This window comes from Chryseobacterium lathyri (assembly GCF_030812195.1).
Classification (GTDB): Bacteria; Bacteroidota; Bacteroidia; order Flavobacteriales; family Weeksellaceae; genus Chryseobacterium; species Chryseobacterium lathyri_A.
In genome coordinates this window covers 1557129-1614799 of the sequence record NZ_JAUSSF010000001.1, presented here as the reverse complement: position 1 = coordinate 1614799, position 57671 = coordinate 1557129, and the positions used below count along the sequence as shown (strand labels likewise).

At 37.8% G+C, this 57671-nt stretch carries 45 protein-coding genes (2 of these 45 cut by a window edge); 24 read left to right on the top strand and 21 right to left on the bottom strand.

Annotation, left to right across the window (positions count from 1 at the left end; genetic code table 11):
* The 3 genes from J2T03_RS07190 to J2T03_RS07180 form a co-directional block, all read right to left on the bottom strand.
* A protein-coding gene (locus J2T03_RS07190) for a hypothetical protein (protein ID WP_307210306.1) crosses the window boundary here: on the bottom strand, positions 1-231 show its 5' end (the start). Its footprint begins 396 nt before the window's first position; the window shows 231 of its 627 coding nt (coding positions 1-231); its start codon is at positions 229-231; its stop codon lies off the left edge, out of view.
* Positions 232-389: 158 nt separating this feature from the next.
* Positions 390-1235: an ABC transporter permease gene (locus J2T03_RS07185; protein ID WP_307210304.1), complete on the bottom strand. Its 846-nt coding sequence runs from the start codon at positions 1233-1235 to the stop codon at positions 390-392.
* Positions 1228-2139, bottom strand: a complete 912-nt coding sequence (locus J2T03_RS07180) for an ABC transporter ATP-binding protein (protein ID WP_306844557.1) — start codon at positions 2137-2139, stop codon at positions 1228-1230. Before J2T03_RS07180 ends, J2T03_RS07185 begins: the two co-directional genes overlap by 8 nt.
* Positions 2140-2334: 195 nt before the next feature.
* Here J2T03_RS07180 and J2T03_RS07175 point away from each other — a divergent pair, with 195 nt between their 5' ends.
* The 5 genes from J2T03_RS07175 (at position 2335) to J2T03_RS07155 (ending at position 8176) form a co-directional block, all read left to right on the top strand.
* Positions 2335-3330 carry an alpha/beta hydrolase gene (locus J2T03_RS07175; RefSeq protein ID WP_307210302.1) on the top strand — a complete coding sequence of 332 codons (996 nt, stop codon included), beginning with the start codon at positions 2335-2337 and terminating at the stop codon, positions 3328-3330.
* A 123-nt stretch (positions 3331-3453) separates the two neighbouring features.
* Entirely contained in the window at positions 3454-4818 is a 1365-nt protein-coding gene (locus J2T03_RS07170) for an AAA family ATPase (protein ID WP_307210300.1), read from the top strand.
* Positions 4819-4989: 171 nt separating this feature from the next.
* The gene (locus J2T03_RS07165; protein ID WP_307210298.1) at positions 4990-6096 is read left to right on the top strand and encodes an NAD(P)/FAD-dependent oxidoreductase; all 1107 of its coding nucleotides are present in this window, start codon (positions 4990-4992) and stop codon (positions 6094-6096) included.
* 184 nt (positions 6097-6280) lie between these two features.
* Positions 6281-7393, top strand: coding sequence for a peptide chain release factor 2 (prfB, locus tag J2T03_RS07160; RefSeq protein WP_306844564.1), 1113 nt, complete (start codon positions 6281-6283; stop codon positions 7391-7393).
* Between the two features lie 87 nt (positions 7394-7480).
* Positions 7481-8176 (top strand): DedA family protein, encoded by a 696-nt coding sequence (locus J2T03_RS07155; RefSeq protein ID WP_306844566.1) that lies wholly within the window; start codon positions 7481-7483, stop codon positions 8174-8176.
* A 39-nt stretch (positions 8177-8215) separates the two neighbouring features.
* Here the strand turns inward: J2T03_RS07155 and J2T03_RS07150 are convergent, their stop codons facing one another.
* A complete protein-coding gene (locus J2T03_RS07150; RefSeq protein ID WP_307210296.1) occupies positions 8216-9085 on the bottom strand; it encodes an alpha/beta hydrolase in 870 nt (289 codons plus the stop codon).
* A 273-nt stretch (positions 9086-9358) separates the two neighbouring features.
* On the opposite strand from J2T03_RS07150, the gene J2T03_RS07145 reads away from it, so the two are divergent.
* Positions 9359-10258, top strand: a complete 900-nt coding sequence (locus J2T03_RS07145; RefSeq protein ID WP_306844570.1) for a DUF808 domain-containing protein — start codon at positions 9359-9361, stop codon at positions 10256-10258.
* Between the two features lie 93 nt (positions 10259-10351).
* Here J2T03_RS07145 and dnaJ read toward each other — a convergent pair whose 3' ends face one another.
* The 5 genes from dnaJ to proS form a co-directional block, all read right to left on the bottom strand.
* A complete protein-coding gene (gene dnaJ / locus J2T03_RS07140; protein ID WP_307210293.1) occupies positions 10352-11470 on the bottom strand; it encodes a molecular chaperone DnaJ in 1119 nt (372 codons plus the stop codon).
* Positions 11471-11574: 104 nt separating this feature from the next.
* Complete coding sequence (locus tag J2T03_RS07135) at positions 11575-12111, bottom strand: nucleotide exchange factor GrpE (RefSeq protein ID WP_373425321.1); 537 nt, start codon at positions 12109-12111, stop codon at positions 11575-11577.
* A 244-nt stretch (positions 12112-12355) separates the two neighbouring features.
* On the bottom strand, positions 12356-13687 hold the full coding sequence (locus tag J2T03_RS07130; RefSeq protein WP_306844573.1) for an Nramp family divalent metal transporter: 1332 nt from the start codon (positions 13685-13687) through the stop codon (positions 12356-12358).
* A 114-nt stretch (positions 13688-13801) separates the two neighbouring features.
* Positions 13802-15106 carry an OmpA family protein gene (locus J2T03_RS07125; protein ID WP_307210291.1) on the bottom strand — a complete coding sequence of 435 codons (1305 nt, stop codon included), beginning with the start codon at positions 15104-15106 and terminating at the stop codon, positions 13802-13804.
* A gap of 119 nt (positions 15107-15225) precedes the next feature.
* On the bottom strand, positions 15226-16701 hold the full coding sequence (gene proS / locus J2T03_RS07120; protein WP_307210289.1) for a proline--tRNA ligase: 1476 nt from the start codon (positions 16699-16701) through the stop codon (positions 15226-15228).
* Positions 16702-16845: 144 nt separating this feature from the next.
* On the opposite strand from proS, the gene J2T03_RS07115 reads away from it, so the two are divergent.
* Entirely contained in the window at positions 16846-17919 is a 1074-nt protein-coding gene (locus J2T03_RS07115) for a prolyl-tRNA synthetase (RefSeq protein ID WP_307210287.1), read from the top strand.
* 29 nt (positions 17920-17948) lie between these two features.
* Complete coding sequence (locus J2T03_RS07110; protein ID WP_307210285.1) at positions 17949-19352, top strand: OmpP1/FadL family transporter; 1404 nt, start codon at positions 17949-17951, stop codon at positions 19350-19352.
* A gap of 75 nt (positions 19353-19427) precedes the next feature.
* On the opposite strand, the gene J2T03_RS07105 is transcribed toward J2T03_RS07110, so the two are convergent.
* Complete coding sequence (locus J2T03_RS07105; protein ID WP_307211082.1) at positions 19428-20153, bottom strand: ZIP family metal transporter; 726 nt, start codon at positions 20151-20153, stop codon at positions 19428-19430.
* Positions 20153-20881 carry a class I SAM-dependent DNA methyltransferase gene (locus tag J2T03_RS07100; RefSeq protein WP_307210283.1) on the bottom strand — a complete coding sequence of 243 codons (729 nt, stop codon included), beginning with the start codon at positions 20879-20881 and terminating at the stop codon, positions 20153-20155. The genes J2T03_RS07105 and J2T03_RS07100 overlap by 1 nt, the downstream gene beginning before the upstream one ends.
* A gap of 135 nt (positions 20882-21016) precedes the next feature.
* On the opposite strand from J2T03_RS07100, the gene J2T03_RS07095 reads away from it, so the two are divergent.
* Both J2T03_RS07095 and J2T03_RS07090 read left to right on the top strand, forming a co-directional pair.
* Entirely contained in the window at positions 21017-22180 is a 1164-nt protein-coding gene (locus J2T03_RS07095) for a THUMP domain-containing class I SAM-dependent RNA methyltransferase (RefSeq protein WP_306844584.1), read from the top strand.
* A gap of 83 nt (positions 22181-22263) precedes the next feature.
* Entirely contained in the window at positions 22264-22668 is a 405-nt protein-coding gene (locus J2T03_RS07090; protein WP_307210281.1) for a branched-chain amino acid ABC transporter substrate-binding protein, read from the top strand.
* 48 nt (positions 22669-22716) lie between these two features.
* Here the strand turns inward: J2T03_RS07090 and J2T03_RS07085 are convergent, their stop codons facing one another.
* A complete protein-coding gene (locus tag J2T03_RS07085; RefSeq protein WP_307210279.1) occupies positions 22717-23523 on the bottom strand; it encodes a helix-turn-helix domain-containing protein in 807 nt (268 codons plus the stop codon).
* Between the two features lie 39 nt (positions 23524-23562).
* Positions 23563-24576, bottom strand: coding sequence for an SDR family NAD(P)-dependent oxidoreductase (locus J2T03_RS07080; RefSeq protein ID WP_307210277.1), 1014 nt, complete (start codon positions 24574-24576; stop codon positions 23563-23565).
* A gap of 195 nt (positions 24577-24771) precedes the next feature.
* Between J2T03_RS07080 and J2T03_RS07075 the strand changes: the two genes are divergently transcribed.
* A complete protein-coding gene (locus tag J2T03_RS07075) occupies positions 24772-25776 on the top strand; it encodes a glycosyltransferase (RefSeq protein WP_307210275.1) in 1005 nt (334 codons plus the stop codon).
* 46 nt (positions 25777-25822) lie between these two features.
* On the opposite strand, the gene J2T03_RS07070 is transcribed toward J2T03_RS07075, so the two are convergent.
* Entirely contained in the window at positions 25823-27049 is a 1227-nt protein-coding gene (locus tag J2T03_RS07070) for an aminotransferase class I/II-fold pyridoxal phosphate-dependent enzyme (protein ID WP_307210273.1), read from the bottom strand.
* Between the two features lie 158 nt (positions 27050-27207).
* Here J2T03_RS07070 and J2T03_RS07065 point away from each other — a divergent pair, with 158 nt between their 5' ends.
* Positions 27208-27666, top strand: coding sequence for an Lrp/AsnC family transcriptional regulator (locus J2T03_RS07065; RefSeq protein ID WP_306844595.1), 459 nt, complete (start codon positions 27208-27210; stop codon positions 27664-27666).
* Here the strand turns inward: J2T03_RS07065 and J2T03_RS07060 are convergent, their stop codons facing one another.
* The 3 genes from J2T03_RS07060 to J2T03_RS07050 all read right to left on the bottom strand — a co-directional run bounded on the left by J2T03_RS07060 (position 27667) and on the right by J2T03_RS07050 (position 33076).
* On the bottom strand, positions 27667-28692 hold the full coding sequence (locus tag J2T03_RS07060) for a bestrophin family protein (protein WP_306844597.1): 1026 nt from the start codon (positions 28690-28692) through the stop codon (positions 27667-27669).
* Positions 28693-28818: 126 nt separating this feature from the next.
* Positions 28819-30891, bottom strand: coding sequence for an alpha-ketoacid dehydrogenase subunit alpha/beta (locus J2T03_RS07055; RefSeq protein WP_307210271.1), 2073 nt, complete (start codon positions 30889-30891; stop codon positions 28819-28821).
* Between the two features lie 76 nt (positions 30892-30967).
* A complete protein-coding gene (locus J2T03_RS07050) occupies positions 30968-33076 on the bottom strand; it encodes a S8 family peptidase (protein ID WP_307210269.1) in 2109 nt (702 codons plus the stop codon).
* Between the two features lie 289 nt (positions 33077-33365).
* On the opposite strand from J2T03_RS07050, the gene dnaE reads away from it, so the two are divergent.
* The 3 genes from dnaE to J2T03_RS07035 all read left to right on the top strand — a co-directional run bounded on the left by dnaE (position 33366) and on the right by J2T03_RS07035 (position 43905).
* Positions 33366-38024 carry a DNA polymerase III subunit alpha gene (dnaE, locus tag J2T03_RS07045; protein ID WP_307210267.1) on the top strand — a complete coding sequence of 1553 codons (4659 nt, stop codon included), beginning with the start codon at positions 33366-33368 and terminating at the stop codon, positions 38022-38024.
* A 333-nt stretch (positions 38025-38357) separates the two neighbouring features.
* Positions 38358-42119, top strand: a complete 3762-nt coding sequence (locus J2T03_RS07040) for a fibronectin type III domain-containing protein (protein ID WP_307210266.1) — start codon at positions 38358-38360, stop codon at positions 42117-42119.
* Positions 42120-42312: 193 nt separating this feature from the next.
* Positions 42313-43905: a GEVED domain-containing protein gene (locus tag J2T03_RS07035; protein WP_307210264.1), complete on the top strand. Its 1593-nt coding sequence runs from the start codon at positions 42313-42315 to the stop codon at positions 43903-43905.
* A gap of 263 nt (positions 43906-44168) precedes the next feature.
* On the opposite strand, the gene J2T03_RS07030 is transcribed toward J2T03_RS07035, so the two are convergent.
* A complete protein-coding gene (locus J2T03_RS07030; protein ID WP_306844609.1) occupies positions 44169-44996 on the bottom strand; it encodes an ion transporter in 828 nt (275 codons plus the stop codon).
* A gap of 61 nt (positions 44997-45057) precedes the next feature.
* On the opposite strand from J2T03_RS07030, the gene J2T03_RS07025 reads away from it, so the two are divergent.
* A complete protein-coding gene (locus J2T03_RS07025; protein ID WP_307210262.1) occupies positions 45058-46155 on the top strand; it encodes a Nif3-like dinuclear metal center hexameric protein in 1098 nt (365 codons plus the stop codon).
* A 2-nt stretch (positions 46156-46157) separates the two neighbouring features.
* Positions 46158-46934, top strand: a complete 777-nt coding sequence (locus tag J2T03_RS07020; protein ID WP_306844613.1) for a zinc ribbon domain-containing protein — start codon at positions 46158-46160, stop codon at positions 46932-46934.
* A 341-nt stretch (positions 46935-47275) separates the two neighbouring features.
* Here J2T03_RS07020 and J2T03_RS07015 read toward each other — a convergent pair whose 3' ends face one another.
* Positions 47276-47437 carry a hypothetical protein gene (locus J2T03_RS07015; protein ID WP_307210260.1) on the bottom strand — a complete coding sequence of 54 codons (162 nt, stop codon included), beginning with the start codon at positions 47435-47437 and terminating at the stop codon, positions 47276-47278.
* 655 nt (positions 47438-48092) lie between these two features.
* Here J2T03_RS07015 and J2T03_RS07010 point away from each other — a divergent pair.
* Positions 48093-48749 (top strand): hypothetical protein, encoded by a 657-nt coding sequence (locus J2T03_RS07010; RefSeq protein WP_307210259.1) that lies wholly within the window; start codon positions 48093-48095, stop codon positions 48747-48749.
* Positions 48750-49140: 391 nt separating this feature from the next.
* Here the strand turns inward: J2T03_RS07010 and J2T03_RS07005 are convergent, their stop codons facing one another.
* On the bottom strand, positions 49141-50919 hold the full coding sequence (locus J2T03_RS07005; RefSeq protein ID WP_306844619.1) for an AMP-dependent synthetase/ligase: 1779 nt from the start codon (positions 50917-50919) through the stop codon (positions 49141-49143).
* A 220-nt stretch (positions 50920-51139) separates the two neighbouring features.
* On the opposite strand from J2T03_RS07005, the gene J2T03_RS07000 reads away from it, so the two are divergent.
* Entirely contained in the window at positions 51140-52279 is a 1140-nt protein-coding gene (locus tag J2T03_RS07000; RefSeq protein WP_306844621.1) for an acyl-CoA dehydrogenase, read from the top strand.
* A 24-nt stretch (positions 52280-52303) separates the two neighbouring features.
* Positions 52304-52669, top strand: coding sequence for a hypothetical protein (locus tag J2T03_RS06995; RefSeq protein ID WP_034704893.1), 366 nt, complete (start codon positions 52304-52306; stop codon positions 52667-52669).
* A 198-nt stretch (positions 52670-52867) separates the two neighbouring features.
* On the opposite strand, the gene J2T03_RS06990 is transcribed toward J2T03_RS06995, so the two are convergent.
* Positions 52868-53794 carry a DUF4349 domain-containing protein gene (locus J2T03_RS06990; RefSeq protein ID WP_307210257.1) on the bottom strand — a complete coding sequence of 309 codons (927 nt, stop codon included), beginning with the start codon at positions 53792-53794 and terminating at the stop codon, positions 52868-52870.
* A 365-nt stretch (positions 53795-54159) separates the two neighbouring features.
* Here J2T03_RS06990 and J2T03_RS06985 point away from each other — a divergent pair, with 365 nt between their 5' ends.
* The 4 genes from J2T03_RS06985 to J2T03_RS06970 form a co-directional block, all read left to right on the top strand.
* Entirely contained in the window at positions 54160-54558 is a 399-nt protein-coding gene (locus J2T03_RS06985) for a hypothetical protein (RefSeq protein ID WP_307210256.1), read from the top strand.
* Between the two features lie 7 nt (positions 54559-54565).
* The gene (locus tag J2T03_RS06980) at positions 54566-56827 is read left to right on the top strand and encodes a zinc-dependent metalloprotease (RefSeq protein WP_307210254.1); all 2262 of its coding nucleotides are present in this window, start codon (positions 54566-54568) and stop codon (positions 56825-56827) included.
* A gap of 84 nt (positions 56828-56911) precedes the next feature.
* A complete protein-coding gene (locus J2T03_RS06975) occupies positions 56912-57406 on the top strand; it encodes a hypothetical protein (RefSeq protein ID WP_306844631.1) in 495 nt (164 codons plus the stop codon).
* 15 nt (positions 57407-57421) lie between these two features.
* Positions 57422-57671, top strand: the start of a protein-coding gene (locus tag J2T03_RS06970; protein WP_307210252.1) for a reprolysin-like metallopeptidase. The gene runs 2069 nt beyond the window's last position; only the first 250 of its 2319 coding nucleotides appear in the window; the start codon lies at positions 57422-57424; the stop codon falls past the right edge of the window.

Here is a 57671-nt window from a genome sequence, read left to right as displayed (position 1 = left end):
AATATAATATTCCTGATTTTGAGTGAACGTATTAGGCTTTACAATAATTTTTTTATAATTCCAGTTTCTATATGGTTCAAAGGTATTACCCGGATTGTAGGTTTCTTTTGAAGGAAGTGCAAAATCCACGACAGTATATTGCGGCTGTACCCTCTGGCTTCCATAATACCATAGCAACACTGGAATCAATACAGCACTGATCAATCCCGGCAGATAATACATTTTTTTCATTTCCGTCCTTTTGATAAAATTAATGAAAAATTGAATACCAAAATGATCATCCTCTTATTTTTAACATGCTACCCAAACAAAAAAGTGATCCCAAAGGACCACTTAATTTTTAATCAATTAAAATTTTTTAAATTATTCAATCTTTCAATTTCATACACCTACCAATCCCTTTTTCTCAGGATCCAGTAAGACCCGAAAATAAAGATCACGGACCAGATCATACATGCAATCATGCTTTCCGTAGGATAATGAGCCTCGTATTTTACCCCCATAACTTTCAACATATTCAGTCGCATCAAAGGATTAGGAATCAGATTTGACATGCTTTCCAGTGGTAACAGGCTGGTGATGAAAAAATCATTCTCAAGGACTGCTTTTCTTTGTTCCTCTGGTATCCCTGTTAATTTCTGATAGGCTTCAATACCTGCCAAAATCTTTTCAGCAACCCAGTATGCGAAGAAACCAAGGAATACAAACATGGATTTTCTCAGTAATACTGAAAGAAACATCAGAAAAGAGAAGAATGTAAACAGCTTTACAAAATAATTTCCAATATAATAAACCTCTGCATAAATTTTTGAAGCATCGGTGACCTTAGAATACTGGTGTCCTAAAAACATAGTAATGATAAACACAATGAATGTAGAAACTGTTGTAAAGATGGTAATTGTTAAAAGCTTTGATCCGATGAATTCCTTTCTGCTCAATCCATCAATCGTGTTTTGTTTAAACATTCTGTTGGTGAATTCCTGAGAGATAGAAAAAACAATGATTAACCCAAGGAAAATCTTTAGCAAAGCGACAATCCATGTGGTGAAATTCCAGATCTCCGGAAAATTGTAAATGCCCTGTTCTTTTAAATTAACAGTTCCTCCGAAAACATTCAGATCTACCAGCCCAATGAAAAGAAGAGCGATCAGAATGGAAAAATATAAGATCGTGAAAACCTTGAACGGTTTGTAGTTCAGGTTTTTATAATATTCTAGTTTTAATAGTTTAAGCATGGGTATTCGTGTTTTTTACAAGTTCAAGGAATTGAGACTCCAGAGACAATTTTTTCTTCGTTAAATGAGAAAGGTAGACTCCTTTTTCAGCAAGCTTCTGATTCAAAGTTGAAGCAGATATAGAGGCATCATCACGAATCTGAGCTTTGATGATCTCACCGTCAGCTTTCACAGCACTGAACCACTGTAAGTCTTCTAAAGCATTTAAAAGCAGTGTGTTGTTATCTGCCTTTAATTCAAAATAGCCGTTATTAGCCGTTATTTCATCCACCCGCCCGCAATAGATGGAATTTCCTTCTTTCAAAACAATGACGTGGCTGCAGATCTTTTCAATCTCGTCCAGAAGATGGCTGGCTATGATAATGGTAATGCCTTGCTTAGCGATGTTACTGATAATATCCCGAATCTGGATAATTCCTTCAGGATCCAGTCCGTTAGTAGGCTCGTCAAGGATCATCACTTCTGGATTGTTCAACATTGCAGATGCTATGGACAGACGTTGTTTCATCCCTAAAGAATACGTTTTGAAGGCATCTTTTTTCCTTTCCAAAAGGCCAACGGTTTTAAGGACCTCATCAATTCTTGTGTGTGGAGTTCCTTTGATCTCAGCGACAATCTTTAGATTAGTTTCAGCATCCAGATAAGGATAAAAATTAGGCTGCTCTATAATAGCTCCTATCTTTTTCAGTGTATCAGGATCAGTTCCTTTTTGTCCAAACCAATACCAGTCTCCGCTGGTCGGGTTGATCGTTGACAGCAGCATTCCGAATGTAGTAGATTTACCACTTCCGTTAGGCCCCAATAAACCATAGACATTTCCTCTCTCTACATCAAAGGAAATATTATTAACCACTGTTCTCTTGAATTTTTTGGTTAAATTCTTTACTGACAAAATTTTTTCCATGTAATTTGTTTTACATAGTAGTAGTCTATGTAATTAAGAGATTGTTACAATATTATAATATTTTTAAGAGAATGTCGTGGCAACAATATTGAAATTCAATGTAACAAGATTCACGGTATCATTGTTTTATGGATGTAACTATTTTTATGAAATATAGACCTATTGAGGAAATTATCAAATCAAAAAAACAGAACTATGAAAACCATTAAATGGATAAAAAGAGTGTTAATGGCCCTTCTTTTAATCGTCATCCTCTTATTAATTGCCGGATTTATTTTTGAGAAAATATCCCGTTTAAATGCTGAAAAAATCCAGCCGGATGGCCAGTTTGCAGAAGTTGAAAACCATAAAATGCATTATTTACAGGAAGGGAAAGGTGGCCCTACAGTAGTTTTTGAAACAGCTTTCGATCCGGCGGGTCATTTGCAATGGTATCATATCCAGCAGAGTCTTCCAAAAAACTATACTACATTTTCCTATGACAGATCCGGGATTCTGTGGAGTGAGAGAGGAACTCATCCTAAAACAGGAGAGAAAATGGCAGAAGAGCTTCATATACTGCTTGAAAAATCAAAAGCACCGAAGCCTTATATTCTTATCGGACACTCTTTTGGGGGAATGCTGACCCGTTTTTTTGTACAAAAATACCCACAGGATGTAGCGGGTGTAATATTGGTGGACAGCCAATATCCTGCTGACGAAAAATTCCTTTCTCCCGAAATGCATAAAATGGTTAATCAGGGACTCCCAGGCGGCATATTAAAATTTGCCAATACATTCGGAGCAGCAAGGCTTATGTTTAAAAACATGTTTCCCGCCGATCCTCAATACAAATATCAGAATTCCATCATGCCTGTGCTGCTTTATAAAAGTGCTGATGCTACCCTGGAAGAACAGGACCATATGAAATCTATTAAAACAGAAGCTGCCGCTGTCAGTTCTTTTGGATCCATTCCATTGTATGTGATTACCGCGGGAGATAAGACGAGATATGATAGCTTTATTAAAAATCAGAAATTGAAAAATGAAATGCTTGAAGCATGGGATAAAATGCAGAAAGATTTGCTGAATTTATCTACCGACAGTAAACAGATCATTGTCCCAAAAAGCGGACACTATATTAATCAGGACCAGCCGAAGATCATAGAAGAGGCTGTAAACGATATGGTTAAAAAAGTTACGGTTAAGTAAAAAGGTTTCTTCTTTCCTGTTTTCTTCTTCACAATACCATGGTAGGTTTAGGCTAAACTTTAATATATTTTCAATTGATTTTAAGATTAAAATATTAAATTTGATAGAATTAATCGGTAATTTATGAAGTTAATTGAGTTAGCTAAGGAGCTTAATGTTTCTGCAGAAGCCATCAAACAGTTTATCCAGGATTTTGATCTTGAGTTGGGCGCCTGCATCAGTACAAACTTTGAAGTGAAGAAAGATTTCGAAAAGTTTGCCCGCGAAAACCTGGATTTTTTAAAGCTGTATGAAAAAGATCTGGACAAAAACAAAACCCTTGAACAGATCGCTGAAGTGATCAATCAGCCCAAAGAAAAAGTGGAAAAAGCGATAAAAGAAACCAATCCCAATATTTTTGATAATGGCTTTTTCCGTTCATCAATATCAAGTTACGGTATTGATAATAAACTCGGTGGAAATTACCAGTTCGTCTACGATTATTTCGGGCAAAAGACCAGCCTGAAATACAGGGATTTTATTGGGTACAGAGACTTATTCTTTTATATATCAGCTGTTTTAGAGCCATTCTTAAATCCTCAGCAGATCAAAGACTGGGGTATTCACAAACCTGCGGGAATTATTCTGTATGGGCCTCCGGGAAGTGGGAAAATATTCTGGGCAACCAAAATCGCTGAGATTATCGGATATCAATTTAAAGAAGTCAAAAAACATTATCTGGGAACCTCTTTCATAGATGGGAATAAAACCAACTTTAATGATTTTCTGCTCACTATGATGAAAGAAGAAAAAGTTTTGCTTTTCCTCGACGATTTTGATGAGATCATGATGGAGAGAAAAGCGGAAACGGACATTGCTTCCTGTAATCTGGAAACCCAGGAACTGATCCTGCATTATATCGGGAAATTTGAAAAAGAAGAACTGCTGATGGTAGGTTCCGCCAATTCCGTTTCGGAAATTAATGAAGAAATTCTTGCTCCTGGAAGATTTGATGTGATGGTTCCTGTATTCCCTCCCAACGCTGCAGAGCGTTCAGAGATTATTCTGTATGCGATGACCAGAGAGCTTGAAGAAGATTCCCTTCTTTATAAAATTCTCAAAAAGAATAAAGCTGATAAAGTCCCTTTTTGGCATGAGATCTCGTCTAAAATGAAGGCATTCAGCAACACCATGCTCATTGATTTTACACAGAGTCTGAAGAAACGTATTAAAAACCAATATCAACAGACCAAAAATGAAAACCTTAAAATAGATCAGAAACTTTTGGAAGCGGCACTGAGAGATGCTGCCGGAAAGTTGACTGGAGAATATCTGGACCAGGTCGCAAGATTTCTGGCTGACACTATTATCAATAATTTCGACGAATTCAGATTCAGGATTCAGGCTCTGAAAAAGGAATTGGATACCTATAAAGCCGTTGAAGAGCCAAGAAGGGCGATCGGATTCCAGCATACTGGAGAAGAGGGACATGGTGCCACGCAGGGGTGAAGCCGGGTTTAAGAGATTCGGTTTTGAGAGTTTGAATGTAAGAGAACATAAGGATCTTAATCTCAGTCTAAGCCCTCCTTAGTCTTATATCTGAAATCTAGTATTTTTCTAGTATCTAAAGCACCTGCCATTAAATCATTACCACAAAAAATTACTCATCAAGTATTACTTATGAACAGCATCTGGGAACTGGAAACCTTTTACAGAAAAAGAGATATCATCATCATCGGATCAGGATTTTCCGGGCTTTGGACTGCTATCTCCATTAAGGAAAAATATCCTGAAAAATCTGTTTTGATTATTGAAAGAAATAATGTTCCGCTGGGAGCTTCAACCCGGAATGCAGGATTTGCATGCTTTGGAAGCCTGACGGAAGTCATTTCCGATTCCCGGAAAATGGGCTGGACAAAAACATTGGAACTGGTGAAGATGAGGTTTGAAGGGCTTCAAAAAATCAATAGATATTTTAAAAATAACGAAATAGATTTTGAACTGAATGGAGGCTATGAAATCTTAAATAATAATGAGCCTTTACAGCAATTAGATACAGTCAACGAAAAACTGAAGGTAATAACCGGTTTCGCGAGAACCTATTTCCTTAGCCAAGAGAAGATCAAAAAATTCGGTCTTGGGAAATCTGAATTTCTGATTGAAAATCCTTGTGAAGGAAGCCTCCATTCCGGAAAATTATTGCAGAAGCTTTTAGAAAAATGTAATGAACTGAAAGTTGAATTCCTTTTTGGAACAGAAGTGAGATCCATTGACGAAAATATCGGTGAGATTGAGATCCGCCTTTTGGGGGATCTTTCTGTAAAGGCAGATCAAATAATTTACTGTACGAATGCTTTCAGCTCAAAGTTTCTTGCAAAAGAAGAAATTATTCCGGCACGGGGACAGATTCTTTTAACCGAACCAATTGATGGGTTAAAGCTAAAAGGATCATTCCATTATGATGAAGGATTTTATTACTTCAGAAACCTTGGAAACAGAGTTCTCTTAGGTGGCGGGCGGAATCAGGATCTTAAAACTGAAGAAACAACAGCTTTTGAAACCACGGAATTTCTGCAGAAGCACCTGGAAACCTTTTTAAAAGAAGTGATTTTACCTGAGCAAGACTTTAAGATTGCGCTTCGCTGGTCAGGAATCATGGCCATGGGTTCAGAAAAAACTCCGATCGTAAAACAGCTTTCAGAAAGACAGTTCTGTGCGGTAAGACTTTCAGGAATGGGAGTCGCACTGGCTCCGAAGATAGGAGAAATGATGGCTGAAATGATTTAATATAATAACATATGATGAAAAAACACTACTTATTTTGGGCTTGGTATGCTCAGTCTTTACCTGGGTCTGAAATAGTATTCGAATTTTAAACTAAAGGTTACATCCCTTCATATATTCTTTAACTCTCGAACCTGAATTCAAACTCACAAAAGAATTCCGTATTTTTGCATAAAATAAAAAATTCGTGATCAACAACGACCAGATAAAAGAAGTTCAGTCTAGAATTAGCGACTTATATAAATACCTTCAGATCGAAAAAAAGAAGATAGAAATAGCGAATGATGATGAAAAAACTGCTGCTCCGGAATTTTGGGACAGTCCGAAAGAAGCAGAGGTATTTCTGAAGCAGCTCCGTTCCAAAAAAAGATGGGTAGAGGATTATGAAGAGATCAGTACCCAGTTTGAAGATCTACAGGTACTGGCAGAATTTGCCAAAGAAGATCCGGACTCGGAAAAAGAGCTGGATGAAACATTCCCACAGCTTGTAGAAAAAATAGAAGACCTTGAATTTAAAAACATGCTTTCCAATGAAGGAGATGAACTTTCTGCTGTTCTTCAGATCACAGCGGGAGCCGGCGGTACGGAAAGTTGTGACTGGGCCTCAATGCTGATGAGAATGTACACCATGTGGGCCGAAAAACAGGGCTACAAAATCCGTGAGCTTAATTACCAGGAAGGGGAAGTTGCAGGAGTGAAAACCGTCACACTGGAAATCGACGGTGAATATGCCTTCGGATATCTGAAAGGCGAGAACGGGGTACACAGACTAGTAAGAATTTCACCTTTCGACAGCAATGCAAAACGCCATACCAGTTTCGTTTCAGTTTATGTTTACCCTTTAGTGGACGATACTATCGAGATCAACATTAATCCTGCTGATATTTCGTTTGAAACCATGAGATCTTCCGGAGCCGGAGGACAGAACGTAAACAAGGTAGAAACTGCCGTACGTCTTCGTCACGCACCAACCGGAATTATCATTGAGAATTCCGAATCCCGTTCCCAGCTTCAAAACAAGGAAAAAGCCATGCAGCTCCTTCGTTCAAGGCTTTATGAAATGGAGCTTGAGGCGCGTATGAAGGCAAGAAACGAGATAGAAGCCAATAAAATGAAAATAGAGTGGGGTAGCCAGATCAGAAACTATGTGATGCATCCGTATAAACTGGTGAAAGACGTTCGTTCCGGGCATGAAACTTCAGATGTAGATTCCGTAATGAACGGAAATCTCACGCCATTCCTGAAAGCCTTCCTGATGGCCGATGGTACCGCTGTTTCAGACGATGATATGGACTTGTAAAATATCATGTCCCTATTTTAGTTAAAATCTTATAATTAATTTTTGTTTAAGACTTTTTACGCTTACTTTTGTTGTTAATCATTATATATGGAAGATTTCAATAGCTGGAGAGATTTAATGAACCCCGAGTTTTATATCAAAATGGGTGGGTTTTGGCTTATTTTATTTATTGTTTTTGCTGAAACAGGTCTTTTTGTAGGATTTTTCCTGCCTGGAGATTCATTACTGTTCGTATCAGGAATTTATGCCGTTGAAATCATCAAAGAGACTTTCGGCTCCACAGGGAGCGATTTTCTGGATACAACCATTCTGGCTTCCTGCGTGGCACTTGCTGCAATTATAGGAAACGAAGTGGGATACTATTTTGGAGTGAAAACAGGCCCTGCTTTATACAAAAAGCAGGACACCATGCTGTTTAAAAAGAAATACCTTTATCAGGCCCATGACTTTTTTGAAAAGCACGGAGCATTGGCGATCATCATGGCCAGATTTTTACCGGTGGTAAGAACCTTTACTCCAATTGTTGCGGGTATTGTGAAAATGGACAAAAAAGAATTTTTGAGAGATAATATTATCGGGGCAGTTCTTTGGTCATTTATCCTCATCTTTGCCGGACATTATCTGGACAAGCTTTTCCAGGAGCAGTTCGGAATCAATCTAAAAGAGAAACTGGAACTGATTATCATCATCATCGTTTTGGTAACAACGCTTCCGGTAATCATCAAGTTTGTTTTTGGTAAGAAAGAAGACTTTTCTAAATACGAAGACAAAGATTTTGAATAAGAATACAAAAAAATATTGATAACCTGCTTTTCCGGCAGGTTATTTTTTTATCCATTCCAGAATATTCGGATAGATAATGCTGTCTCTTTTTACTTTGCTGAAAAACCGCGGGGTATGACCCGTCTTTTCCATGAAAATGAGTTTGTGTGGCACATTCTGTTGGGTAAGTGCTGAGTCCATGGCCAGCCCCTGATGCTGATTCACCAGAAAGTCATTATTTCCCTGGAACAATAATGTGGGAACGTTGGATATATTGGCGATCGGGCTCGCTTCTTTAAAAGCTTCGGATACATTTTTACGGTTAAATTTTATTCCTACCACTTTCTGAAAAGTAGGAGAAGTATATTTTGAATAAAATGAGTTCAGGTATTCCGGGCTGTAAAAATCTGTCGGACCGCTCAGTGAAATGATCTTTTTGATCTGGTTAGTATGTTGGTAGCCGTATAGCATGGCGAGATGACCGCCGGCACTTTCTCCCAGCAGAATATAATTGTTCGGCTGAAGCTCTGCTTTTTCTGCAAGAGAATTAAACTTTTCTATTGCAGAGCCAATATCTTCCAGCTGCTGTTTATACGTGATATTCTTTTGTTTTGATACCAGTCTGTAATTCATATTGATGCTCGGGATCTTATGCTCAAAAAGCATTTTCTGGATCTTGATCATATGTTCCTTTTTTCCGAGAGTCCAGCCGCCACCATGTACGATAAGAACTACCGGAGCATCTTGTGCATAATCCAATGGAAGAAAAACATCCATTTTTTGTCTTTTATGCTCGCCGTATTTTAAATTATATATTTTTTGCTGTCCGCCGGTGCCCACCCAAACTCTAAATTTTGTATTGCATGACTGCAGCACGAAACTAAGGCATCCTACAACAAAAAAATGGTATCTGAGAATGAGCTTTTTCATTAATTAAAATTACAGAAAAATTATAGTAAAGAAGACTTTTAGCTAATGATTTTTGATAGTTGAGGATCGGTATCCATAATACAAAGATGAGATATACTTAGCTTCTATCATCAGAATCATGGCGAAAATAACTTGTTGCCCCCTTCAGAGTTTTGTTCAATAAATGGTTGTTATCAGAAAATATTTAAAATTAATATCCAGAAACAAATAAAAATAGATTTTAATAATTATTTTTGCTCGACTTAAGATTTATTAAAAAAATATTAAAATTATATGGCATCTGGTTTTTTTGCAATTTTAGATGATATTGCGGCACTGATGGATGATGTGGCGGTTACAAGTAAAATAGCTACACAGAGAACAGCAGGTATCCTTGGAGATGATCTGGCTGTGAATGCAGAAAAGGCCACAGGTTTCCTTTCTTCGCGGGAAATTCCGGTTTTGTGGGCAATTACAAAAGGTTCATTTATAAACAAATTGATCATTCTGCCTGTTGTGTTTTTTCTCAACTGGCTGTATGCCCCAGCAATTAATTACGTATTGATTCTGGGAGGATTATATTTAGCTTTTGAAGGTGTTGAAAAAATTATAGAATTTCTTTTTCACCGTGAAAAAGAGGGTCATGAAGTTGTGGAAGAAATTATAGAAGATGAAAAAAGTGACGAAGACATAGAAAAAGCAAAGATAAAATCGGCAATTACTACAGATTTTATTTTATCAATTGAGATTGTAATTATTGCTTTGGGAACAGTTTTGGAAGAAAGTCACCCTTTCATTACACAGATTTTAGTCACGAGTTTGGTGGCATTTATTGCGACTGTAGGAGTTTACGGAATTGTTGCTTTGATCGTAAGAATGGATGATGCAGGATTTAAGCTAATCAAAAAAAGTAATGATAAAGGATTCTTTGGGAAGCTTGGGCATCTATTGGTGAAAGCCCTGCCTATCGTTATCAAAGCTTTGGGAATTATTGGTACAATTGCTTTAATTATGGTAGCTGGCGGTATTTTTGCACATAGAGTAGAATTTCTTCACCATATTTTACCTTCGTGGTCTTCTAATGAGCTTCTGACTATTTTAAAAGAAATTATTCTTGGTCTTGTAGGCGGACTGGCAACCGTAGCAGTTTTTACGGTAGGAAAGAAGATTTATTCACTTGCATTAAAAAAATAACTGATTGCAGATATAGCAAAAAAGCTCAGCAGTCATGACTGCTGAGCTTTTTAGTATTTGAATAAAAAAGGCCTTTTGTAAGACCTATTTATATTAATTGAATAAATCTTTTACTTTATCAAAAAAAGTTTTTTCCTTTCCGGAAGGTTCTGCAACCATTTCTCCACTTGACATCTGTTTTTCAAAGAAATCTTTCTGCTCTTTAGTCAGTTTCTGAGGAGTCCAAACATTAATGTGAATGAACATGTCGCCTTTACCATAGCTGTCGATGCTTGGGAGGCCCTTTCCTGCCAATCTGAGGATCTTTCCGGACTGTGTGCCCGGATCAACGGTAATTTTCACTTTACCGCCTACCGTAGGAACTTCTTTCTTGGTTCCTAAAGCTGCCTCTGCAAATGAAATATATAGTTCCTGATGAAGATTATCTCCCTCTCTCTTGATTGTTTTATCTGCTTCCTCTTCAATGATCACTAAAAGATCTCCCGGGATCCCACCGAAAGGAGCGTCATTTCCTTTTCCTCTTACATTAAGTTGGATACCATCTCTAGCCCCAGCAGGAATATTGATAGAAATTTCTTCCTCATCTTTGATCAGCCCTTGCGCGTTAGCTCCAGCCGGAATTTTATCTGCTACTTTTCCGATTCCCTGACAGGTGCTGCAGGTAGTCTGTGTCTGCATCTGCCCGAACATTGTGTTCATCACTTTGAGCTGTACACCGGAACCATTACAGGTAGGACATATTTTTGAAGTGGCACCTTCCGCCATCTTCATTTTTTTTACTTTGATGGTTTTCTGTGTTCCGTTCACCATTTCTTCAAGGCTCAGCTTGATTCTAATTCTTAAATTAGAGCCTTTCACCTGCTGACGTCCTCCGCCATTTCCTCCAAAGCCGCCGAAGCCACCGCCGAAAATATCTCCAAACTGGCTGAAAATATCTTCCATGTTCATACCTCCGCCGAAGCCTCCGCCTCCGAAACCACCATTACCACCCATTCCGGCATGGCCGAACTGATCATATCTGGCACGTTTCTGGTCATCGCTCAGTACTTCATAGGCCTCTGCAGCTTCCTTAAATTTTTCCTCAGCCTCTTTATCTCCTGGATTTTTATCCGGGTGATACTTGATGGCCATTTTTCGGTATGCTTTCTTTATCTCGTCAGCTGATGCAGATTTACTGATCTCAAGAACTTCGTAATAATCTCTTTTTGACATGTTGATTATAATTGATTACTGATAAATGATAACTGATGCCTATTGCGTATGGCTTAAAGCCTGCTGTCAATCAATTATCTATCACCATTTATCATTATTTAATATTAGTTTCCTGTTACTACTTTTGCAAAACGGATCACTTTATCACCTAAAGTATATCCTGTTTCAATTACATCTACGATTTTGCCTTTCAGATCTTCAGATGGAGCAGGAATTTGAGTAATTGCTTCATGGAAATCTACATTGAACGTATCGCCTGCATTGACTTCCATGGCTTTTAAGCCTTTTTCTGTAAGTCTGCTTTTAAACTTCTGATAGATCAGCTCTACGCCCTGAAGGTCAGTTGGATTTCCGTTTTTAGCAATTTCTTTTAAAGCTCTTTCGAAATCATCCAAAACTCCCAGCATAGATACCATCATATCCTGGTTGGCATATTGGAAGAATTCCATCTTCTCTTTAGCTGTTCTTTTTTTATAATTTTCGAATTCAGCGTACAATCTGATATAACGGTCTTTTTCTTCTGCCAAAAGTTCCTCTGCAGAAGGTTTTGCTGTCACATTGTCCTCAGATACCGCTTCGTCCTGAATGTTGTTTACTTCCTGATTATTGATGCTTTCTTCGTTAATATCCTGGTTTTCCATAATTCAATATTTATTTAAATAATTGTTTGACAAAGAACCTGCCAAATACAAAAAATGGACATTAAGGCAGAAAATGAAAGGTGCTGATTGGTTGTGAAAGGCCAATTTATCAGCTGTTGTAAACTTCATCATTCACTGCAATTCATTATAACTTTAATTATGAATAGTAGGATTTTGTTATGTATGCCAATAGTGATTTATCGTCTATTGAATAATCACAATTACCAATGTACAGTTCATCATTTTATCCGGAAAACGTTTGATACAGCAAATACAAATTTAGAATAATGATGATAATGGAAATGAGCCAGACACATATTTTTAAGAAAGGCTTATTAACGAATTCTCCCATTTTAGCTTTGTCATTGGTAAACATAACCAGAGGAACTACTGCGAAGCTCAGCTGCATAGATAAAATTACCTGGCTTAAAACCAATAAATCAGTTGTTCCCTGTTCACCATAAATGATTGCAACTATTAAAGCGGGAATAACAGCAATAAGTCTTGTGATCAGTCTTCTCAACCATGGTTTTAACCGGATATTTAAGAAGCCTTCCATCACGATTTGTCCTGCAAGAGTTCCGGTTAAGGTTGAGTTCTGCCCTGAAGCCAGTAAAGCTATGGCAAAAGCAATACTTGCCATAGAAGCACCCAAAATAGGAGTCAGCATTTTGTAGGCATCGTGAATATCTGCCACATGCTTATTTCCTGTAGTATGGAAGGTTGCAGCAGCAAGAATAAGAATAGCTGCATTGATAAAGAAGGCCAGCATCAATGAAACAGTGCTGTCCAGAGTTGCAAATTTTATCGCTTCCTTTTTTCCTTGCCGATCACGCGGGTAATCTCTTGTCTGAACGATACTGCTGTGCAGATATAAATTATGGGGCATTACTGTAGCGCCTAAAATCCCGATAGCGATATAAAGCATTGCAGGATTTTGGATGATTTCCTTTTGAGGAACCAATCCGCCAAGGATTTCATTGAAAGCAGGTTGTGAAATTATAATCTCATAAATGAAACAGGCAAGAATAATAAAAATGAGCCCGCCAACAATACTCTCTATCCACCTGAAACCTTTAGCCTGAAGTAAAAGAATGATCAGAACATCCACTGTTGTGATGACAATTCCCCAGGTGAGAGGAATATGAAACAGGAGGTTTAGTGCAATGGCAGAACCGATAACTTCGGCCAGATCACAAGCAGCAATAGCAATTTCGCAAAACAGCCACAGAATAAAATTGGTCGTAGGATTAAAATGATCACGGCAGGCCTGGGCAAGGTCTCTTTCAGCAACAACACCTAATTTTACAGATAAATGCTGTAAAACCATTGCGAAAATATTTGAAATCAGAATGACAGAAAGTAGGGTATACCCAAACTGAGCACCTCCGGCAATATCAGTTGCCCAGTTTCCCGGGTCCATATATCCAACAGCAATCATCAGCCCGGGACCGGCAAATGCCAGATATTTCCTCCAAAATGGAGCATTTCGGGGTACTTTTATAGAGGAGTATACCTCAGAGAGGGAATGGGATGTTTTATCTTTACGCCAGGGGCTATTTAATTTGAAATTCATAAATGTTAGAAATGACTAACAAATTTACTTAAATAAATATAAATACGAAAGTCGGGTGATAAAAAAAATCCTGGAAATTAATTTCCAGGATCTATTTTTAAAGATTCTAAAGATCTATTTTGCAAATCTTACAGACATTTTTCTGTCAGCAGCTCTTTCTGCATCAGAAGCTTTAGCGTCTACTGTAGCAAATTTGCTTCCGTAACCTTCAGCTCCTAAAACCTGAGCACCAACTCCTGCTTTTGCTAAAGCATTTTTGATGAAATCAGCTCTGGATTGAGATAATTTTACATTGGCAGCTTCATTTCCTACTTTGTCAGTATATCCTCCAATTTTGATTTTTGCATCCGGAAATGCTTTTAAAATAGCTACCAGATTATCAAGCTGTCCTTGTGAGCCTGCTTCCAATTCAGTAGAGCTTCCCATCTTGAAATTTACATGGTCAAAATCATACCACTTATCTTTTAATGCTGCATCATCAGCTGCATTTTTATAGCTGTCAGACTTCAGGAAAGTGATCATCTGATCTTCCATTCCTCCTTTGTAACCTTTCAGCATTACTCCATTAAGATCAATATTTTCATCTGTTCTGGTTGTTGTTGCCGTTGTTGCAGAAGTGTCTGTAGGTGTGATTACAGCAGCTGTATCAGTGGCTGATCCTGTAGAATCTGCTACCGTGGTAGTTGTGGTTGTTTCTTTCTTCTCACACTGCTTCCATATAAAATAAGCTGCAGCGATTAAAAGTAAAAGCGGAAGCAACCATTTCCAGATTGAACCTCCGCCTTCATTATTGTTTCTGTCAGGATTGGTTCCTTCAGATGTAGTACTTCTTGTAACTTCTATTTTAGGCTCTTCACTGGCTGCTGTTCTGATAGCATCATTATCATTATCAAATTTATATCCTTTTGCCCAGTCGCCGATATTCAGGGATGCCAGGGAAAGTCCTGCTGGTAAAAGTGAAGAAATGATTCCTTTTTGTTCACCTAACAGGTTTGAAATACCTGATTTGTCTAAATTATTATCAGCAGCATATTTTCCGATAGAACCTACCGTAGCTCCTGTTACTAAATTCAGCAGTGAACTGGAAGAATTATTGCTGATTCCTGCATAAGTAGCAATAGCATTTACTATTCCGCCGATTTTGTCTCCAAAAATAGAGGTCAACAGATTGGAAATTACAGGGCTGCTGGATGCACCACCTATTAAATTTCCTAAAATTCCGCTTGACGAGGCATTGGTAATTGCATCCAAAACTCCCGGGTTATCAGAATTATTGGCTAATCCTCCTACAACTGCAGGCAATAAACCTCCAATTGCTTTTGAAATACCGGATTCACTTTCTCCAAACTGGGAAGCAGCTTGCGAAATTAAAGCGGGACCTAACTGTCCTTTAATTAAATCAATGACATTTAAAGACATAATAAATTATTTTTTTAGATTAATGTTGTATAAATTTAAACAAAAATCTGTCCAAAAGTCACTTTTTTTTGAATATTTATTTAATTTTCGGGAAAGTTTTTGAAAATCAGCAAAAATTATTAGTAAGCTTTTGCGAATAATACACGTCTCTTAGACGGTTTTCCGCTTACCATAGAAACCCCTTCTTCAGTATCATCATCTAAAGGAATACATCTGATAGTAGCCTTCGTTTCATCCTTGATCTGTTCTTCTTCTTCAGCAGTTCCATCCCAATGTGCATAAATGAAACCTCCTTTTTCTTCAAGAACTTTCTTGAACTCTTCATAACTGTCAACTCTTGTAATGTTGTCTTTTCTGAAGTTTAATGCTTTTTCATAAAGGTCTTTCTGAATGGTCTGTAATAGCTCCTGGATATAAATGTCAACTCCTTCAATAGAACGGACTTCTTTAGTAAGATTGTCTCTTCTTGCAATTTCCACAGATTTGTTTTCCAAATCTTTAGGTCCCAGAGCAATTCTAACCGGTACACCTTTCAGTTCATATTCAGCAAACTTCCATCCCGGTTTATTATGCGTATCGTCATCAAATTTAACAGAGATGCCTTTTGCTTTTAATTTAGCCACGATTTCAAGGGCTACTTCGCTGATCTGCGCCAATTGCTCTTCTCCTTTGAAGATAGGAACAATAACCACCTGAATTGGAGCCAGGGTAGGAGGAAGTACCAGTCCGAAATCATCAGAATGGGTCATAATCAAAGCTCCCATCAAACGGGTGGAAGTTCCCCAAGAAGTGGCCCATGCATGCTCAATCTTACCTTCTTTATTGGTGAATTTTACATCGAAAGCTTTCGCGAAATTCTGACCCAAGAAGTGAGAGGTTCCTGCCTGAAGTGCTTTTCCATCCTGCATCAATGCTTCAATACAGTACGTTTCATCAGCTCCTGCAAATCTTTCAGACGGTGTTTTTAATCCCTTAATAACAGGCATCGCCATGAATTTTTCTGCAAAATCAGCATATACATCATTCATTTTTTCAGCTTCTTCCACTGCTTCATCTTTGGTAGCATGTGCTGTATGTCCTTCCTGCCAAAGGAATTCTGCTGTTCTAAGGAACAGGCGGGTTCTCATTTCCCAACGGACAACGTTGGCCCATTGGTTGATCAGGATCGGAAGGTCTCTGTAAGACTGGATCCAGTTTTTGTATGTATTCCAGATAATTGCTTCAGAAGTAGGGCGCACGATAAGCTCTTCTTCTAATTTAGCATCCGGATCTACAATAAGCTTATGTGGATTGTCCGGATCTGTTTTTAATCTATAATGGGTAACTACTGCACATTCTTTAGCAAAACCTTCTGCATTTTTTTCTTCTGCCTCAAACAGACTCTTGGGCACAAAAAGCGGGAAATAAGCATTAACGTGACCTGTTTCTTTGAATCTTTTATCCATTTCATCACGCATTTTTTCCCAGATTGCATAGCCGTATGGTTTGATCACCATGCATCCTCGCACTCCAGAGTTTTCAGCTAAGTCAGCTTTTACCACCAACTCATTATACCATTTGCTGTAATCTTCGCTTCTTGAGGTTAATTTTGCCATTATTTATTTTAATTTTTTTAACTTTTGTACATTATTGTAATCTAAAAATAAAAATCTATTTTTGATAGATTTTTTTACCAGTGTTTTGGTACATTTTTGGTACAGATTGCAAATATAATTTAAATTAAAAATCTTTACGTTATCATGAAAAGAAATATACATAAAAATTTGCTCGGTCTGTTAAAATCCAAAGGGATTTTGGCAATATCAGGCGGATTACTGCTTGTGTCCTGTGGTGCTCAGATGGGAGGATACACGGAGACCGATGGGGTGTACTACGACCCCAATAAAGATACGCTGCCAGAAGGGGTGATTATCAATGATGGCGGTAACAGAGTTGGGGAAAACTATGATTACTACCAAGACTCCAATGTAATCCAGAATGCGCAGACCAATTCCAGAGAACAAGAGAACAGATATAATACATGGAGTGATAATAACTGGAATACGAATGCTACCGATTCAGATTGGGGTGCATTTGCCGGGTCTCAGACCAACTATTACGATAATTCCTGGGGATCTCCGTGGGGATGGTATGGTGGTTACAGCCCTTATTGGGGCATGAACCGCGGCTGGGGCTGGGGTATGAATATGTCCTGGGGCTGGGGTGGATCGTTTGGATGGGGAGGATCATTCGGCTGGGGCTGGGGAAGCCCTTACTGGGGTTATGGATATTCTCCTTACTGGGGTGGATATTATGATCCGTTCTGGGGTGGCGGCTACGGTTACCCATATTGGGGCTGGAATGGCGGTTACTGGGGTAATAGCTACAGACCGGTTTACAGAAGAAGCGGTGGCGGAGGATTCAGCAATCCAGGCTTAACGAATGCGGTGTACAAAACCAATACCTCAAGAGGCGGTTTCAGAAACAGTGGAAGTGGCTTCCGAAACACATCAACCAATAATGGTTTCCGAAACGGAAGTGCAAACGGCGGTTTCAGAAATAGTGGTTCTTATAACAACGGAGGATTCAGACAAGGTAATGGCGGTTACAGAACACAGCCGCAATCTGGCGGGTTCCGTAATTCAAATTCCCCAAGACCTAATTATAATTCTCAGCCAAACTATAATAACAATAATGGAGGTTTCAGATCCAACGACAGCGGAGGTTTCAGATCAAGCGGAGGTTCTTCAGGTGGTGGCTTTAGAGGAGGTTCTTCAGGCGGAGGAGGTATGAGATCCGGCGGAGGAGGCGGAGGCTTCAGAGGCGGTAGATAATTTCGAACTTAATAACTATTAAAAAAATAATGTTAAAAAAATCTTTAGTATTAATGAGTGTTTCTGCTGCATTTTTTGCACAGGCACAGGATGTTTCTATATTGAGAAATACTGTAGATGTTTATTCCAGCACTCCTATGGTGGGTTCGTCAAAGTTTAATGCAATGGCAGGAGCTAACGGAGCATTAGGAGGTGATGCCAATTCCCTGCTGACCAACCCTGCCGGTTTAGGGGTAGCTATTTCCGGGGAAGTTTCCGGAACAGTATCCATTGCAGGAAATAAAAATAAAAGTAGCTGGGGAGGGACTTCTATTGATTACAGCAAAACCAATACGGATCTTGGAAATATCGGAGGCGTAACTGCTTTTCCTTTGATGAGTGAATCCGGATGGAAATTTATCAATATAGGGATCAATTTTTCCAATCAGTCACTTGATAATTATGTAGAGTCTCCCGGAAGCAATGATGTTATCAAGGATTTTACTGATAAAAGTGCCTCGTTTGCAGGTCATGCTTACAACAGATATGGAAGCCTTTCAAAAACAAGTTTTGGAGTAGGTGCCAATTATAATCATAATCTATATATCGGAGCAGGATTCAATTTTTTCAATGCTTCTATCGATCAGTATGATACGGCAGCTTTCAAGTCATTGGATAATGGTTCTATAGAATATTTCGACAGACAAAACACGCCGATGTTTGAAAGATCCTCAGGATTTTCTGCTTCTTTAGGGGTAATTGGCAAGCTTAGTCCTAATTTCAGAATTGGAGGTGCTATAGAAACCCCGACATTCTGGCGCATAGACAGAAATTATAATTTTTATAATGACCCGGATTACGGTGATGGCAGCGGAGCGGAATCAAGAGATCTTACGACACCGCTCAAAGCAACAGTAAGTGCTGCATTTGTTGCAAGTAAAAACTTTTCATTGAACGTAGATTATACGCTGGGACTGACCAGACCTAAATATAAAGTGGTAACAGGAGCTGAAAGCGAGCTGAACAGTTTCTTTAAAGACAACTATAAAAACCTTTCAGAAGTAAGAATAGGAGCTGAGTACAGAGTAAAGCAATTCAGATTAAGAGGTGGTTATTCTTACACATCCAATCCTTTTGATGCTTTAACGGTAAGCCAGATAAATCCGGATGCTTCTACAACTGATAAGTCATACAGTGATATGATGCTTAATAACAGAAACCTAGCCTCGTTTGGTTTGGGGTATGATTTCAAGTCATTTTACATAGATGCATCTTATCAGTATGTAACCTCTACATACAGCAATCCTTTCTTGAGGGGTATTGAAACAGGGAATCCTTCTACTGATACAGCATATTATTCCGATACAAGAATTATGTCATCAGACTATTTTGCTGTTTCAGAAGTAAAAAATAACAGGAATAACTTCTTTATTACATTTGGCTGGAAGTTCTAATTCCAGATTGTGTAATGAGTGATTAAATTGAAGGCTCCGGATTTAATTCGGGGCTTTTTTGTTTTTAATAAAGGATTAATGAGAATGTCCGGCAGCCGGATGATGGTGAAAAAGATGCATGATCAGTGCTAATGAAACTCCAACAATCACCAGACCTATCTTCATCCAGTCAATATTGTGATTTTTGTTGCTTTCAAAAATAATCACTGACGAAATATGAAGAAAAATTCCTCCTACGATTGCCAGAAAATAAGGTTGCAGGTTAGGATTGAAATAGTTCCCAAGCAGCATTCCCATCGGAGAGGCAAGGGCAAACAAGGCAACAATCAGAATTGAAGGATAAGGTGACGTTTTGGACTCATTTTTTCTGTTGAATAAAAAGGCTCCAAGAATAAAGGAAATAGGAAGATTGTGAAACAGGATCCCCAGAAGATAAGGTGAGAGCTGGTGCTCTTCATTAGCCAAAGGAATTCCCTCTATAAAAGCATGTATAAATAATCCTACCATCAGTGCCACAGGAAGAATATTGTGTTCACTATGGTGGTGGAAATGCCCATGTTCGAAACCTTTGGTCAAAGCCTCCAGAATCATCTGAAGCAAGACGCCTGCGATCACGAAAATTCCGAGACTGCTTCCGGCTTCAGAAGTATATACCTGCGGGAAAACCTCATTCAGACAGATGGTGATCAAAAATCCGGCACTGAGTACCAATAGATTTTTAGCCAGCTTTTCTTTTTTTCCGAAATGCTTGCCCAGGAATACACCTGTAATAACGCTTAATATCAGTAAAACAACCGTTATCATGCTTTTTTCTTAAATAAATTGATGCAGCGTGGTGAAACTTCACGGTCAAATTCATTCAGCTGATAATCGCCCCAGATCTTTACTCTTTCAAAGCCGCAGTCTGTAGCATAGGAATTGATAGCCTCCAAAGTATGAAGCTTTACTTTTTCAAAGAAATGAAAAGGTTTCCCGTCCGCTTCGAAACTGATGTCTTTAACGATGTGTCTTCCCTCGATCTTTTTCAGGATCTTAAAATCAATATTTCCACGGATTATGGTAGCCTCAGGAACCATGTTTTTTCTTACATATTCTTCATTCAGATAGTCGAGAACAAAATATCCTCCCGGTTTTAAAACATTATAAACCGATTGGAAAACTTTTTTGTCATCACTCTCATTATCGAAATATCCGAAGCTGGTAAATAAATTGAATACGGCGTCCATAGGATCTGCATCAATCGGGTTCCGCATGTCGTGAACATTGAAAAGTAGAGATTGGGTTTCAAACTGTTTATCAAATTCAATGCTTTGTCTGGAAAGGTCAAGTCCCAATACATCATATCCGAGCTTATTCAAAAAAACAGAGTGTCTTCCTTTTCCGCAAGCCAGATCAATAATCTTGGATGAAGGGGGTAGCTGAAGATCTTCAGTAAGCTTTGTAATGAAATTTTCGGCTTCCGTATAGTCCCTGTTGCTATAAAGAAGATGATAATAAGGTGTATCAAACCAAGATTCAAACCATTCCATAATGCAAAAATAACTAAATTTGTGCGGTTAAAAGCAAAGTATTTAAATAATGGGAGATCAAAAAATTCAATTAACAGCAAAATTGAACCCGTAATCTTTTCATTGTTAAATCATTAAATCTTTTAATAAATATTTATGGACACAGAAAATCTAAAGATTCAGATAAAGACATTCTTCGGACTGGAGCAGATCCTTGCGGAGGAAATTAAAAAATTAGGCGGAAAAAACGTTGAAATTAAAAACCGTGCGGTCAATTGTGAAGGTGATCTCGGCTTTCTTTATAAAATCAATTACTCTGCGAGAACAGCATTGAAAATCTTAATTCCTGTTTTTGAATTTAAAGCATTTAACCAGCATCAGTTTTACAATAAGCTTTCTGCCATTGCATGGGAAGAATATATGAATGTAGATCAGTCTTTCGCGATTGATTCTACTGTAAACTCCGAAACATTCAAGCATTCACAGTTTGTGACTCTGAAAATGAAGGATGCTATTGTAGATTATTTTCAGGAAAAATTCAAAAGACGTCCGGATGTAGAGACAAAAAGTCCGGATATCAAATTTCATCTTCATATTGACAGGGAATTGGTAACTATTTCTTTAGATTCTTCAGGAGATCCTTTATTTAAGAGAGGTTACAGGAAAGAGCAGGGTGAAGCACCTATCAATGAGGTGCTGGCAAGCGGAATGCTGCAGCTGGCAGGCTGGGATGGAAAAGGAAACTTTTTGGACCCGATGTGCGGTTCAGGAACCCTTCTTGTTGAAGCGGCAATGATTGCAATGGATCTTCCCGCTCAGATCTTCAGAAGAAGATTTGCGTTCCAGAACTGGGATAATTATGACGCAGACCTTTTTGCAAAAATTAAAGAAGTAAGGGTAAACAGAGTCAGAGAATTTACAGGAAAGATTGTTGGTTATGATATTGATAACAGAATGCTGAATGCGGCCAGAACGAATATCGAAGCAGCAGAAATGGAAGATGTGATTGAAGTAAAAAAACAGGATTTCTTTGAGTCCAAAAAAGAGCTTTTCCCTTTGCTGATGGTTTTCAATCCGCCTTATGATGAGAGAATTTCTATTAATGATGAGGATTTCTATAAAAAGATCGGAGATACGTTCAAAACAAGCTATCCGAATACCTTAGCCTGGCTGATCTCTTCTGATCTGGAAGCGGTGAAGAAAATCGGTCTCCGTCCTTCAAGGAAGATCAAGCTTTTCAACGGTAAGCTGGAAACCAGATTCCTTCAGTATGAAATGTACGAGGGCACGAAAAAGCTCCATAAAATTGAGAAGAACTAATCCATTCAAATATAAACCTTCCTGTTATGGAAGGTTTTTTATTTGGATAATTATTATATTTTTGTTTCAACTTAAATAAAAAAATGGCCTGGGATCTTCTTGAAGCTTTAGGAAATATTTTAAATGTTCTGGATCTGTTTGCAGGTAGTTCGTCTTCTGCAAGAATTGATTATAGTGATAAACCGACAAAAAAGAAAAAAACAAAATATCTGACTGAAAAAGTAAGTGCAGGTTTTATAGTTGCTGCTGTAGTTTTACTTTTTTTTGTTTTTAAGGATTCACTTCCGGAGAAAAATTATTTGCAAACTTTAATTGTAATTTCTTTGATAGGTGCTGCTATTTCAGGTGTGTTATTTTTTCTTCTGCATGTCCTGAAACTGTATTATTTTAAAAGTTTTTTTAAGCTCCTGCTTTTTAGTAGTTCTGTGATCCTGTTTTTTATTTCACTGGTGCTTTATATTTATTTTAGATCAGGTTTGTTTTTATAGTTAATTTATGTCCACAGATTGCCTAAATCCATAGATCATTTTAATTGATCAGATAAGGGCGGAAGGCACATGTCCATACTGTTTTTTAAAGGCATAAGAAAAATGGGAAAGATCCTCAAAACCGACTTCCAGAAATACATCCGAAGGTCTTTTACGCTTTTCTTTTAAATGATAATAAGCCAGCTCAAGGCGTTTTTGGGTAAGCCACCGCTGAGGGGTAGTCTGAAAAACCTTCCTGAAATCCCTGTTGAACGTGGAAAGACTTCTTCCCGTCAGATATCCAAACCTTTCAAGAGACATATTGAACATATAGTTCTTTTCCATGAATCCAGCCAGATCAATTTTTCCCGGTTCTTCAAAGTCGGTCAGGATAGGGTCTATATTTTTATCGATTTCTCTTAAAATACTGATGGCTTCAGTGATTTTTAAGGAAGCGATGTTTTCGGGAAAAGGGCCTTCCATCTCAAAATAAGGAATAAGGGAAGCCAGACAGCTTTTCAGGAGAGGATGACTTTGAAAGCTATGGATTTCAGAGCTCCGGCAGTGCATTTTATGTCCCAGTTCAATGGAAGCATAGAACTGTTTCAACCGTTCAGTGGTAAGATGCATTACTACAGCTTTATGCGGAAGCCCGTCTTTGGGATAATTGATGATCGTTGCGAGATGATTTCTCGGGATCAGGAAAATATCTCCCGCTTTGAACAGATATGTTTTATCAGCCTGGATAATCTTGGTTTCTCCCGATATAAACCAGACCAGCATATGGAATTCAAAAACAGTCTCTGTTTTGAAGAGCTTATCATCATACGTGGAAAGCTTGATATCCGGGGTAATATATTGTATCTGGAAATCCATGATCTGTAGTTTATGAGTACAAATGTATTTAAAAATGGATTATTCCGTATCGAATTTGAAGCCCAGCATTTCTTCACTTAATTTCCATAACCTTTCTGCATTCTCCCTGTCAATAGAATAAGGCTGCACACCACGGATTGTTGCCGGCTCATCGTATCTATGCTCTATCTGCCCAAGATCTATTTCAGCAATATCGCAGTTTTCACAATAAACTCCTCCGATATTTTGTAGCATTGGACTTGTTGCACACCAAACGGTTGTAGCAGCACCCTGTGGAATAGTTTTCAATCTGGCCTCAACTTCAGGTTTTATTTTTCCATTTTCATCATGAGTTCCCATCTGAATATAAAGATCAATAGGTTCTTCTCTTCCAAGGTCTGTTCCATAAACGGAACCCGGATGTAAAGAATAAGCTCTGATATTGAATTTTTTTCCTCTTTCATCCAATTCTGTGGCAAATAAATTACACGCCGTTTTCGATTGTCCGTATCCTGAAAGTGTCTGGTATTCTCTTTCCTCAAAATTTGGATCTTCAAAATCAAACGGAGCCATCTGGTGGCCGTAAGAAGAGACACTCAGAACCCGGGCACCATTCGCTTTCTTCAAAGCCGGCCAAAGTCTTGCTGTTAAATGAAATTGTCCAAGATAATTGGTTGCCAGTTGAGATTCAATGCCTCTGCGGTCCCTTTGGAGAGGAACCCACATAATTCCGGCATTATTAATGAGCAAATCAAGCTTTCTTCCTGTTGCTAAAAATTTTTGACTGAAGTTATCGATAGACACGGGGTCCATCAGATCCATCTTTTCCAGTTCAATATTTTTAAGGCCTGTAAGGTTCTTTGCTGCTTTTTCAATATCCCTTGCAGGAACGATTACCTTTGCTCCGGCGGAAACAAGCACTTTCGTGGTTTCAAGACCGATTCCTGCATAGCCGCCGGTGATCACTGCTGTTTTTCCGGTAAGATCTATTCCTTTAATGACTTCCTGTGCTGTAGATTCTGCATTAAAACCTGATTGGACAGGGTGCTGTAGTGGATTGGTTTTCTGTAACATTTTTTTTAGTTTTAAGTTCTATAACAAAGGTATGGGCCTCCGTTCATATAGATTTTGTTTAAAATGTCAAATTATTGTGTTGAGAGTTTCAAGGCCATTCTTTTACATGCCTATTTAAAAGTTAATTTCTTTGAATAAGCTGTTAAACTGTTTGTAGATTCCTCAGCGAATAAGTAATTTTGAAAAATTTTCAATTTGAGACCTACCATTTCCATTGTTGTTGCTATTTTTAACCGAAGGGACGAACTTTTTGAGCTGCTGAATTCTTTAACTTTTCAGACAGATAAAGAGTTTGAAGTAATTATTGTGGATGATGGTTCTCTTATTGATCTTAAACCTACCATTCAGAATTTTGATGGTATATTAGATATCAAATACTTCAGAAAGGATAATTCCGGTCCCGGGCTTACCAGAAATTATGGGGCAAAAAGAGCGCAGAACGACTGGCTTCTTTTTGTAGACAGTGATGTGATCGTAGAAAAAGATTATATCGAAAATATTAAAAAAGACATTGAAACCATTCCCTGTGATGCTTTTGGAGGAGCTGATAAGGCCCACAAAGGTTTTAACCTGATGCAGAAAGCCATTTCCTATTCTATGACCTCGGTTTTTACAACAGGAGGAATCAGGGGAAGTAAGAAAGCGGTATCCAGATTTCAGCCCAGAAGTTTTAATATGGGCGTAAAGAGAGCGGTTTTTGAAAAAGTGGGCGGTTTTTCCGAAATGAGAATCGGTGAAGATCCGGATCTGTCCATGACGCTTTGGGAAAACGGTTTCACGACTGCATTTTTTGATGATATTGCGGTGTATCATAAGCGAAGAGTAGATTTGGGCAAATTCTCCAAGCAGGTCTACCAGTTTGGGTGTGCAAGACCTATTCTCAATCAGAGACATCCTAATTATGTGAAGATTTCATTTGCATTTCCTACGCTGTTTATGTTAGGATATATATTAGGCTTTATAGAATATTTTATTCTGGGAAGAGGGATTATCCTTGCGTTTTACGGACTGTATACATTCCTTGTATTATTCCATGCCATGATATTGACGAAAAATATAAGCATTGCCGGAATGGCAGTAATTTCTACGTATATTCAAATGTTTTCCTACGGATACGGTTTCCTGAAATCCTGGGTGCTTCTTAATGTTTTCAGAATGAAGCCGGAAGATGCTTTCCCCAAACATTTTCATATAAAATAATTAAAAATAAAAGCTGCCGGAAATTCCAACAGCTTTTAACAATAAATTAGGATATGAATATGGTTTCATGGTTGAGAATGCCTGTTTTTAGCATGCATTCCCGCATTTTTTCATAAGTTCTGGCGATATCGTGATCCAGTCCGATAGAAAATCTGATCAGTCCGTCCGATATACCCATTGCTTCACGCTCTTCTTCCGGAATCTCAGATGAAGTTGAGCTTCCCGAACATGAAAATAAAGTTTTATAGAATCCCAAGCTTACTGCCAGGTAGCCTAAGTTTTCCTGCTGCATCATTTCCATCAACTCATTGGCCTTGTCGGTTGTACCGGCATCTAACGTCAGCAGTCCTCCGAATCCGTATTCCTCATGCATCATACTCTTCATCAGCTCATGATCCTTGTGGGATGCTAAACCCGGATAAGATACTTTAAGCCCGTCTTTTTCAAACCTTTCAGCAAGGTACATAGCGTTATGGCTGTGCTGTTTCATTCTGATGTGAAGTGTTCTCAGGTTTTTCAGGATACTGGCAGAACGGAAGCTGTCCATAGTAGGTCCCAGCAGCATGCAGGCTCCGTTATTTACATTTTTGGTGTCATTAATAAATTCTTGTGTTCCGCAGTATACACCCCCAACCGTATCGCTGCTTCCGTTAATGAACTTTGTTAAACTGTGAATTACGATATCAGCACCTAATAAAGTAGGTGAAATAGAAAGAGGGGAGAAGGTATTGTCTACGATCAGTTTCAGATTGTATTTTTTACAGATCTCTGAAAGCTTTCTAAGGTCTGCCACTTCAAGAAGCGGATTGCTCACACTTTCACAATAAATAACTTTCGTATTCGGTGTTATAGCATTTTCTATAGACTCAAAATTGCTGATGTCTACAAAAGTGGTATCAATATGAAAAGGAGGGAGGAAATTTTTAAGAAAAGCATAAGTTCCGCCGTAAATCGTCCTGCTGGAAATGATATGGTCACTGCTTTTACATACCTGCATTAATACAGAAGTAATAGCTCCCATTCCGGATGCTGTAACGTTGGCAGCTTCTGTATTCTCCATTTTAGCCAGCGCCTGGGCTAGATACAGGTTCATCGGGGATGAATGTCTGGAATATAAATAGCAGCCTTCCGCATTTCCTTCAAAGGTATCGAACATGGTTTTTGCCGAAAGGAATGTATAGGTAGAGCTGTCAGAAATGGATGGATTTACTCCACCGAATTCACCAAAATATTGCAGATCCTGGATCTCATTGGCTGCATTAAAATTTTCCATAAGCTTTAGATTTTATTTGTCGGCTTAAATATGCTCTGTTTTCAGAATTATTACAAGACATCTTTAAATATGTAGAATATAAATCTATAATTTATGCTTTAAATAGAAAATATGTTTATTATATTTGAATTTATTAAACTTTCTCCAAAAAAATATCTATGAATTTTGATGAAACGGATAAAAAACTGCTCCTTTTACTTCAGGAAGACTGCAAACAGACGACCAAAGAGCTGTCTTACAAGCTCAATTTATCTGTAACGGCTGTTTATGAACGCATAAAGAAGCTGGAAAATCTGGGTGTGATCTCAAAATATGTGGCCTTGCTCGACCGGCATAAAATAAATAGGGATTTTATTGTGTTATGCCACATAAAATTAACACAGCACAAAAAAGAATTTGTGCTGCAGTTTGAAAGGGAAGTTATGAATCTTCTGGAAGTTACAGAATGCTTCCATGTAAGTGGTGATTACGACTATATCCTTAAAATAGGTGTGAAAGATATGGAGGATTACCGCAATTTTATGCTTAGCAAATTAACGGCACTTCAGCATATAGCAAGTACTCACAGCTCTTTTATGATCTCTGAAGTGAAAAATACAACGGCAATTGTTCTGTAGTTATACGAGCACTCCGTTCTTTGAAGCGATCGGTTCAGGAAGATCATCATGCTCTCCGATCATTTGAAGAATATCAATCTCAATGGTCCGGCATATAGAAAGCATCGGAATATCAAACATCATACCTTCAAACGGGTTTTCTGAGTAGTCGCCAACGAGTTCCATGACAATGTATATCCAGCCGATAATAACGCAAAAAGGGACGCTTATCAATATTCCCCAGTTTCCTAATTTGGCAAATTCATTCACAAGGCCTAAGGGAAGAAGCATAATGAAGATCACATTAAAAATAAAAGCTGTACTCGCAAACTGTCTGGGGGAAGGGAATTTTTTTATTCTTTCCGCCTGCCCCTGGTAGTCATAAAAAAGATTAAGAGCGTCCTGAAGCTGCATTTGGTTGAAATCTGAAATGTCCCCGAAATTTTTCAGATCATTAACTTCTTTAGCTTGCTTTGAAATCAGATAAGTAGCGAAATTTTTATATTCCGGCTGTAAATCCAGTTCCTTTTCCGAAAGGTATTTATGAAGGAAAATAGGGGTTCTGCCATAATCGGGAAAGCCGGCTTTGATCAGTCGATGCCTTCTGACATTAATATCTCCAAAATGTCTTTTCTGGGACATATGCTCCCATTCTGTAGGAACCAGTAATTGCTCACGGAATGTATACAGCCAGGCGATATGGCGGTAGGCAATTTTCTTTTTGATGGTTTCTGTTTCACTATTGCTTTCCGCTGTCGTATTAAAGGCATACAGCATAGAAACGAAAGAACGGCTGGAATTGACGATTCCTCCCCATATTTTCCGGGCTTCCCACAATCTGTCGTAGGCCTGGTTATTTTTAAAACCTACATAAAAAGCTTCTGCAGTACCGATCAGGGCTACAGGTACCCACGGAATGATCATCCATTTCCATTTAAAAAAATAAAAAAGAGCTGCCACTAGGGTACACCATGCTGTAAGCCAGATGAGATGGCCGCCGGCGAGGTTTAAAACTTGTCTGTAATTAAAATATTTGGTGGTGATCATAATGCTGCATGAAATTTGGTGTGCATATCAACAAAATAAATACCAAAAACGGTATTTTATGGTTGATTAAATGTAATAAAAAAAACCTCTAAAAAATTAGAGGTTTCGTATAATTAATATCGCTGTTTAATATTGCAGCATTTCTTCAATCTTTTTACTAAGCTTTTCTGCATTCGGGAGCATTTCTTTTTCCAGCACCAGATTGATCGGAACCGCAGGTACATCAAGAGATCCCATTGTTTCTACAGGTGCATCCAGATATTTGAAGCAGTTCTTCGAAATACGGTGTGCAAATGCTTCGGCAAATGAATTGTTCAGTTGTTCTTCGGTAAGAACAATACATTTTCCGTGTGCTTTTACTCTTTCGAAAACAAGTTCTTCATCCAAAGGAATTATAGTTCTCAGGTCAATAACTTCCACTCTTCCGTTAAAGTTCTTCACAGCCTCTTTAGCCCAGTAAACTCCAATTCCATAAGTTACAACCAGTAAACTTCTGCCTTTTTCGGTTTCATTCTGATCCGCTTCAATGATCACTTTACCTTTTCCGAAAGGAAGGATATAGTCTTCTGCAGGTTCAATGGTTTTGGCGTCTTCGGTTCCCGGAACTTTACTCCAGTATAAGCCTTTGTGCTCCAGCATAATTACAGGATTCGGATCGTAATAGGCAGCTTTTAATAAACCTTTGAAATCGGCTGCGTTGCTAGGATAAGCAATTTTAATTCCTTTAATATTGGCTAAAATACTTTCAACACTTCCGCTGTGGTAAGGACCGCCACCGCCGTATGCACCGATAGGTACACGGATAATATTGCTTACAGGGAATTTTCCCTGACTTAAATAACTCGATTTTGAAATTTCAGTAATCAGCTGGTTGATTCCCGGATAAATATAATCGGCAAACTGAACTTCTACGATTGGCTTTAATCCTACTGCACTCATTCCTGCAGTTGATCCTATGATATAGGCCTCCTGGATTGCCGTGTTGAATACTCTTTTGCTTCCGAATTTTTTTCCTAAAGTCACAGTCTCTCTGAAAACGCCTCCGATTCTTTCTCCTACATCCTGCCCGTAAAGAAGGGCTTCAGGATGTTTCCACATCAGCTCCTGAACTGCATGGATTGCAGCATCTACCATGACGATTTTTTCACCACCTGCAGGTTCGCGTGTTCCTGTTTCCTCAGTAATTGGAGTAGGAGCAAAAACGTGCTGCATAACCGTTTCCGGTTTTGGATCTTCTGCATTTTTAGCTCTTTCAAAAGCTTCTTCTGCTTCAAGACGTGCTTTTTTAGTGATCTGTTTTAAAAGATCTTCATCAGCTCCTGATTCTAGAAGCTGTTTTCTAAGGATCTCACCCGGATCTTTAGCTCTGTGTTTTGTTAAATCTTCTTCATCTCTGTAAAATTCTCTTCGTACACCGGATGTATGGTGACCTATAAGAACTGTTTTAGCACAAACGACTAAAGGTTTTCTTTCGTTTCTTACAAAGTCTACGGCCTTCTTCATAGCTTCGAAGCTTTCCACAAAGTCTGTTCCATCTACCCGCATTCTGCTAAGACCGGTAAATCCTGCTACGAAATCGTAGGCATCGCATGTTCTTGCTTCTTCTTTAGTTACAGAAATCCCCCATTCATTATCCTGTACAAGGAATATGATAGGAAGCTGGTGAAGGGCAGCAAACTGTAAAGCCTCACTTACTTCACCTTCTGTTACAGAATTGTCTCCAAGGCTGCACACTACAACCGGATTGTTTTCGAAATTCTGTAAATTAAAATCCTGAATATATTTTATCCCTTGCGCAACACCTGTGGTAGGAATGGTCTGCATTCCTGTAGCCGAGCTCTGGTGAATGATCTTGGGCTTGTTTTCGTCTCTGCTTGATGGATGGGAGTAATACGATCTTCCCCCGGAAAAAGGATCTTCAGCTTTTGCCAGAAGCTGCAGCATCAATTGATACGGTTCGAAACCGATTCCTAAAAGAATACTTTCATCACGGTAATAAGGAGATATCCAGTCTTCTTTTTTCAGCTGATAAGCAGTTGCCAATTGTATGGCTTCATGACCTCTTGATGTACTATGAACATATTTACAGATGTTTCTGTTTTCTTCATAGATATCCGCCATTGCTTTAGCAAGCATCATATGATTGTACGCTTTAAGCAAAATATCCTGAGAAACTTTTTCGTGAAGTGTATTTTCCATAGGAAGCAAATATACACAAAAAAACAAAATACTAACAAGTGTTAGTATTTTGTGTGAATTCTATGTATTTTAAGGATTATTCCTTGATTACTTTTTTAGAGATAACATCTTTGTCTGTTCTTACTTCAATGATGTAAATACCTTTGGTATATGTAGATAGATCTACAGATTCTTTCTCAGTGTTGATTACTCCATTCTGTAATTTTTTTCCAGAAAGATCATAAATTACGAAAGTAGATTTTTTAGGGGCTTTCAATATATTTACAACATCTTTTGTAATGGTTGGAGCTATTGCGAGACCACTTAATGCGCTGGCTTCACCTGTTCCTAAAACAGCTTGTGTCTGGCCTGTAGCTATAATAGAGTAGTTTTGTGGAGCATTGGCGCCAGCATTGTTTTTTAAGGTTCCTTTGTTGGTAATCTCAATTCGGTAAGTTCTACCGGCAACCGGGTTATCTATTACCACTTGTTCTACATTATCTACTGTATTATCCGCCTTAGTTGCAGGAGTCATTGGAGAAGTAGCATTCAGTTTCCAAGGATAATAAATGGTATTGTTTGTTGTATCTATAATTCTTAAATCTAAATCATTTACCAATCTTGATGATCTGTTGTTATATGCAGCAGCCCACGTTAAGTTGGCAGGAATAACGTATTCAGGATCAATCCATGAAATTGTAACTTTCAACGGCTCAGTGCCAGATGCTACAAGATTCTTTGTGTTTGGAGTACCGCTGGCTAATGTTTCATTATTAAAGATAACAGTATTGTTAGCTTTTCCTACTAATAATTCAGCACCTTTTTTAGCATTGATATATCCCCATCCAAACCATGGATCTGGACCTACATTCCCCGCTTCTGAAGCTGAATGAATCATTAAGGTTTTTGCACTTGCCGCATTTAATACCTGGTTTGAGAAAAGATCTTTATGTACTTGTGTCCATAAACCGATAACGCCGGTTACTACCGGTGCGGAATAAGAAGTACCGCTTCCGTAGCTAAACGTTGAACTACCAACAGTATTTTCTGCTGTAGCGGCAGAGAATACATCTGTACCTGTAGTGGAAATATCTGGTTTAATTCCTCCATCATCTCTCGGGCCTGCACTGCTGTAGTCAGAATGAACAACATCAGAAGCTGTTGTATATTTGAAGTTGTTAGTTGAAATAACGTCCGTAGCTCCAACCACGATAATATTTTTTGCCAATGATCCAGGTCCGATACAATCGGCTCCATTGCTACAGTTTGTTGTAGGAAGTGTATCTGTTGCAGCAAACTGAACTGGGGCACCATTATCATCGGTATAATATTTAGGGAAAGCAGAGGTGCCGGGGTAATCTGGGCCATATCCAAAATAATTACCAGAAGATTTTACGATGATGTATAATGGATTGTTATATACAATTTGGTCATAGTTCTGATCATTAGTAAAATAAGTTCCTTGTAAATCGACAGCATCAGAAGGGCTCTCAAAAGCTCCCGTCCAGACCCATGAATCACCAGCAGCGGAAAGATTCCACCCTGCGTTGACTCCATATGAATGGTTAGAAATGCTTGGCTGGGCAACTAATATTTTTTGAAATACAGTACTTGTTGTGGTATTGCCTGGTAATGTAGTCGTTGCAAATCTGTAAGAATCCATTGTAGAATTTATAGCAATTCCTTTTGTGTTTCCACTAAGGCCACCACCACTTATGTTTATACTTTTACCACCAATAAAACTGGCTACACCTGTTGCATGTGCACTGTAAACTTGTGTTGTAGCTTCTTTATTGGTAATTCTTCCTGCGATATTGTCGAAAGCTGTATGAGCGGCATATACTCTGCCCCCGTCGAAAATAGTATATTTAATACCTTCACCATTATAGGCGTTAGTTAATCCTACTACACCACCTGCTGTATTAAGATTATCAGCATTAGCATTGGAAACTTGTCTAGTATCTTCTTTTTGATAAAAATAAGGTTTCCCATTTGGAGTAAATCCAGCTAAATTACTTCTTTGTTCTTCAATTTCTTTTAAAGCCTCCGAAGATCTGTCTGCTCCGTAACGCTTTGAAACATAAGAGTCAAACTTTGCAGAATTCTCTTTGTTTTGTTTCTCAAACTCTCTTTTTAATCCTTCATTGTTTTGCGCACTTATTAATGTAATTGCCAAAGTGCTGACCAAAAGTAAATGTTTCTTCATAATGGTTCAGTAAAATATTAAAATTTATAGATCAGCAAATATATATTAAAATCTTTAATCATCTTGTTTTTAGCGTGTATTATTTGTTATTTTGATGGATTTTAATAAATTTATATTGGTTTTTGTTAAATTGTTATTTCTTTTTTTTATATTTTTTATTTTATGAATTTTAAAATTGAGATTAAAAAAAGAAATTTTCTGATACCCTTTGAACCGAAATCATGATGTTCATTATTAGAAAAATTGAAGTAACTTTACATTCTCTTTTTTAAAAAAGTTAGAAATTTATATGTATTTAATTTTTGACACAGAAACAACCGGATTACCTAAAAATTTCAATGCACCGCTTTCAGATTCCGATAACTGGCCAAGAATGGTTCAGATTGCATGGCAGATACATGATGATAATGGTAAGTTAATTGAAAATCAGGATTATATAATAAAACCTGAAGGGTATGATATTCCCTTCAACGCGGCGAGGATTCACGGAATTACCACCAAGATTGCCAATGAAGAAGGACGGGACCTCCAGGAAATCCTGGAAGAATTTTCCAAAGTGCTGGACCGGGTAAGAATAGTGTCCGGACATAATGTAGAGTTTGATTACAATATTGTAGGAGCAGAATTTTACAGAAAAAATTTAAAAGACAATCTTCAAAATAAGCCTAAAGCCGATACGATGGTTTTGGGAACAGATTACTGTAAGCTTGGCGGTGGAAGAGGAGGAAGATACAAATCTCCGAAACTGGAAGAGCTGTACGAAAAGCTTTACGGGCATAAATTTGACGAAGCTCACAATGCTGCTGCCGACGTAAATGCAACCGCACGGGTATTTTTTGAAATGATGAGGATAGGAATAATTCCTGCCGAAGTACTGAAAATTTCCGAAGATCAGCTAAGCTACTTTAAAACACTTTATCCGGACCCGATAAAGCCGTTTAATATTGTCATCAGAAGACAGGTTGCAGATTTTAACAATAAGAAAAAGCAATCTGATTTCGGAAGTATAGATGAAATTGATCTCGGAAAATATTTCAATTTTAACAGTCACAGTGTTTTCTCAACATTGATGGCTACTTCAAGCATTAATGATCTCATCAAAAAAGCTTCTGACGAAAACTTTCCTGCAGTAGGAATGGTAGATGTCGGAAATATGATGGGAGCCTTTAAATTTGTTTCAGCAGTAGAATCTGCCAATTCGGACCGTTCAAAAAAGCATAAAGAGTTTCTCGCCAAAAAACAGGAAGCTGAAGAAAATGGAACAGAATTTACCGAACAGGAACCCGTTTCAACGCCTCTTATACCTGTCGTAGGCTGTGAATTTTATATTTCAGACCGGTATGAGCAGAAGCAGTTTACAAAAGATGATCCCGACAGAAGAACCCAGGTGGTTCTTTTGGCAAAGGATTTTAACGGCTATAAAAACCTGGCAAAACTTTCGAGTATCGGATTTTTAAAAGGGTTTTATTTTGGAGTTCCAAGAATCAGCAGAGAGCTGATCGCTGAGTATAAGGAAGGGCTAATAGCCCTGACCTCCGGGATTTTAGGAGATATTCCTGATGCCATTCTTAATACAGGAGAGCAGAAAGGGGAAGAGCTTTTTAAATGGTGGAAAGATACCTTCGGAGATGATTTTTATGTACAGATTCAGAATCATAAATTGCCTGAAGAAGAGCATTTAAATGAAGTTTTATTGTATCTGGCAGATAAATATAATACTAAGATTCTGGCTCAGAACGAAACTTTTTATACTCATAAAGAAGATGCAAATATCCAGGATATCGTAAGCTGTATCAAAGATGGGGAAAAATTAACAACACCTGTAGGGAAAGGATTTGGAAAACGTAGAGGACTTACTACAGGGGAGTATTATATTAAAAACAGTGACGAGATTAAGGAAGCATTCCTTGCTTATCCGGATGCTTTTGAGGCCTATGACGAATTTCTCGCAAAATTCAGCCCCTATACCTTAAAAAGGGATGTCCTACTTCCTAAATTTGATATTCCGGGAGAATTTATCCATGCAGAAGATGCTGTAGATGGTGGAAAAAGAGGAGAGATGGCTTATCTTACCCACTTAACGTATGAAGGAGCGAGAAAAAGGTATACAGAAATTACAGAAGAAATAAAAGAACGTCTGGACTTTGAACTTGATGTAATTGCCAATACCGGTTATCCCGGGTATTTCCTTATTGTACAGGATTTCTGTAACGAAGCCCGGAATATGGGTGTTTGGGTCGGTCCCGGAAGAGGTTCTGCAGCGGGTTCTGCAGTAGCGTATTGTATTGGAATTACCAACGTTGATCCTATCAAGTATGATCTCCTTTTTGAGAGATTCCTGAATCCGGAAAGGGTTTCGATGCCTGATATTGATATTGACTTTGATGATGAAGGTCGTGACAGAGTTATTAAGTGGGTGATTGAAAAATATGGTCAGAGTCAGGTAGCCCAGATTATTACCTATTCAGTTTTGGGTGGTAAATCTGCCATTAAAGATGCCGGAAGAGTATTGGATCTGCCGATTCCCGATACGAATAATATTGCCAAACTGATTCCTGCGAGTCCCGGGATGAATATTGCCAAAGCTTTAGCTAAATATGATAAACTAAAGCCCGAAGAGCAGATGCTGGTGGATGAAATGAGAATGGTTCTGGACAACCCGGATGATCCTCGTTTTGATGTGCTGGCAAGTGCCAAGAAAATGGAGGGCTGTATTAGAAATACGGGAATTCACGCGTGTGGAGTTATTATTACTCCTGAGGATGTAAGTAACCTTGTTCCGATAACAATTGCTGCAAAAGATGCCGACATTTTGGTTTCCCAGTTTGATAACTCGGTTGCTGAAAGTGCAGGGCTGCTGAAAATGGACTTCCTGGGTCTTCGTACCCTGACGATCATTAAAGATGCTATGAAACTGGTTAAACAAAGACATAATATAGATCTTGATCCTGATGAAATTCCGCTTGATGATACCAAGACCTATCAGTTATTTAAAGAAGGGAGAACGATCGGGATTTTCCAGTATGAAAGTCCGGGGATGCAAAAATACATGAGAGAGCTTAAACCTACTGTTTTTGCCGATCTTATTGCCATGAATGCACTTTACCGTCCAGGCCCAATCAAATATATCCCGAACTTTATCAACAGAAAGCACGGAATTGAAGAGATTGTTTACGACTTACCGGAAACCGAAGAGTATTTAAAAGAAACCTACGGAATTACCGTTTACCAGGAGCAGGTGATGCTTTTGTCCCAAAAACTGGCCAACTTTACCAAAGGTGAAGCCGATACGCTGAGAAAAGCGATGGGTAAAAAGCAGATCGATGTCCTGAATAAAATGTATCCGAAATTTATTGAAGGAGGAAAGAAAAACAACCTTGATGAGGACCGATTAAATAAAATCTGGAATGACTGGAAGGCTTTTGCTGAATATGCCTTTAACAAATCCCACTCCACCTGTTATGCGTTGATTGCTTACCAAACTGCTTATCTGAAGGCCAATTATCCAGCTGAATATATGGCGAGTGTGATGAGTAATAACATTAACAATACGGACTCTATCACCATGTTTATGGAGGACTGTAAAAGTATTGGAGTAGATGTTTTAGGGCCAGATGTGAATGAATCCCAGTATAAATTCTCAGTAAACGAAAAAGGACAGATCCGTTTCGGCCTGGGAGCAATCAAAGGAATTGGGGAAGGACCGAGTGAGGCGATTACAAGAGAAAGAGCCAACGGCAGATTTAAAAATATTTATGATTTCTTTGAAAGGATTCTGCCTTCGCAGATGAATAAAAGAGTTGCGGAAAGTTTAGTGCTGGCAGGGGCTTTTGATGAATTGGGTTCCTACCATAGAGGTCAGTATTTTGATATTGATATGTCCGGAAGAACAAACCTTGAAAGATTGATCAGATACGGGCAAAGCTTCCAGGAAAGTAAAAATGAAATGGAACACTCTCTTTTTGCTGATTTTGCCGACGAAGTACAGATTGAACAGCCTAAATTGTTACCATGCCCGGAATGGCCTAATATGCACAAGCTTAATAAAGAGAAGGAAATCATCGGGTTCTATCTTTCTGCCCATCCGCTGGATGAATTTAAATATCAGTTCCAGTTTATGCAGGGCAGGCTCTCTAAGAAAAGCGTGCTTGAAAAAGATGAAGAAAAGGTAATAACAGATGAAGTTCCGATTTTAGAAAAAGACTCCCAGGATGATACTGTGGATCTTATTGAAATTGTGTCTGATGAACTGTCCATAGGAGATGAGGAGATTGTGGAAGAGGTGATTAAGAAAGCAGAACCGAAAGGTAATTTTCTGTTTTTAAATCTGGATGAGGTGGACGCCTATAAAGAGCAGGCTTTTTCAAATAAGCAGGAAGAACTCTTTGAAGAAAAAAAGAAAGACTGGAAAACAGTTCAGAAAGAGAGAGAGAATGGTGGAGGCGGAAAAGAGTATACAGTTGCCGGGCTGATCACCGAATATAGAGTCCAGGATGGATTCAGAAGTGGGGAAAAAGTGGCTTTTGTTACTTTGGAAGACTACTCAGGATCTTATTCTTTCAGGTTGGGAGACCGGGATTATATGCGCCTTAAGGAGAAGCTGGAAGTCCAGAGATTTGTGATTTTCAAAATAAAATTTGCACAGGTAAAGGACGGACGGGTTTTTGTGAATGTGAATGATGTTATTGAACTTCAGGAAGCTTTTGAAAGATTTGCAAAAAGCATTTCCCTGGTTATGGATGTCATGGATGTTCGTCCTGAAGATCTTGATTTTTTCAGAAGAGTTCTTGACCGGAATAAAGGAAACCAGAAACTTAAGTTTTTTATTAAAAATATTGAAGATGATTCACAAATTGAAGTTCAGTCTATGAAGCATTCCGTAGATCTGAATGGAGATCTGATTAAGGAAATTCAGCTTCTTAATAAATATGAGTTCTATTTGAATTAGGAAAAAGTGAATTATTAATAAAAAAAGCGACAAAAAATGTCGCTTTTTTTATTAATAATTAAGTCGTTAATTGGTGAAAAATAAAATATTTTTTTATGTTAAATAAGAATTATTCCACTTTTTTGTGACTTTAAATTATGTTATAACTTGTTGTAAATAAATGTGTTGGGTTTTTGTCATTATTTAATGATTTAATGTTAAAATTAAATATATATTTAATTTTAGCTAATGAGGATTATTATTTATGATTTTGTCTTTAATATTTTATGATAATTTTTGATTTTAGATCAAATATTTAGCTACTTTTACCTTCTAATTTTATTTTTACTACATATGAGAAAATTTCTACTTTCGTGCTTGGTTTCCATGAGTATGGGAGCTTATGCGCAGGTAGGTCCGCCACAAGCCACAAATCCTAATACCAATAATGGGTATGGATTTGCACAGAGTAGTGGAGCCTACACTCCTTTATCCGCTGGCCGGACTATATGGCAATCCGGAGCAACATTAGGAACAGATGCTGTATCTGCAGCGATTAATTTACCATCAGTATTTAAATATAATGGTAAATCTTATTCAAGCATTTACATTAGCAATAATGGTTTTATAACCCTTGGTACTGCTCCTTCAGCAAGCACATACACAGGTCTTTCTACGGATACCATTCCATATGAAGGTGCATTTGCGGGCTTTGCGACTAATTTAAGAAATGCCAATACTACAACTTCAGAAATCTCTTATGAAACAGTAGGGTCGAAATTTGTTGTTCAGTTTACTGATTTACAGGGAAATTCGGCAGCTGTTGCTCAAACTATTAATTTTCAAATACAGCTTGATTTAACATCAAATACCGTTAGTATTGTATATGGTAACTGTGTTTCCGGAACTGCGACATTGACGGGCCAGGTGGGTATTAGAGGTTCTGAAAGTTCGGATACAAACAACAGAACCGGTACTGACTGGACTGCTACGGCTATTGGAACATCATTATCTTCCTCTTGTACTTTAGGTAGTGCTAATGGGGCTACTGTTCCGGCTTCTGGCCTTACATTTACCTATACCCCGGGAACATGGCTTTCTGCTGCGCCTACTTATGCAACATTACCTTTTACGGAAAGTTTTGGATCATGGGCAAATGGAAATGCAACAGGTGATCTGCCAAATGCTGCCAATTGGAGAACATGGCCTTCAAGAGGTGATAATTCCTGGAGGGCTAGCGATAATTCCGATTCAGGATTTTCAAGTGCTTCCGGTTGGTCAAGCGTAAATGGTACTGCTACTGTTGCAGCACCTGCTGTAGCTCCTACTGCAAGATTCCATGCCTATAATACTGTGAATGCTTCAGGATATATGGATTTATATATTAATTTATCCAATGGTGCGGGAAGCAGAATTTTAAATTTTGATTATATTAACCCAAGTGGAAGTGATAACTTAAAAATACAAGTTTCCACAGACGGAGGAGCTACGTTTAATACTGTAGGCTCTACTTACGGAGTTTCTTCTTCGTGGTCTACTAAATATGTAGACCTGGGAACCAACAGTGCAACTGCAGTTGTAAGGTTCTTGGCAACAGGTGATAATGGAAGTGATGATATTTATATTGACAATGTAAATATAAACGCAATAACCTGTGCAATGCCGGATACAGTAACTGTAGGAACTACAACAGCTACAACACAACCCGTAAGCTGGACTATTGCAACGGCTGCGCCTTCTTATGATATTTATTATAGCACTGCCAATACAGCTCCTACCAGTGGAAGTACACCTAACGTAATTGGGGCTACTGGTACAACTTACACATTGACAAATTTAACCCCGCTTACCACTTATTACGTTTGGGTAAGATCCCGTTGCAGCAGTTCTGACCAAAGTATCTGGCTTGCAGGGCCGTCCTTTACAACAAAAGCATTCTGCCCGGTAGTAACAGCTCCAGCTTCTTCAGCAACCGGAGTTTCTGTAACGCCTACATTTACATGGACAGCAAATTCAGATGCAACAGGTTATAGAATTTCAATAGGAACTACATCTGGCGGTACAGATGTATTAAACAATGTAGATGTTGGTAATATAACATCTTATACTTTACCTAGTGCTCTTAATAGTTCAACAACATATTATTATACTATAAACTCTTACAATGCTGGAATAACTTCTGCATCATGTACGGTAAGAAGCTTTACAACAGTTTGTGGAGTTATAACACCTGGTTATACTAATAATTTTTCCTCGTTCCCTGGTACATGTTGGTCATTGGCTAATGGTGGAACACCAGCTACCGGCCCTGGGACTGGGACTACAAACCTTTGGGTGAATGATGGCTTCTTAAACTCAGGATCTACAGGATCTGCCAGAATAAACCTTTATACAACGGGAAGACAGGGGTGGCTAAAATCTCCTGCTTTTAATTTATCTGCAGGAGGGTATAGAGTTAAGTTTGATTATGGTGTAACTGGCTTTAACGTTACAACATCCAGTGTGATGGGTTCTGATGATGTCGTACAGTTTGTTGTGTCTACAGATGGAGGAACAACATGGACAGTATTGAAAACTTGGGATACAACCAATACCCCAACTAATACTTCAAATACCTATATTTTCGATTTGGCAGCCTACACAGGTACTAATACTGTATTTGCTGTATTTGGAAGCGATGGTACGGTTGATGATGCTCCTGATTATGATTTCTTCGTAGATAATTTTGTGGTAGAATCTATCCCTGCTTGTGATATTCCTACAGCAGTAAACAGTTCATTAATTACGGATTCTTCTGCTACAATTTCTTGGATAGCTCCGGCTACAGCTCCAGCAAATGGATATGAGTATTATTATTCAACAACTAATACAGCTCCTACATCCGGAACACCAGTTACGGCTACTTCTCAGAACCTTACTCCTTTGTTGCCTCAAACTACTTACTACTATTGGGTAAGATCTATGTGTACTGGCATACAAAGTGCTTGGGTACCAGGATCTTTCACAACGTTGGCTACTCCGCCTGCAAACGATAACTGTGCAGCTGCTGTTGTTTTAACAGTAAATCCTGATACTTCTTGTACTGCAACAACCGCAGGAAATACTTTAGGTGCTACCAACTCAAATGTACCAGTGGGTACTTGTACTGGAACACCGGATGATGATGTTTGGTATTCTTTTGTAGCAGCATCTACTGCGCATACAGTTACTCTTTCAAATGTAGTTTCTACAGGAGCTAATTCGTCTACAAGCTTATATACCCAGGTATTTAGTGGGGCTTGCGGATCTTTAACAAGCATTCAGTGCGGAACAACAAATACTACAACAGTATCTGGATTAACAGTTGGGCAAACTTATTATGTAAGAGTATACAACAGCAACGGAACTGGATATAATAACAGCTTCGTTATCTGTTTAAGCACGCCACCGTCACCGCCGGCTAATGATGTTTGTTCGGGTGCTATAGCTTTAACCGTTGGGGGGAATTTCAATGCGAATGCTATTGTTGGCTCAAATGTAGCAGCTCTTACAGATGGTACAACGACTTGTCAAACAAATAGAGGCGAAAATGTTTGGTATTCCGTAGTTGTACCCGCAAGTGGTAAAGTTACTTTGGAGATTCAAGGTGTTGCAGGATCAGGATTTGTAGATAGCGTACTTTCTATCCATTCTGGTACTTGTGGATCATTAACTAATATAGCTTGTGATGATGATAGTGGGGTAGATAATTTTTCTTTAATTGCTGTAACGGGCCAGACTCCTGGTTCCACATTATATGTAAGTGTATGGAGATATACAGGAACTGTAGGTGGTGGAAGTACTACAGGACAGTTCAAGATTTCTGCTTACGATTCATCACTTTTAGCAACATCTGAAGTTTCAGGGACTAAAAATGAGATTAAAGCATATCCAAATCCTTTTGCAGATGTCCTGAATATTTCAGATATCTCTAAAGTGAAATCAGTATCAATAGTTGATCTTGCCGGAAGACTTGTAAAAACAATTGATAATCCTTCTTCAGCTCTTCAGTTAGGAGATTTGAAACAGGGAATGTATCTTGTAACTCTAAATATGAAAGATGGATCAAGCCAAACCATCAAAGCAATTAAGAAATAAATCTTATTTTATCATATTAAACAGAATAGCAGCCGAAAGGCTGCTATTTTTTTTAATAGACTGCAGAAAACTATCAATCAATAACAAAAAATTATTATAATTGGTACTTTTAGTCGCCTCTTTTTAATTCAACAAAGAAAGCTTTATTGTGTTTTTTTTTATTAAATTTGTTTATACCATAAAATAAAATTACATGAAAAAGTTTTTACTTGCGAATTTAATAACGATTGGCACATTTGCCTTTGCTCAGTCCTATTGTACCCCTGTTTTTCCGGACGAATGCAGCGGAGGAGATATGATCGACAGTTTTACAATTCCATCAGCGGGATTCAGCCATCTTGATACAGGATGCTCTCAGGGTTCATATGGAGATTATACGACGCAAACAATTAACCTGAATGCAGGTGTTAGCTATGCATTTTCCGTGACTCATGAGTATTCCGATCAATATGTACGTATCTGGATAGATTTTGACAATAACGGGACGTTTGATGATGCAGCACCGGAGCTGGTAGCAACAGCAGGAAGCATCGGGCCGGATGATAATTCAATTACCAATGGTAGTATAACCATTCCTGCAACAGCTACACCGGGAACTTACAGAATGAGGATAGGGGACCGTTTTAATAATGAGCCGGAACCCTGCAATACATTAGGGTATGGAGAAGCACATGATTATACTGTAGTAATTGGAGCTGTGCCAAGCTGTCTGGCACCCGTTAATTTGTCTTCAGGTACTGTAACTTCCAACTCAGCCATTGTTTCATGGACTGCTTCTACAAGTACAGTGGGAGTAGGTTACGAATATTATTATTCCTCAACAAATACAGCTCCAACGAGTACCACTGCAGCATCAGGAAGTGTAGGAGCTTCGGTTTTATCTACACCTTTGTCTTCATTAACTCCTGCTACGACTTACTATGTATGGGTAAGGTCTGTATGCAGTACTTCCGATAAAAGTGCATGGTCTTTAAGTGCATCATTTACGACTGCTTGTGCTGTAATAGTTCCTACTACTGCCTATAACAATGATTTCTCAACATTCCCTGGAAGTTGCTGGGAACAGGCTTCCGGTGGAGATGCAACTACGGGGCCTACCGGTACAGATGAATTATGGTATGACGGGGACTTCCTGAATGCAGGAGATGGTAATAATTCTGCTAAAATAAATCTTTATTACAACGAAACCATAGCATGGTTAAAAACCGTACCTTTCAACCTTTCAGCAGGAGGGTACAGGGTTAAATTCGATTATGGAGTAACAGAGTTTTCGGATACCATTGCTTCGGCTATGGGATCTGATGACGTGGTTCAGTTCTTAGTTTCAAATGATGGAGGAACTACTTGGACCGTTCTGCAGACATGGAATGCAGCTAATGCACCATCTAATGCTTCTACGACCTATTCTTACGATCTTACATCCTATACAGGAGCCAATACTGTATTTGCATTTTATGCTTCCGAGGGTACTGTAAATGATTCCGAAGATTATGAATTCTTTGTTGATAATTTTAAAGTAGAATCTGCAACACTGGCAACATCTGAAGTTTCCAAAACAAAAGATGATATTAAGGCCTACCCGAATCCTTTCACTGATGTGTTGAATATTTCAAAACCGGATCTTGTAAAATCAGTTTCCGTTTCTGATATTTCCGGACGATTAGTGAAAACCATTGACAATCCGTCTTCTGCTCTTCATTTAGGAGACCTGAAACAAGGATTGTATTTCATTACTTTAAACATGAAGGACGGTTCTAGGCAGATGATTAAAGCAATCAAAAAATAAACAAAATAATAACACACTAAACTAAAAAGACGGCCAATGCCGTCTTTTTTATATTATTGTCAATTGTTGGGTACTGGTTGTATATCTCCTGTGTTCATTTGCTCAAAGACCGCAGGGAAAAACATCACGAGTATAAAATAAATAATGATCATTAATACAACTAAAGAGAAAAGGATAATGACCAGGCTGTTGGGCTTATTTTTCTTTTTTGGTTCCATGATTTTTGTGGTATTTGGTTAATAGATTAATATCAATATCTAATACTAAGCTAATTTCTTGCCACACTGTTTACAGTATCGTGCATCATCGTCTATATCTTCATTGCCGCATTGGTCGCAGATCTTCTCCAGGTTTTGTCTTTTGTTCCGCATTTCTGCTGTTACAATTCCTGTAGGAACTGCGATAATGGAATAACCTGCAAGCATTAAAATAACAGCAAAAAATTTACCCATCGGAGTGATAGGAGAGACATCTCCGTAACCAACAGTAGTTACCGTAACCACTGCCCAGTAAATAGACTGTGGAATTGTTTCAAAACCCGGCCTTCCGCCTTCCACCATAAACATCATTGAGCCAACAATCACCGAAAAGATAATCAGGAACAAAAGGAAAATATAAATCTTTCTGGAGCTGTTCTTTAAGGCACGGACAATAAGGTAACCATCGTTCATGAAATCCAGAAGATTGAAGATCCTGAAAATTCTCAGCATCCTCAGCATTCTGAAGATAAGGAAATACTTGGTGACAGGAAAGAAAAAGCTAAGATAAAAAGGAACCAGCGCAAGAAAATCTATGATTCCGAAAAAACTGAAAATATAATGCTTTTTATTCTTTACAACACTGATCCGCATCCAGTATTCAATTGTGAAAAAAATTGAAATAATCCATTCCAGAATCAGAAACGTATAGTGAAATCTTTTGTCAAGCTGAGCAACACTCTCCATCATAATAATGGCTGTGCTTATCAGGATAAGAGATAATAATGCAATGTCGAATAACTTTCCTAGCCTTGTATCGGCACGGTAGATCACCCTGTAAAGAAATCTTTTCCAAAGCTTGTCTTCGGGAACAAGATTATGTTCTCTTTCCATTTTTAATGTTTTTCAAAATTAACAAATTATCGTTATTTTCGTAGCAAACATACAGAATAAAATGACAATAAGTGAAGTAATTTCAAAAATAGAAAACCGTATTCCCCTGCAGCAGGCAGAAGATTTTGACAATGTAGGGCTGCTGTGCGGAGTTCCCGGCCGGAATGTCAGTGGAATACTGGTATGCCACGACGCTTTGGAAAATGTTGTAGATGAGGCTATTCAGAAAAGCTGTAATCTGATCGTATGTTTTCATCCTATTATTTTTTCAGGACTAAAATCTCTCACCGGGAAAAATTATGTAGAAAGAGCTGTACTGAAAGCGATTGAAAATAAAATTGCCATTTATGCTATTCACACGGCATTTGATAATGATTTCTTTGGGGTTAACCATGAAATCTGCAGTCAATTGGGATTACAAGATCTAAGGATTCTTCAGCCTAAAAAAAATAATTTAAAACAGCTGAGCGTATTTGTTCCAAAGGATTATTCTGAAAAAGTGAAAGAAGCCCTGTTCGCTGCAGGAGCAGGAAATATCGGTTTTTACGACGAATGCAGCTTTACTTTGAGTGGAAAAGGAACATTCAGACCTGTAGAAGGTTCAAATCCGTTCTCCGGACAGCAGAACATCCGCGAAAATGCTGATGAAGATATGATCTCCGTTATTTTTGAAGATTATAAAAAGGAAAAGATCGTTTCAGCAATGAAAACTGCCCATCCCTATGAAGAAGTAGCTTATCAGATATATCAGCTGGATAATAAAAACCAGCACTCAGGCTTGGGAATGTATGGGGATTTTGAAGAGGAAATGGATGAGCAGGATTTTTTAAGGATGGTGAAGGAGAAATTTAGCCTTGAAATCATTAAGCATTCCGGTTTTACCCATAAAAAGATCAAAAGAGTAGGCGTTATCGGAGGATCAGGAGCCAGCGGAATAAAGGCTGCTTTATCACAAAAATGCGACGCTTATCTTACAGGAGATATTAAATACCATGACTATTTCCAGGCAGAATCCAAAATGTTGCTCTGTGACATAGGCCATTATGAATCAGAACAATTTGTGACTCAACAATTATTTGAAATTTTGTCACAAAAATTTAGTACATTTGCAATTTCAAAATCTATTGAAAAAACAAACCCAGTAAATTATTTCATTTAAATATGGCAAAAACCAACGATATTTCAGTTGAAGAAAAATTAAGAGCTTTATACGATTTGCAGATCATTGATTCAAGATTGGATGAAATCCGAAATACCAGAGGAGAATTGCCAATTGAAGTTGAAGATCTTGAAATTGAGATCGAAGGACTTGAAAAAAGAGCTGAAAAATTTCATGCAGACATTAAAGATCAGGACGATCAGATCAAAACAAAGCATGAAGTGATTAACCATGCAAAAACTTTAATTGAAAAGTACAAATCTCAGCAGGATAATGTAAGAAACAATAAGGAGTTTGAGGCATTAGGAAAAGAAATAGAATTCCAGGATCTGGAAATTCAGCTTGCTGAAAAAAGAATTAAAGAATTCGCAGTTAAAATTGCTCACAAAAATGAAACTTTAAGCGAACTTAATGAGAAAATCAGTGACCTGAAAAACCATTTAAAATTCAAGAAAGAAGAATTGGATGGTCTTGTATCTGAAACTCAAAAAGAAGAAGAATACTTAATAGAGCAATCTAAAGAATATGCAGGTAAGATTGACGAGAGATTACTTGCTTCATACAACAGAATCAGAAAAAGCTCTATCAATGGGTTGGCTGTTGTAGGATTGGAAAGAGGTGCTCCAAAAGGATCATTCTTCACAATTCCTCCTCAGAAGCAGATGGAAATTGCTCAGAGAAAGAAAATCATTATTGACGAGCACTCTGGGAAAATCCTTGTAGACGACGAATTGGTAATGGAAGAAAATGAAAGAATGAGATCGGTAATTAAATTCTAATTGCTGATATTAAAAATAAAAAGCTGCTTTAATTTAAAGCAGCTTTTTTTATAAAATAATATTGCTGTGATTGTTTTTCCGAATTACAGGCCCATCATAAAATTGACTAAGTTTAAATTTTTTGGCCCACAATCATAAACATGTTTCCTGAAAAGCCTTACTCCAAATCTTTTTATTGAAATTGCTATTTTCCTGATACCATCGGCTGAAGAAACGGCATTATTATCAATTACAGGAAAGTAGCTGCCCTGTATAATGATCATTTCCCCATAAATCCACAGTTTCTATTTCGGTATGGCTCGTAGCAGTATAACTTGCAGGAGTATTGCTTATTGTCATATTCAGTCCATTCCCATTATAAAACCATTATCAAGATTAATGAACTGATTCGGGCCTGGCAAAATATTAGAAGGGCCATAATTTTCAATATTTGACATCGCTGAAAAATTAACTTTTAAACTACCTCCTGAAACATCTACCGAACGAGAAATTCCAGAAAGCATAGCCTGTATAATTAAAGTTTGAGCCAGTTCCTAAGTTAAATGCCAATAATCCCGTTACCGGATTGGGGGATTGTTGGCCATATCCGTTTTTGAAGTCAGAACAACTGTCATTCTAAAGAACACTTCGACCAAAAACGTTACGAAGTTGATAATATTCGTTTATGGAATAGTATTTATTCCATTTCAGATTGTCATATATAAATAAATTTTGCTACAGATTCATGATATAGAACATTATCAGACGTGAAAAATATTTCATTTTAAACGATAGAATGTTGAAGAATTTTCAAATTTGGTTCCTATATAAGTTTAAATTAAAGATTCTTTTTTATTGGTCAGTAAAAAAACGGCTGAATTTCAGTTAGTTACATGCGTGTAATATCCATGTAATATGCAATATTTAATGAAGAGTTTGCATTCTGGTGTAATATTGTAGTAGAGAAGCATTAAGGATATGGCTTAAAATTTTAATTAAATACATACTGACTGATGAAAAAAAACAATTTTCTAACCTTGCTTTCTGGCATTGCTACTTACTCTCAAAATAATATATAATTAAAGACGGTCATGATCTTATACTTTATTTAAAGTTATCATATTCAGTCTGATACATATAAACTTCAATAATATACATAACAACTTTAAAACGAAAAAAATGAAAAAATTATTCTTTTTATTAATGGTTGGAACATCTGCAATTGCTTATTCGCAGGTAGGTATTAACACCACCAGTCCACAAGGAGCTCTGGATGTAGTAAGTAATACAGGTGCATTTATTCCTCCAAGAATGACAACAGCACAGAGAAATGCGATAGTATTACCTCCTTCAGGAGCCGTTATTTACAATACTACAACATCCAGCTTGGAATTCAATTACGGAATACCTGCCTCTCCAACGTGGAAGACTCCGGTTACTTCTACTGTTGCCTCTTCAAACATTGTGCTGGCAGGAGGTTCTTCTAGTTCTGCTGGTCCTACAAACGCGAGTGCTGATGATGGAGTAGGTTATTATGAATTTACATTTACTCTGCCTTCAGCTGCAAAATGTAAACTTGATTTATACCCAACCGGCTGGTCTAATAAAGTTACCGGTGTGGGAACTGATTTATATATAGACAATCTGATTACATCAGTTGCCAGTGTTGTTACTACAAACACATCTCCGCAGAATATGCACGTAGTTGTTCCTTACAGTTATGTGACGCCGAGTAATTTAGCCTCTGGAGATCATACTGTGAGAGTTAAGGCTTCCAGTATTTCCAAAATAGACGGAAGTGACAGGATAACATATTCTTATTTATGCTGGAATTAAATACTCTTTGTCACACCCTGCCGATTACTTTTAAGGATACGGAAGAGTGGCAGGGGTTTATAAAATTATTTATACAATAAAATAATAGAGCTTATTTATTTAAGGAAGCCTGCTAAGAAAGAAAATAACAGATATAATACTTAAACTAACTTAATTTATATAGCTAGGTGCATTTTATACAATTTTATCATCCCTCGGTAAAATCTTATTAATCCCTTACGATGCTAAATATCATTTTAATTCCATTTAGTTTACGATTCTAAAAACACATAAATCTTATATCCGTACAAGGCAGAAAATATACAAAACTTAAGTCTGAAAAGCTGGAAATAATAGATAAGAATAATAGACCCCCAAATAAAAACCGCTTCGGTCAGAAGCGGTTTTTATGTTATTCGTGATGCTCATACATTTTATTGTACAGATCTATAAATTTCTCTTTGATTGCTTTTCTTTTCAACTTTAAAGTAGGAGTAAGAAGCCCTGTATCAATGGCCCAGACTTCAGGAGTAAGCTCAATTTTTTTGATCTTTTCCCAATTTCCGAGATGTTCATTAATTCCTTCCATTTCCTTTTCAATTCTTTCCTTTAACTCAGGGCTTTTGGCAATCTCTGCAGGCGTGGAGCCAATATTCAGATTGTTTCTCATTGCCCAGCTTTTAGCAAATTCAAAATCAGGCTGTACAAAAGCACATGGCATTTTCTCGCCGTCTCCTACTACCATGATCTGCTCAATGAATTTTGAAGCTTTCGCTTGGTTTTCAATTGTCTGAGGGGCAATATATTTTCCTCCTGATGTTTTGAACATCTCTTTTTTACGATCGGTGATCTGAAGAAATCCTTCACTGTCGATATGTCCGATATCTCCGGTTTTGAAGAAACCATCTTCAGTAAAAGCTTCTTTGGTTAAATCTTCGGCTTTAAAATAGCCTTTAAAGATAGAAGGTCCTTTTACTGTAATTTCACCATCTTCTTGAATTTTCACCTGTAAATTATCCAGTGGTCTGCCGACTGTACCGATCTTCATTTTTTCAAAGCTGTTTACAGAAATAACCGGTGAAGTTTCAGTTAGGCCATATCCTTCCAAAATAGGAATACCGGCATTCTGGAACATCAGGTTTAATCTTGTAGACAGAGCTGCAGAACCGGAAACCAAAGTAATGATTTCTCCGCCCAGCCCTTCTCTCCATTTAGAAAATACTAGCTTATCTGCGATGATTCCCTGCAATCCTGAAGGTTTTGAAATTTCTTTTTTCTTGCTGATTAAATTTAAGGCCCAGAAGAATATTTTAGATTTCAGCCCGCCGGCTGAAGAACCTGTGTTGTAGATCTTATCATATACCTTTTCCACCAGTCTGGGTACAACACTCATATAGTGTGGCTTTACTTCTTTTACATTTTCACCCATTTTTTCAATGCTTTCGGCAAAATAAACGGAAAAACCACTGTACTGGAAAAGATAAAAAAGCATCCTTTCAAAAATATGGCAGATAGGAAGGAAGCTCAGCACCCTTGTATCCTTGTAATCCAGGCTTTTTTTCTTAGGAATTCTTGGGATAGATCCCAATACATTAGAAACAATATTATGATGGGTAAGCATTACTCCTTTTGGTCTTCCTGTTGTTCCGGAAGTATAAATAATGGTTGCCAGATCTTCAGAATTAATGGCATTGGAAAGATCTTCCACTTCAATCTGGGTGGAATCGTCTTCACCAAGATCCATAATTTCTCTCCAGTTAGCTGCTCCGCTTATAATATCAAAAGTAAAAATTCCCTGTAGTGAAGGGATATTGTGTTTCACCTTCATCACTTTATTAAGCAATTCTTTATCAGATACAAAACAATACTGTATTTCAGCATTATTAAATATGAACTCATAATCTTCAGCAGAAATACTCGGATAAACCGGAACGGAGACAACACCGATTTGAGACAGCCCAAAATCCATAACGGCCCATTCCGTACGGGAATTGGTAGTGATCAGAGCAATCTTGTCCCCAGGTTTTATACCCAGCTTCAAAAGCCCTCTGGATATTTTATTTCCCTGATTGATAAATTCTAACGTTGAGGTTTTTTTCCATTCACCCTGATATTTAGTCACAAACATATCTGTTTTAGGAAATTTTTCCAAAGCATAGTGTGGAATATCGAATAATCTTTTGATTGTCATGATTTTTTAAGCAATTTTTAAAGAATTTTAAATATAAGCATTTTTTTTAATTGTAGTAATCAGAAATCACCAATTGGCAATTAATTGAATGCCTGCCATAATATCAGGTCTTTTACCAATGATTTCTGTGAAAGTTTGAAACTGTCTGTCCCTAACTTCCAATTCTATTTTCAGATTTCGTTAAAAAGTGTAAATTTACGGCTATCTAATTATTATTTTTATGGACTTTAATTTATCGGAAGAACAGCTGATGATTCAGCAGGCTGCAAGAGATTTTGCACAAAATGAACTATTACCTGAAGTTATAGAAAGAGACCGCGATCAGAAATTCCCTACAGAACAAGTAAAGAAAATGGGAGAAATGGGGCTTTTGGGAATGATGGTAGATCCTAAGTACGGAGGAGCAGGGATGGATAGCGTTTCTTACGTTTTGGCAATGGAGGAGATCGCAAAAATAGATGCTTCTGCAGCTGTGGTTATGTCCGTAAATAACTCTCTGGTATGTGCAGGTCTTGAAAAATTTGCTTCCGAGGAACAGAAAGTGAAATATCTTACTCCTCTCGCCAGCGGAAAGGTAATTGGTGCGTTTGCATTATCTGAGCCTGAAGCAGGTTCTGATGCCACTTCCCAAAAAACAACGGCAGAAGACAAAGGAGATTATTATCTTTTAAACGGTATCAAGAACTGGATCACGAACGGTGGAACAGCTTCTTATTATATTGTCATCGCACAGACAGATCCTGAGAAAAAACATAAAGGAATTAACGCTTTCATCGTTGAAAGAGGATGGGAAGGTTTTGAAGTTGGGGTAAAAGAAGATAAACTGGGAATCAGAGGAAGTGATACACACTCTTTGATCTTCAATAATGTAAAAGTACCGAAAGAAAACAGAATCGGGGAAGATGGATTCGGATTCAATTTTGCAATGGCAGTATTGAACGGAGGAAGAATTGGTATTGCTTCTCAGGCATTAGGTATCGCTTCAGGTGCTTATGAATTGGCTTTAAAATATGCGAAAACAAGAAAAGCTTTCAAAACTGAGATCATCAATCATCAGGTGATTGCATTTAAATTAGCAGATATGGCTACCCAGATTACTGCGGCAAGAATGTTATGTTTCAAAGCTGCATGCGAAAAGGATGCGGGTAAGGATATCTCTGAAAGCGGTGCAATGGCAAAACTGTATGCTTCCCAGGTGGCAATGGATACTACCATTGAAGCAGTTCAGATCCACGGCGGATACGGATATGTAAAAGAATATCACGTAGAAAGAATGATGAGAGATGCGAAGATCACGCAGATTTACGAAGGTACTTCTGAGATTCAGAAAATCGTGATTTCCAGAAGCATCGCAAAATAAATTTAATATAAAAACACACTGCTTATGAAAAAAACTTTGTGGATCAGCCTCGGTGTCATTCTTCTTCTGATAGGTGTAACGGTATGGTATAAGTACTATTTCGTCTTTGGAGAAGGAGTAAAGTCCGGCTATCTGAATTATGCCATGAAAAAAGGCTATGTTTTCAAAACTTATGAAGGAAAATTAATCCAGGAAGGTTTTGGAAAAGGAAAAACAGGAACCATTACAAGCTACGAATTTGAATTTTCTGTAGAAGATCCTGAAATTTTTAAACAGCTGGAAACCAACAGCGGCAAAACTTTCGATCTGCATTACAAAGAATACAACGGAGCGCTTCCATGGAGAGGAAACACAAAGTTTATCGTAGATAAAGTAGTGAACATGAAATAGCAGAAGGCTCCCATCGGGAGCCTTTCTTCTTACAAACCACTTTTATAATATACAAGCTGAATACATTATGCAACACTGCTGATGTATACAAACTTTTTTAAATATACAAAGAAGAAGCTCTGCAGGGACCTGACTTTTATTAAAATAATATTAAAAAGCATCTTCCGGTGGATTCTGTTTTATTGAGCATTGTTATCCTTAGTTTTTTTCTTTTTTGTAAAAATAATATCCTATTCCGCCGATCAGGAATAAAGGCCACAACGGAAGAATAAAAAGAAAGACCGAAGTAATCACATCCCAGCCCGATGAAACTGCCGCCAGTGATTTTTCGCCGAAAGTTTTAGGTTCTTTTTCATACTCTGACTTATCTGTAAGGGTTACAGTTATTGTACATAAAGTATTCTCTGAGTAATTATTTCCGGAAACCTGTATATTTTTAGTCTCAATATCACCAATACCACTCAGGTCATTCATTAAGCTGTCGAAATTCCGGATTGGAACTTTGATGTCCATATAATATACTCTCTGGCTGTTTTCGGTGTAAGAAGAGCTTCTGTCGACTGCCTCTGCAGTGATATAAGAAAGCTCTTCGCTTTTTACATAGCCATTGTTTTTTTCAGTTTCTTCTTTTACAAGCTCTTTTACCGTTTCCGCGTTATCAGCTTTTACAGAAAGCAGGCCCGTTTTTACCATTTTGTTTTTCAGTTCATAAAGGTCATTTTGAGGCTTATCTTTGTATACGATCTTGGTTTCTTTGATCACTTTTGGGGCCGGAACATTCACTACGATTTTTTCAGCCTTCTTTTCTGCTGAGTCTTTTTTCTCAATCTTCGATTCAAGTTTTGTGGAAGCGATTTTATCGGTTAAAGAATCTACCATCTTGGAAGTATTTTCTATTTTCTGCTGAATTTCTCCTTTGGCATCCTCAAAATCTTTTATTCTGACATTGGCAGAATCCAGAACTTTATCTGCGGTATTACCTATAGAATTAACCGTTTCATTCACTGCGGCGGCAGTACTGTCTGCAGCATGTAAAGTGTCCTCTATCTTGGATTTCGCAGCCTCTGCTTTTTTACACATAATAAACGTGCCTGATACTGCAAGAAGTAATATGAACTTTTTCATAACATTAATTTTTTTGATGAAGTAAAATTAGCAGTGAACAGAGACAGACTTTTTGTAAATGAAAAGTATTCTTCTGGTAAATCTTAAATTATTAAAAATCAATTATTTATATATGTTTTACAATTATTTTACAAAGCTGTTTTTCTAATATCAGAAAATAGATTATATCGATAAGGTTTAAAAAGAAAGAAAAACATCCGTTTATTGTCTCATTTTAAGGATTTAATGATCGGAAATGATAACAGAAATAAGAATTTTATATCTGAAATTTTTTTATATTTGTTATTATGGGCTTATTTATTAAAAGTTTTCTTTTTTTGAATTTTTTCAGCTTTTTGCTGATTAATTGTGCTGATTACAAAAATATGACGCAGATAAATTATCAGAATAAGAATCAAAATAAAGTAGAATTTACTGAAATCAGACGGCTTAATCTTAAAACTGATCTGAAAGAATATACAGTCATTACTTCCACAAAAGGAATTAAAGATGCGTACATGAAACTCAATGATTCAAAATATTCAAGATCAGCTCCGATTCCTGTTTTAGAAGAAGGAGAGTACTTTTTGGTCTTAAAACCTAAACTGAAAAAAATAAAAAACGGTGATATTGAAATTGAAAAACTGGAAGAGAGCACTTCCACACTTAACGTTTTTTATAAGGAAGTTGAAAATCAGGAATACAAAGAAAAAAAACAATCCGATCCTATACTGATCGTAAAAATTACGGGCAACCCAAAAAAAATCAAATTAACCATCCAATAATATTATAATGAAAAGAAAATTATTATTTCTGACAAGCCTTCTGGTCCTTTCGGGAACAGTTGCGGCACAGCAGAATACCTGGAGCAGGGCCTCACAGAAAAACGTAAAAGAAACAAGAGAAAGAGGCGTAAGAACTGTAGACTATCAATTGGTCAGCCTGAATACTGAGGAGATGAAACATCAGCTTTCTCTGGCTCCGGACAGAAGTCGTCTTTCTTCAGAGAAAGGAATTCTCGTAAAATTTCCCAATGACCAGGGAACATTTGACACCTACGAAATATTTGAAGCATCTACAATGCATCCAGATCTTCAGACAAGATATTCCGATATCAAGTCGTATACAGGACAAAGAGTAGGGGATCCCACTACAAACATCAGATTTACTTACGATCCGTATTTCGGACTGAATGCGGTAGTGAAAGGAATAAAAGGAATGTACTATATAGATTCATATTCTCAGGATAATAAAACTTATATGGTATATGACAGAAAGAATGCACTTTCCCAAAACCGTTTCGACTGTCTGTTTAAAGGAGATTCACCTTTAATTGATCTCGCTCCCGATGTACATGGTAAAACAGTTGTAGACGGATTAATGCGTAAATACAGATTGGCTATTACTACAACCATAGAGTATACAGCCTATGTTGCACAACAGGCTGGCGTAGGAGCTGGAACGGATGCTCAGAAAAAAGCAGCTGTACTTGCAGCAGTTAATCTAGCAGTAGCACGTCTTAATCAGGTATTTGAAAATGAAATTTCGGTTTCTCTACAACTTGTTGCTAATACTGATCAGTTGTTTTTCATTGCTTCAGATACTTTTGATGCATTGGATGCTGATCAGATGATTGACGAAAACATTACAGTGACTAATAATGCAATTGGCGTCAATAATTATGATATCGGGCATGTATTTTTCCAGGCTACCCAGGGTAATGATAATGGTCTTGCTTATACTCCTGCAATTTGCGGAAGTGTGAAGGCTGGAGGTGTTACAGGTTCAGCAGCTCCTGTAGGAGATCCTTTTGTTATTGATTATGTGGCGCACGAAATGGGACATCAGTTTGGTGCCAATCATACTCAGAATAATGGCTGTAACAGAAATACAGCAACATCAGTAGAGCCGGGAAGTGCAAGTTCCATCATGGGATATGCAGGAATCTGTTCTCCAAATGTACAGAATAACAGTGATGCTTATTTCCATGCCGTAAGTATTCGTGAGATGTATACCAGAATTACAGGACCAGGAGGAAACTGCTCCGTAAATACAGCAACAGGAAATAACGAGCCGACTGCAAATGCCGGACCGGACAGAACAATTCCAATAGGAACTCCATTTGCCTTAACAGGCGTAGGCTCTGATCCGGATGGTGATGCAATTACTTATAACTGGGAACAAATTGATACCGGTGCTGCAACAATGCCTCCAAGACCGACTAATACAATAGGGCCTATGTTCAGAACGATGTGGGCTACAACATCTCCTACAAGATATTTTCCAAGGCTTTCAACAATTGTAGAAGGATATGATCCTACTATTATTACAGCAGGAAACTATAGAGCATGGGAAAAACTGTCTACAGTGGCAAGACCTTTAACTTTCTCCTTATTGGTGAGAGATAATAAACCGGTTGGCGGACAGACTGGGCGTGATGATGTCCAGCTTACAGTATCTACAGCTGCCGGACCGTTTACAGTAACTTCCCAGAATGCAGCAGGAGTTGTCTGGAATGTAGGAACCTCTCAGACGATTACATGGAACGTTGCCAATACCAATGCAGCTCCCGTAAATACAGCAAATGTAATGATCCTGCTTTCCAAAGATGGAGGGCTCACGTTCCCTGATACACTTGTGGCCAGCACGCCAAACAACGGTTCTTACACATTCAATGTTCCGGCTGGTTTAGGGACCAGTTCAACAGCAAGAATAATGATTAAAGCAATTGATAATGTGTTTTTAAATGTGAATACAACAAATTTTACCATCAATTCTACATTAGGAACCAGTGAAACTGAAAAAGCCGAAGAAGGAATAAAGATTTATCCGAATCCTTCAAAAGGAATCTTTATGATTGAAACCGAAGCAGGCAACGGTATTTCGTACACGGTTTATGCGATGGATGGAAAACTGGTCAATGCGACTAAAGAGGTAAAAGGAAGTAGGATTCGTGAAGAAGTTAACCTGTCTTTCCTTCCATCAGGGGTTTATATCGTTCAGGTAGAAAAAGAAGGCCAGAAAATTTCTAAAAAGCTGATTATTAAAAAATAATTTAAGCTTTTGCTATAAAAATAAACCGTTCAATAATTCCATTGAACGGTTTTAATATTTACATTTGCTTATTAATATTTTCTGATGAAAAGAGTATTTTTGTTAATCTTTCTGTTGTTTTTGTTTGGATTTGGAGGCGGATCAGCCTGTACAAACCTTTCTGCCACAAAAAATGTTGTTGAAACAGAATCGGTAATGAGTAAAAATAATAATGAAATAAAATTTTCAGAAGTACGGAGACTGAATAAAAATATACCATTAAAAGAATATACAATTTTACAGTCGTTTGAGGAGACACTAAAATTATACAGTTTAATGCAGGATAAAAGGTTTTCCCGGTCAGAACCAATTCCTACACTGTCTGAAAATGAGTTTCTTCTTGTATTGAAACCTACATTGAAAACACAGCAATACGGAGATATTGAAATAGAAAAGATAGAAGAAGAGAAATCTGTTTTAAATGTTTATTATAAAGAAATTAATAACGAAGAATATTTATTGAACAAAGAAAAGAATCCCATACTGATTCTTAAAATAGAAGGGAAAGCTCCTTCAGGAGTTAAACTGATAACCTCTTAATTTATAAAAAATCAAATGAAGAAAAAATTACTTGTTCTGAGTACCTTACTCATGTTTTCGGCAGTGGGGTTTGCCCAACAAAATCATTGGAAAAAGCTTGACTCAAAAATCAACAGTGAAATTCGTGAAAGTAATGTAAGGATTACAGATTTCATTTTGTTTAAACTTAATGTCAGTGAGATTCAAAGTCAACTTAAAAATTTGCCGGACAGTGACCTGCATTTGTCCAGAAAAGGAATATTGCTGAACTTTCCAAACCTTGAAG

Bases quoted from the DNA above. Each gene is read 5' to 3' on its own strand.
- J2T03_RS07185 (WP_307210304.1), bottom strand. From the start codon at position 1,235: ATGCTTAAACTATTAAAACTAGAATATTATAAAAACCTGAACTACAAA.
- J2T03_RS07180 (WP_306844557.1), bottom strand. From the start codon at position 2,139: ATGGAAAAAATTTTGTCAGTAAAGAATTTAACCAAAAAATTCAAGAGA.
- J2T03_RS07175 (WP_307210302.1), top strand. From the start codon at position 2,335: ATGAAAACCATTAAATGGATAAAAAGAGTGTTAATGGCCCTTCTTTTA.
- J2T03_RS07170 (WP_307210300.1), top strand. From the start codon at position 3,454: ATGAAGTTAATTGAGTTAGCTAAGGAGCTTAATGTTTCTGCAGAAGCC.
- J2T03_RS07165 (WP_307210298.1), top strand. From the start codon at position 4,990: ATGAACAGCATCTGGGAACTGGAAACCTTTTACAGAAAAAGAGATATC.
- J2T03_RS07155 (WP_306844566.1), top strand. From the start codon at position 7,481: ATGGAAGATTTCAATAGCTGGAGAGATTTAATGAACCCCGAGTTTTAT.
- J2T03_RS07150 (WP_307210296.1), bottom strand. From the start codon at position 9,085: ATGAAAAAGCTCATTCTCAGATACCATTTTTTTGTTGTAGGATGCCTT.
- J2T03_RS07145 (WP_306844570.1), top strand. From the start codon at position 9,359: ATGGCATCTGGTTTTTTTGCAATTTTAGATGATATTGCGGCACTGATG.
- dnaJ (WP_307210293.1), bottom strand. From the start codon at position 11,470: ATGTCAAAAAGAGATTATTACGAAGTTCTTGAGATCAGTAAATCTGCA.
- J2T03_RS07135 (WP_373425321.1), bottom strand. From the start codon at position 12,111: ATGGAAAACCAGGATATTAACGAAGAAAGCATCAATAATCAGGAAGTA.
- J2T03_RS07130 (WP_306844573.1), bottom strand. From the start codon at position 13,687: ATGAATTTCAAATTAAATAGCCCCTGGCGTAAAGATAAAACATCCCAT.
- J2T03_RS07125 (WP_307210291.1), bottom strand. From the start codon at position 15,106: ATGTCTTTAAATGTCATTGATTTAATTAAAGGACAGTTAGGTCCCGCT.
- proS (WP_307210289.1), bottom strand. From the start codon at position 16,701: ATGGCAAAATTAACCTCAAGAAGCGAAGATTACAGCAAATGGTATAAT.
- J2T03_RS07115 (WP_307210287.1), top strand. From the start codon at position 16,846: ATGAAAAGAAATATACATAAAAATTTGCTCGGTCTGTTAAAATCCAAA.
- J2T03_RS07110 (WP_307210285.1), top strand. From the start codon at position 17,949: ATGTTAAAAAAATCTTTAGTATTAATGAGTGTTTCTGCTGCATTTTTT.
- J2T03_RS07100 (WP_307210283.1), bottom strand. From the start codon at position 20,881: ATGGAATGGTTTGAATCTTGGTTTGATACACCTTATTATCATCTTCTT.
- J2T03_RS07095 (WP_306844584.1), top strand. From the start codon at position 21,017: ATGGACACAGAAAATCTAAAGATTCAGATAAAGACATTCTTCGGACTG.
- J2T03_RS07090 (WP_307210281.1), top strand. From the start codon at position 22,264: ATGGCCTGGGATCTTCTTGAAGCTTTAGGAAATATTTTAAATGTTCTG.
- J2T03_RS07085 (WP_307210279.1), bottom strand. From the start codon at position 23,523: ATGGATTTCCAGATACAATATATTACCCCGGATATCAAGCTTTCCACG.
- J2T03_RS07080 (WP_307210277.1), bottom strand. From the start codon at position 24,576: ATGTTACAGAAAACCAATCCACTACAGCACCCTGTCCAATCAGGTTTT.
- J2T03_RS07070 (WP_307210273.1), bottom strand. From the start codon at position 27,049: ATGGAAAATTTTAATGCAGCCAATGAGATCCAGGATCTGCAATATTTT.
- J2T03_RS07065 (WP_306844595.1), top strand. From the start codon at position 27,208: ATGAATTTTGATGAAACGGATAAAAAACTGCTCCTTTTACTTCAGGAA.
- J2T03_RS07060 (WP_306844597.1), bottom strand. From the start codon at position 28,692: ATGATCACCACCAAATATTTTAATTACAGACAAGTTTTAAACCTCGCC.
- J2T03_RS07055 (WP_307210271.1), bottom strand. From the start codon at position 30,891: ATGGAAAATACACTTCACGAAAAAGTTTCTCAGGATATTTTGCTTAAA.
- J2T03_RS07050 (WP_307210269.1), bottom strand. From the start codon at position 33,076: ATGAAGAAACATTTACTTTTGGTCAGCACTTTGGCAATTACATTAATA.
- dnaE (WP_307210267.1), top strand. From the start codon at position 33,366: ATGTATTTAATTTTTGACACAGAAACAACCGGATTACCTAAAAATTTC.
- J2T03_RS07040 (WP_307210266.1), top strand. From the start codon at position 38,358: ATGAGAAAATTTCTACTTTCGTGCTTGGTTTCCATGAGTATGGGAGCT.
- J2T03_RS07035 (WP_307210264.1), top strand. From the start codon at position 42,313: ATGAAAAAGTTTTTACTTGCGAATTTAATAACGATTGGCACATTTGCC.
- J2T03_RS07030 (WP_306844609.1), bottom strand. From the start codon at position 44,996: ATGGAAAGAGAACATAATCTTGTTCCCGAAGACAAGCTTTGGAAAAGA.
- J2T03_RS07025 (WP_307210262.1), top strand. From the start codon at position 45,058: ATGACAATAAGTGAAGTAATTTCAAAAATAGAAAACCGTATTCCCCTG.
- J2T03_RS07020 (WP_306844613.1), top strand. From the start codon at position 46,158: ATGGCAAAAACCAACGATATTTCAGTTGAAGAAAAATTAAGAGCTTTA.
- J2T03_RS07015 (WP_307210260.1), bottom strand. From the start codon at position 47,437: ATGCTTTCTGGAATTTCTCGTTCGGTAGATGTTTCAGGAGGTAGTTTA.
- J2T03_RS07010 (WP_307210259.1), top strand. From the start codon at position 48,093: ATGAAAAAATTATTCTTTTTATTAATGGTTGGAACATCTGCAATTGCT.
- J2T03_RS07005 (WP_306844619.1), bottom strand. From the start codon at position 50,919: ATGACAATCAAAAGATTATTCGATATTCCACACTATGCTTTGGAAAAA.
- J2T03_RS07000 (WP_306844621.1), top strand. From the start codon at position 51,140: ATGGACTTTAATTTATCGGAAGAACAGCTGATGATTCAGCAGGCTGCA.
- J2T03_RS06995 (WP_034704893.1), top strand. From the start codon at position 52,304: ATGAAAAAAACTTTGTGGATCAGCCTCGGTGTCATTCTTCTTCTGATA.
- J2T03_RS06990 (WP_307210257.1), bottom strand. From the start codon at position 53,794: ATGAAAAAGTTCATATTACTTCTTGCAGTATCAGGCACGTTTATTATG.
- J2T03_RS06985 (WP_307210256.1), top strand. From the start codon at position 54,160: ATGACGCAGATAAATTATCAGAATAAGAATCAAAATAAAGTAGAATTT.
- J2T03_RS06980 (WP_307210254.1), top strand. From the start codon at position 54,566: ATGAAAAGAAAATTATTATTTCTGACAAGCCTTCTGGTCCTTTCGGGA.
- J2T03_RS06975 (WP_306844631.1), top strand. From the start codon at position 56,912: ATGAAAAGAGTATTTTTGTTAATCTTTCTGTTGTTTTTGTTTGGATTT.